The organism is Acinetobacter sp. 70_2 (genome assembly GCF_056736115.1).
In genome coordinates this window covers 1,037,040-1,094,710 of record NZ_JBWZIP010000015.1, presented here as the reverse complement: position 1 = coordinate 1,094,710, position 57,671 = coordinate 1,037,040, and the positions used below count along the sequence as shown (strand labels likewise).

47 protein-coding genes and 3 pseudogenes (2 of these 50 cut by a window edge) are annotated in these 57,671 nt (G+C 33.1%); 29 read left to right on the top strand and 21 right to left on the bottom strand.

Annotation, left to right across the window (positions count from 1 at the left end; all coding sequences use genetic code 11):
* From AC1PJ9_RS14175 to AC1PJ9_RS14160, 4 genes are all read right to left on the bottom strand, one after another.
* Positions 1 to 1,601: the 5' portion of a fimbria/pilus outer membrane usher protein gene (locus tag AC1PJ9_RS14175; RefSeq protein WP_311087606.1), read on the bottom strand. It extends 958 nt beyond the left edge of the window; 1,601 of the gene's 2,559 nt are visible here — the first part of the coding sequence; it begins with the start codon at positions 1,599 to 1,601; its stop codon lies off the left edge, out of view.
* Positions 1,602 to 1,660: 59 nt separating this feature from the next.
* On the bottom strand, positions 1,661 to 2,395 hold the full coding sequence (locus AC1PJ9_RS14170) for a fimbrial biogenesis chaperone (protein ID WP_263613740.1): 735 nt from the start codon (positions 2,393 to 2,395) through the stop codon (positions 1,661 to 1,663).
* An 87-nt stretch (positions 2,396 to 2,482) separates the two neighbouring features.
* Positions 2,483 to 3,016 carry a fimbrial protein gene (locus AC1PJ9_RS14165; protein ID WP_000731816.1) on the bottom strand — a complete coding sequence of 178 codons (534 nt, stop codon included), beginning with the start codon at positions 3,014 to 3,016 and terminating at the stop codon, positions 2,483 to 2,485.
* Between the two features lie 464 nt (positions 3,017 to 3,480).
* Positions 3,481 to 3,771 carry a hypothetical protein gene (locus tag AC1PJ9_RS14160; RefSeq protein WP_263613741.1) on the bottom strand — a complete coding sequence of 97 codons (291 nt, stop codon included), beginning with the start codon at positions 3,769 to 3,771 and terminating at the stop codon, positions 3,481 to 3,483.
* A 674-nt stretch (positions 3,772 to 4,445) separates the two neighbouring features.
* Between AC1PJ9_RS14160 and AC1PJ9_RS14155 the strand changes: the two genes are divergently transcribed.
* The 6 genes from AC1PJ9_RS14155 (at position 4,446) to AC1PJ9_RS14130 (ending at position 10,959) form a co-directional block, all read left to right on the top strand.
* Positions 4,446 to 4,820 (top strand): hypothetical protein, encoded by a 375-nt coding sequence (locus AC1PJ9_RS14155; RefSeq protein WP_263613742.1) that lies wholly within the window; start codon positions 4,446 to 4,448, stop codon positions 4,818 to 4,820.
* A gap of 106 nt (positions 4,821 to 4,926) precedes the next feature.
* Positions 4,927 to 5,085: a hypothetical protein gene (locus AC1PJ9_RS14150; RefSeq protein ID WP_396522768.1), complete on the top strand. Its 159-nt coding sequence runs from the start codon at positions 4,927 to 4,929 to the stop codon at positions 5,083 to 5,085.
* A 182-nt stretch (positions 5,086 to 5,267) separates the two neighbouring features.
* The gene (locus AC1PJ9_RS14145; RefSeq protein WP_311087605.1) at positions 5,268 to 6,614 is read left to right on the top strand and encodes a site-specific integrase; all 1,347 of its coding nucleotides are present in this window, start codon (positions 5,268 to 5,270) and stop codon (positions 6,612 to 6,614) included.
* Positions 6,611 to 8,206: a site-specific integrase gene (locus AC1PJ9_RS14140; protein ID WP_479762747.1), complete on the top strand. Its 1,596-nt coding sequence runs from the start codon at positions 6,611 to 6,613 to the stop codon at positions 8,204 to 8,206. The genes AC1PJ9_RS14145 and AC1PJ9_RS14140 overlap by 4 nt, the downstream gene beginning before the upstream one ends.
* Positions 8,196 to 10,520 (top strand): hypothetical protein, encoded by a 2,325-nt coding sequence (locus tag AC1PJ9_RS14135; RefSeq protein WP_311087603.1) that lies wholly within the window; start codon positions 8,196 to 8,198, stop codon positions 10,518 to 10,520. The genes AC1PJ9_RS14140 and AC1PJ9_RS14135 overlap by 11 nt, the downstream gene beginning before the upstream one ends.
* Before the next feature lies 1 nt (position 10,521).
* On the top strand, positions 10,522 to 10,959 hold the full coding sequence (locus AC1PJ9_RS14130; protein ID WP_311087602.1) for a hypothetical protein: 438 nt from the start codon (positions 10,522 to 10,524) through the stop codon (positions 10,957 to 10,959).
* Here the strand turns inward: AC1PJ9_RS14130 and AC1PJ9_RS14125 are convergent.
* The gene (locus AC1PJ9_RS14125) at positions 10,948 to 11,157 is read right to left on the bottom strand and encodes a helix-turn-helix domain-containing protein (RefSeq protein WP_005212309.1); all 210 of its coding nucleotides are present in this window, start codon (positions 11,155 to 11,157) and stop codon (positions 10,948 to 10,950) included. The two genes, AC1PJ9_RS14130 and AC1PJ9_RS14125, sit on opposite strands and share 12 nt — an antisense overlap.
* An 85-nt stretch (positions 11,158 to 11,242) precedes the next feature.
* On the opposite strand from AC1PJ9_RS14125, the gene AC1PJ9_RS14120 reads away from it, so the two are divergent.
* The 17 genes from AC1PJ9_RS14120 (at position 11,243) to AC1PJ9_RS14040 (ending at position 34,163) form a co-directional block, all read left to right on the top strand.
* Complete coding sequence (locus AC1PJ9_RS14120) at positions 11,243 to 11,737, top strand: hypothetical protein (protein ID WP_311087601.1); 495 nt, start codon at positions 11,243 to 11,245, stop codon at positions 11,735 to 11,737.
* 104 nt (positions 11,738 to 11,841) lie between these two features.
* Complete coding sequence (locus AC1PJ9_RS14115) at positions 11,842 to 16,452, top strand: NACHT domain-containing protein (protein WP_311087600.1); 4,611 nt, start codon at positions 11,842 to 11,844, stop codon at positions 16,450 to 16,452.
* Between the two features lie 92 nt (positions 16,453 to 16,544).
* Positions 16,545 to 18,488, top strand: coding sequence for an AbiJ-related protein (locus AC1PJ9_RS14110; protein ID WP_311087599.1), 1,944 nt, complete (start codon positions 16,545 to 16,547; stop codon positions 18,486 to 18,488).
* A 1-nt stretch (position 18,489) separates the two neighbouring features.
* On the top strand, positions 18,490 to 19,359 hold the full coding sequence (locus tag AC1PJ9_RS14105; protein WP_311087598.1) for an HNH endonuclease: 870 nt from the start codon (positions 18,490 to 18,492) through the stop codon (positions 19,357 to 19,359).
* Between the two features lie 104 nt (positions 19,360 to 19,463).
* Positions 19,464 to 19,700, top strand: coding sequence for a VF530 family protein (locus tag AC1PJ9_RS14100; protein WP_311087597.1), 237 nt, complete (start codon positions 19,464 to 19,466; stop codon positions 19,698 to 19,700).
* 907 nt (positions 19,701 to 20,607) lie between these two features.
* On the top strand, positions 20,608 to 21,366 hold the full coding sequence (locus tag AC1PJ9_RS14095) for an HD domain-containing protein (RefSeq protein ID WP_151962823.1): 759 nt from the start codon (positions 20,608 to 20,610) through the stop codon (positions 21,364 to 21,366).
* A gap of 4 nt (positions 21,367 to 21,370) precedes the next feature.
* Positions 21,371 to 22,174, top strand: coding sequence for an alpha/beta fold hydrolase (locus tag AC1PJ9_RS14090; RefSeq protein WP_311087596.1), 804 nt, complete (start codon positions 21,371 to 21,373; stop codon positions 22,172 to 22,174).
* A 392-nt stretch (positions 22,175 to 22,566) separates the two neighbouring features.
* Complete coding sequence (locus tag AC1PJ9_RS14085; protein ID WP_281834545.1) at positions 22,567 to 23,457, top strand: hypothetical protein; 891 nt, start codon at positions 22,567 to 22,569, stop codon at positions 23,455 to 23,457.
* Between the two features lie 4 nt (positions 23,458 to 23,461).
* Entirely contained in the window at positions 23,462 to 23,977 is a 516-nt protein-coding gene (locus tag AC1PJ9_RS14080) for a hypothetical protein (protein WP_311087595.1), read from the top strand.
* A gap of 10 nt (positions 23,978 to 23,987) precedes the next feature.
* Positions 23,988 to 25,157 (top strand): iron-containing alcohol dehydrogenase, encoded by a 1,170-nt coding sequence (locus AC1PJ9_RS14075; RefSeq protein ID WP_311087594.1) that lies wholly within the window; start codon positions 23,988 to 23,990, stop codon positions 25,155 to 25,157.
* Positions 25,158 to 25,162: 5 nt separating this feature from the next.
* Positions 25,163 to 26,182 carry an acyl-CoA dehydrogenase family protein gene (locus tag AC1PJ9_RS14070; RefSeq protein WP_311087593.1) on the top strand — a complete coding sequence of 340 codons (1,020 nt, stop codon included), beginning with the start codon at positions 25,163 to 25,165 and terminating at the stop codon, positions 26,180 to 26,182.
* 12 nt (positions 26,183 to 26,194) lie between these two features.
* Positions 26,195 to 28,738: an aminotransferase class III-fold pyridoxal phosphate-dependent enzyme gene (locus AC1PJ9_RS14065; protein WP_311087592.1), complete on the top strand. Its 2,544-nt coding sequence runs from the start codon at positions 26,195 to 26,197 to the stop codon at positions 28,736 to 28,738.
* Between the two features lie 9 nt (positions 28,739 to 28,747).
* Positions 28,748 to 29,743 carry a phosphatidylglycerol lysyltransferase domain-containing protein gene (locus tag AC1PJ9_RS14060; RefSeq protein ID WP_311087591.1) on the top strand — a complete coding sequence of 332 codons (996 nt, stop codon included), beginning with the start codon at positions 28,748 to 28,750 and terminating at the stop codon, positions 29,741 to 29,743.
* Positions 29,740 to 30,225, top strand: a complete 486-nt coding sequence (locus AC1PJ9_RS14055; RefSeq protein ID WP_151962830.1) for a flavin reductase family protein — start codon at positions 29,740 to 29,742, stop codon at positions 30,223 to 30,225. Before AC1PJ9_RS14060 ends, AC1PJ9_RS14055 begins: the two co-directional genes overlap by 4 nt.
* A gap of 1,023 nt (positions 30,226 to 31,248) precedes the next feature.
* The gene (gene adeT1 / locus AC1PJ9_RS14050; protein WP_311087590.1) at positions 31,249 to 32,244 is read left to right on the top strand and encodes a putative multidrug efflux protein AdeT1; all 996 of its coding nucleotides are present in this window, start codon (positions 31,249 to 31,251) and stop codon (positions 32,242 to 32,244) included.
* A gap of 159 nt (positions 32,245 to 32,403) precedes the next feature.
* On the top strand, positions 32,404 to 33,285 hold the full coding sequence (locus tag AC1PJ9_RS14045; RefSeq protein ID WP_311087589.1) for an alpha/beta hydrolase family protein: 882 nt from the start codon (positions 32,404 to 32,406) through the stop codon (positions 33,283 to 33,285).
* Between the two features lie 194 nt (positions 33,286 to 33,479).
* Positions 33,480 to 34,163 (top strand): hypothetical protein, encoded by a 684-nt coding sequence (locus AC1PJ9_RS14040; protein WP_311087588.1) that lies wholly within the window; start codon positions 33,480 to 33,482, stop codon positions 34,161 to 34,163.
* A gap of 142 nt (positions 34,164 to 34,305) precedes the next feature.
* On the opposite strand, the pseudogene AC1PJ9_RS14035 reads toward AC1PJ9_RS14040, so the two are convergent.
* Positions 34,306 to 34,440, bottom strand: a pseudogene (locus AC1PJ9_RS14035) (TetR/AcrR family transcriptional regulator); the annotation flags it as partial.
* Between the two features lie 211 nt (positions 34,441 to 34,651).
* Complete coding sequence (locus AC1PJ9_RS14030) at positions 34,652 to 35,248, bottom strand: hypothetical protein (RefSeq protein WP_311087587.1); 597 nt, start codon at positions 35,246 to 35,248, stop codon at positions 34,652 to 34,654.
* A 173-nt stretch (positions 35,249 to 35,421) separates the two neighbouring features.
* Between AC1PJ9_RS14030 and AC1PJ9_RS14025 the strand changes: the two are divergent.
* The 3 genes and pseudogenes from AC1PJ9_RS14025 to AC1PJ9_RS14015 all read left to right on the top strand — a co-directional run.
* Positions 35,422 to 35,568: pseudogene (locus AC1PJ9_RS14025) on the top strand (DUF4113 domain-containing protein); the annotation flags it as partial.
* A 33-nt stretch (positions 35,569 to 35,601) separates the two neighbouring features.
* The gene (locus AC1PJ9_RS14020) at positions 35,602 to 36,270 is read left to right on the top strand and encodes a hypothetical protein (RefSeq protein WP_311087586.1); all 669 of its coding nucleotides are present in this window, start codon (positions 35,602 to 35,604) and stop codon (positions 36,268 to 36,270) included.
* A gap of 319 nt (positions 36,271 to 36,589) precedes the next feature.
* Positions 36,590 to 36,973 carry a hypothetical protein gene (locus AC1PJ9_RS14015; protein ID WP_311087585.1) on the top strand — a complete coding sequence of 128 codons (384 nt, stop codon included), beginning with the start codon at positions 36,590 to 36,592 and terminating at the stop codon, positions 36,971 to 36,973.
* A 128-nt stretch (positions 36,974 to 37,101) separates the two neighbouring features.
* Here AC1PJ9_RS14015 and AC1PJ9_RS14010 read toward each other — a convergent pair whose 3' ends face one another.
* Complete coding sequence (locus AC1PJ9_RS14010) at positions 37,102 to 37,668, bottom strand: TetR/AcrR family transcriptional regulator (protein ID WP_311087584.1); 567 nt, start codon at positions 37,666 to 37,668, stop codon at positions 37,102 to 37,104.
* Positions 37,669 to 38,484: 816 nt separating this feature from the next.
* On the opposite strand from AC1PJ9_RS14010, the gene AC1PJ9_RS14005 reads away from it, so the two are divergent.
* Positions 38,485 to 38,925, top strand: a complete 441-nt coding sequence (locus AC1PJ9_RS14005; RefSeq protein WP_311087583.1) for an HD domain-containing protein — start codon at positions 38,485 to 38,487, stop codon at positions 38,923 to 38,925.
* Positions 38,926 to 39,124: 199 nt separating this feature from the next.
* Here AC1PJ9_RS14005 and AC1PJ9_RS14000 read toward each other — a convergent pair whose 3' ends face one another.
* The 7 genes and pseudogenes from AC1PJ9_RS14000 to AC1PJ9_RS13970 all read right to left on the bottom strand — a co-directional run.
* Positions 39,125 to 40,288: a hypothetical protein gene (locus tag AC1PJ9_RS14000; protein WP_311087582.1), complete on the bottom strand. Its 1,164-nt coding sequence runs from the start codon at positions 40,286 to 40,288 to the stop codon at positions 39,125 to 39,127.
* The gene (locus AC1PJ9_RS13995) at positions 40,281 to 41,609 is read right to left on the bottom strand and encodes a TolC family protein (RefSeq protein WP_311087581.1); all 1,329 of its coding nucleotides are present in this window, start codon (positions 41,607 to 41,609) and stop codon (positions 40,281 to 40,283) included. The genes AC1PJ9_RS14000 and AC1PJ9_RS13995 overlap by 8 nt, the downstream gene beginning before the upstream one ends.
* The gene (locus AC1PJ9_RS13990; RefSeq protein WP_311087580.1) at positions 41,606 to 43,192 is read right to left on the bottom strand and encodes a GH3 family acyl-acid amido synthetase; all 1,587 of its coding nucleotides are present in this window, start codon (positions 43,190 to 43,192) and stop codon (positions 41,606 to 41,608) included. The genes AC1PJ9_RS13995 and AC1PJ9_RS13990 overlap by 4 nt, the downstream gene beginning before the upstream one ends.
* On the bottom strand, positions 43,189 to 43,977 hold the full coding sequence (locus AC1PJ9_RS13985) for a hypothetical protein (protein WP_171057761.1): 789 nt from the start codon (positions 43,975 to 43,977) through the stop codon (positions 43,189 to 43,191). The genes AC1PJ9_RS13990 and AC1PJ9_RS13985 overlap by 4 nt, the downstream gene beginning before the upstream one ends.
* A gap of 187 nt (positions 43,978 to 44,164) precedes the next feature.
* Entirely contained in the window at positions 44,165 to 45,712 is a 1,548-nt protein-coding gene (locus tag AC1PJ9_RS13980; RefSeq protein ID WP_004701515.1) for a DHA2 family efflux MFS transporter permease subunit, read from the bottom strand.
* A gap of 24 nt (positions 45,713 to 45,736) precedes the next feature.
* Positions 45,737 to 46,798, bottom strand: a complete 1,062-nt coding sequence (locus AC1PJ9_RS13975) for an HlyD family secretion protein (protein ID WP_311087579.1) — start codon at positions 46,796 to 46,798, stop codon at positions 45,737 to 45,739.
* Positions 46,799 to 47,479: 681 nt separating this feature from the next.
* A pseudogene (locus tag AC1PJ9_RS13970) lies at positions 47,480 to 47,671 on the bottom strand (indoleacetamide hydrolase); the annotation flags it as partial.
* A 468-nt stretch (positions 47,672 to 48,139) separates the two neighbouring features.
* On the opposite strand from AC1PJ9_RS13970, the gene AC1PJ9_RS13965 reads away from it, so the two are divergent.
* The gene (locus AC1PJ9_RS13965; RefSeq protein WP_311087578.1) at positions 48,140 to 49,585 is read left to right on the top strand and encodes a hypothetical protein; all 1,446 of its coding nucleotides are present in this window, start codon (positions 48,140 to 48,142) and stop codon (positions 49,583 to 49,585) included.
* Between the two features lie 32 nt (positions 49,586 to 49,617).
* Here AC1PJ9_RS13965 and AC1PJ9_RS13960 read toward each other — a convergent pair whose 3' ends face one another.
* Together AC1PJ9_RS13960 and AC1PJ9_RS13955 are read right to left on the bottom strand one after the other, a co-directional pair.
* Positions 49,618 to 51,138 (bottom strand): SEC-C domain-containing protein, encoded by a 1,521-nt coding sequence (locus tag AC1PJ9_RS13960; protein ID WP_311087577.1) that lies wholly within the window; start codon positions 51,136 to 51,138, stop codon positions 49,618 to 49,620.
* A 57-nt stretch (positions 51,139 to 51,195) separates the two neighbouring features.
* On the bottom strand, positions 51,196 to 53,175 hold the full coding sequence (locus AC1PJ9_RS13955; RefSeq protein ID WP_311087576.1) for an ATP-binding protein: 1,980 nt from the start codon (positions 53,173 to 53,175) through the stop codon (positions 51,196 to 51,198).
* 295 nt (positions 53,176 to 53,470) lie between these two features.
* On the opposite strand from AC1PJ9_RS13955, the gene AC1PJ9_RS13950 reads away from it, so the two are divergent.
* On the top strand, positions 53,471 to 54,115 hold the full coding sequence (locus tag AC1PJ9_RS13950) for a hypothetical protein (protein ID WP_311087575.1): 645 nt from the start codon (positions 53,471 to 53,473) through the stop codon (positions 54,113 to 54,115).
* A gap of 220 nt (positions 54,116 to 54,335) precedes the next feature.
* On the opposite strand, the gene AC1PJ9_RS13945 is transcribed toward AC1PJ9_RS13950, so the two are convergent.
* From AC1PJ9_RS13945 to AC1PJ9_RS13930, 4 genes are all read right to left on the bottom strand, one after another.
* Complete coding sequence (locus tag AC1PJ9_RS13945; protein WP_000737386.1) at positions 54,336 to 54,458, bottom strand: hypothetical protein; 123 nt, start codon at positions 54,456 to 54,458, stop codon at positions 54,336 to 54,338.
* Positions 54,459 to 54,625: 167 nt separating this feature from the next.
* Entirely contained in the window at positions 54,626 to 56,020 is a 1,395-nt protein-coding gene (locus AC1PJ9_RS13940) for a methylenetetrahydrofolate reductase C-terminal domain-containing protein (RefSeq protein WP_311087574.1), read from the bottom strand.
* Positions 56,021 to 56,092: 72 nt separating this feature from the next.
* A complete protein-coding gene (gene ntrR, locus AC1PJ9_RS13935) occupies positions 56,093 to 56,860 on the bottom strand; it encodes an ADPR responsive transcriptional repressor NtrR (RefSeq protein WP_311087573.1) in 768 nt (255 codons plus the stop codon).
* A gap of 60 nt (positions 56,861 to 56,920) precedes the next feature.
* Positions 56,921 to 57,671, bottom strand: partial view of a nicotinate phosphoribosyltransferase gene (locus AC1PJ9_RS13930; protein WP_311087572.1) — the 3' portion only. The gene runs 743 nt beyond the window's last position; the window shows 751 of its 1,494 coding nt (coding positions 744-1,494); its start codon lies beyond the right edge, outside the window; it ends in the stop codon at positions 56,921 to 56,923.

Genomic DNA, 57,671 nt, shown 5'->3' with positions numbered 1-57,671 from the left:
CCTACCATATAAAAGTTACCCCAACCCTCAGGAAGGCCTTGGTTTAAGGTAATTTGGAATTCACTACGTTGGCGACCAGCAGAATAGGTATTTATGCCTTTGTCTTCTAAATCACGAATAAGCAGGGCATCACGCAATCTATAGAAGTTTTCAGTTGAGTAGCGATAAGCAGCAAGTGTTAAATTCGTATTGGTTGGAGTAATTAATTTACTATAACTTAAACGGAAACTTTGCCCTGACTGGGAAGCTTGTTTTTCAAAGTCAGCTTCAGAGTGGGTAACGTCAAATGCAATTGCACCAATAGGTGTTGCGAAAGCGGCACCTAGCAATAAAGCTGTATAATTTTCAGAAGCCTGAATTCCGGTATAACCTGTTAAATAGTTGTTAATACCTTGTTGATATTTACCCTGAACCACCCACGGATTAAGATCAATATCACGATCACGGAATTGACCTACAGTTAAAGAATAACGGTTCATACCAGGACGTAACATCTGTACAACAGATGCATACGGCACGGCAAATTTTTGAATCTCACCATTTGCTTCAATAACAGTAACTTCAATCTCACCACCAAAACCAGTTGGGTATAGGTCGTTAATTTCAAAGTTACCCGGTGCTACTGTTGTTTGATAAATAAGTTGACCTTGTTGGCGAACTTCAATTTTTGCATTGGTTTTAGCATTACCACGAATACGTGGAGCATAGCCAAGCATACTATTTGGCAGCATTCGATCATCACTTGAGAAATCGATACCGCGATAGCCATAAGAATCAAATACTTCGCCGTTGGTAAAGCTATCCCCAAGTGTTAACACACCACGATATTTTGGAAATGCTCGCTGCAGGTAAGTACTTGTTTCTTCGTAACTTGATTTAGACTGATTTTCAGCAGGTGTATCTTGCCACTGCCACTGACCGTTATGACGTAATTGCCAGCCACCTAAATTTAGTCCGGCAGTGATTCCCATAAATGCATTTGACGTTTCACTTCTATCATTAGAATGAGTAAACGTCTTATAAGCACTACCACTATAAGATAAAAAGCCTGCATTAATACCACGATCCCACACACTTGGATCGACATAACCTTGCGCATTTTTTTGTAATGCGACTTGAGGAATTGAGATATCTACACGTAAGCGAGAGTTATCAAACTCATAAAATGCGTTTTCTACCCATTCTTCAATTTTGTAGCAAGTATTATTTTCTTTTTGAAGGGGAGCATGCTTAGTCAAAATCTCTTGTTTTACGCCGTATTCAAGAAGATTCATTCCTGTAAAGCAAGTCACCGCATTTTGCGTTGGATCTACAGCTTTAAAAACCATGCGACGTTTACCAAACCATTGGCCATTTACATATACGTCAACGTTGTATTCGCCAGGTAAAACAGGATTGCCATATTTAAAGCGAGAAATATCAACTTTTTTTGCATCGCCAATTAAAAAAGCAGAATCAAACTCAGCTTCCACAGGAGCACTCGCAGCTGTTTCTTCAGCGTGCACGAATACAGGCATTGTCATTGTAACAACACCAGAAGCCAAGTAATAACAAATATGGCGTTTTAATAATTTATAAGATTCTTGCCGTTTTTTTGGCATAGCTAAGTCCGCCTACTCACATAATAGGTGCTTAAAATTTATTAAAAATATAAATCTGATTATTGAAGTTTTATTGAATGTTCGACTCGACCACCGTAGTCATTCACATTAATAAAACTCATATCCTGAAGATTGCCGTTCTTAAGCTGAACAGATGCATCAGAAAAAGGCTTAACCATGAGCCCTTCAGGTAATAAATCAACTTTTTTATCACCCACTTTCTGAAAAACAGAAGTCATCGTGATATGAAAAGGTGTTGGATTTTTTACCGTTAAGTTTTGACCAGATTTAACCCATTGAAGCTTATCTGCTGCTAAGTTCGCGTCATCTTTAATCGAAGCTGGACGATAGAAGAATTTAATACGTGAGCGAATGGCTAATTGCAGAAAATTATCAGGTGTCGTATCTGAACTTTTTGAAGTTGGTCTTGGAGGAATATCCAAAACGTTTAACCACAAAACAGTTTCTTGCTTCTGATTTAACTGAGAAGCAGTGGGTAAAGCAGTGATACGGAAAGTCTGACTTTTTGTTGCTTCAACACGAGAAATTGGAGGAGCAATCATAAAAGGAACTTTTGATTGATCCGGAGTACTTTTTGGGTCGCCTTCATCAATCCAAGCTTGGACAAGAGCTGGTTTTGAACCGTTATTGCTAACTTGTAGCGTAACTTCGCGAGCATCCGAAGGATAAATCACACGAGTGCCATGAATTACAATTTCTGCATGAGAGGCAGGTGCGGCTACCGCTGAAGCAAATGCCAAACCTAACAAAAAATTATAACTGTTCAATTTCATTTCAGGAGTCTCAACCAAGGAAGTTCGGGAAAGCGTTACACAAAAATAGGGTCTCTATAGGAATATAGAAACCCTACCATCCATCAATTATTGATAGATAATTGTGTATTGAACAGAAGTGTTCACTTTACCAGCAGTAGAAGCGCCAGTTGCATAGTATTCAGCATAGTAGTTAAGGTCTGCACTACCAGCTTTAGCAACGTCAACCCACTGAGAGTTTGCTTGAGCGCCATTTGCACCAGCAGCAAGAACTGGGATTACTTGGTTGTTGCTACCTAAAAGTTGAACGTTAACGTTTTTAGCACCAGTAGCGTCTTGGTTAAGTAAACGACCAGTATTGAAGTCAACCGTTGCACCTGGTTCGAAGTAAGTCGCAACTTTACCTTCTGAACAGTTAGCTAATTTGATTTGGAAAGGAGTACGGCCAGCAACGTTACCAGCAGCAGCTAAAGTTTGTTTAGAAACAGTTGGAAGAGTAACTGTGAAGTCTTTACCAGCAGGTGTAACGATGTCACAAGTTTTGTCTGTTACTAAACCATTAATTGTAATTGTACCATCAGCAGCTTGAGCGTTCGCAATCCCTACAACTGAAAGAGCAGCGATCAAAGCAAGTTTTTTCATAGTGTTTTCTCAAAAGTCTGGATAAAAGTTTAATCTGTTACTTTTCCAGAAGTTGGCATCTTGAAAAGTAATGCGGCGATACTAACACTTTTTAAACAAAATGCAAACTTCATCACACTATTTTTACATAATAAGAAAAATTTTTGATCATTTGATTTATAATAATGAATGCTATTTTTAATATAAGTTGCTGTTTTTAATATAAAAATTAAATAATATCTGGCTATAAAAACAACTGTAAAAGAAGCAATACAATTAAGGGAAATTATTTTAAGGAAAATTTAATGAAGTGATTATATAGAACTATTTATCTTTGTGTTTGAAAAAACGTGAATAATTTAACATTTTTTTGGAGAAAAGAGCGAATTTTTAATTTCGGCTAGATTGCCGTATGAAAATCGGAAATTCGCTCTTGAGCTATACCTATCTATTAAAGATAAATAAGAGTTAGTTGATGTGAGCTATCAATGATAGTTAACGAGAACAACCTTTTTATTAGCACTTATGGTTTCGATACTCGTATCCATTTTTTCAGTATGTCTTGCTAAGTTGAAAACATTATCTTTGCTTAAATATTGAGTATCAATAGTCGTATTCAGAGTATTGATTTGAGCACACTCTTTTTCAACATTTATTGTAGAACAAGTATCTTCAACAATATTTCCTTTAATCATTATTGTGTTATTCGCATAACAAAATAGTGGGGAAGTGGAAAGTACCGCCAAAACTACAATTTTAAATATATTATTTTTCATTTTATATATACCTATTTATTAAATAGTTAATATAAGAGATACAATATTTTTTATTTAAAAACAATATGCAAATTCATTTTAATAAAAAATAAATAAATAACATGTGACCTATATCTCATTAATTATTTTATTTATATAAATAGTTATTGCTTTACAGGTATTTTATTAGAAATGACAACCAAATCACATTTTTACAGAAATAATGAATCTTGGTTGCTATAAAATTAAATTACTGATAATAAATGCTTTAATTAAAATATTCTTAATTTTTATAAAAATAAAGGGGTGAATCGAAATAATTTAACAATTAATATTATTTAATATAACAATATATGGTTGTCATAAGTTAATTATATAATTATAATTTCAGCTCGAAGTTTTTTGATAATTATATAAATTAAAATAAAAGGCTTTAATTAATAAAAATAATATTGAATACATTTTAAACAATAACTAAAGCTAGTTAGTATTATTAAATAAATTGTCATTGTATAGTGTTAAGCTGTAATGCTGCCTAAGGTCATACAGTTTGATTCTTAAATAAGTACATTAAGTGAAATTAAGACAAGATTAGTGCAATGAGATTTACAAAAAGAAAAATTATTTAGTTGTCAATAAAATTTTTATTTAATTGTGTTATAATAAAAGTCTATATACTTTACAAGAACTTATAAATGAAACGCATACTAATTAGCTTGATTGGTCTATCATTATTTAACTTAGCTCAAGCGCAGGATTATCCAAATTATGAGGATGAAAAGAAATATCTGCAAATGTTAGAAAAAGTTTATCCACGGTTATCGGTGATTGTACATGGAAAACTGATACTAAATAGTGTAGAAAACGATATAAAAAGTCTTTCAGAAAAAGACAAAAGATATGTTTGTGATATGGCAAATGCAGCTATAACTGTTGATAAGATAGTTATAAATACACCAGTTCATGAATATTATTTTGAATCAACAAACTATCTGCAAAATTTCATTACAACTGATTCAGCAAAAATTCTTAAAGCAGAATTACAACTAACAGGATATAACTGTGTTTAAATTTAAGTTTCAATTTTAAGTGAAAGCATTGCATGACTAGATTCCCATCTAGTCATGCAATATATTTGACGTTGTTGTAGAGTTACCACCAAAACTCAAAGCTAACTTGAAGCAACAGAAGCAACAGAAGCAACAGAAGCAACAGAAGCAACAGAAGCAACAGAAGCAACAGAAGCAACAGAAGCAACAGAAGCAACAGAAGCAACAGAAGCAACAGAAGCAACAGAAGCAACAGAAGCAAGCGTACAATGAGAAGGACTTTTAAAATCAAAGATCTAAGTGTAAATCATACAATAGTTCGCATAATGTATATTATGTTAAATGGTTTATACTTGACCATAACTTCATATCTTTCTTTCTTAAACCAAAATTCAATAACTTAAGTGATTTCTATTTTACTTAAAGAATATGATATGTTGACCTTAAGAATACTTCATAAACTTTACTATGTTTGCCCTAAAGACAATTCATTTAGAAAAGAAAGTCTCAAACGAAAATCAAATTATTCTGCTGTTTGATTTGGATACAACTTGTCCATGTTTGTACCCTATGCTGTACACAATGAAATCTCTCAGATTTCAAAGTATCTCTACGCAGCATGCAGATTTGATAGCATTAAAATTTTGGTACGATTTTTGGTTTGAAAAGTTTACCACGTCCTTTTGTGAGTCTTTTTATTCGTCGTCCTACAACTTTGAAATCATTCAAAGTGAAATTGATAACTTCATTATCTATTTAGAAAACAACAAAAAAATTGAAAGTAATCTTATAAGATTAAGAAATGCAGACCATACTAACTACACTACAATTGGCCATAGAATTAGATCCTTCTTAAAATTTTACAGCTTTTTGATTGATGAGTATCTAACTATACAATCTCAGCCACAACTTTCACTGAAGGAAATCCAAAAAATTAAGGAAAACTTAAATAAGTATATGACTATAAAGAAAAAAATTATAAACAACTTTTCAAAGTCTAATAAAACAATTAAAAGTGAGATAAATCACAATTTTAAGAGTATGAATCAGGAAATGATTAAAGGTTTATATTCAGTTATTTCTCCGAGCAACACTAACAGATACAATGAATTAAACCCTTTTAGATCAAAATATGTACAACTCAGGAACTTTTTGATCATACATCTCATGCTCAACTACGGTCTTAGAATTGGTGAGCTTATGCTACTAACAATCAATTCCATTAAAAAATCAATTCAAAATCATAATTTTAGTTTAATTATTACAAATACAGATGATGAGTTCGATGATAGGTCAAAAAAGCCAAAAATCAAAAATGAATATTCGTACCGAATAATTAAACTACAGGAACGAGACTATAGGATTATTCAAATTTATATAAATGAAATCAGAAAAGAAATTCCTTCACAAATCTTATTTACATCTTTAAAGCCTCCCTACTCTGCTTTAAGTTATGCCAGTGTTAAAAAAATATTTGATCAGGTAGATTTGTCATTAAAAGCATTGTTGCCTGAGTGTTTTGATACTTCAGCTTATGATTCAATAGAACGCCTAACTCCACACGTATGTAGACATTCTTGGGCTTATATGATGTTAAGCTTTTCTTTTGAGAAGTATAAGAAAGAAAATGTTAGTCACTCTGATCTAGAACAAGGTGTAAATGATGCTCTGCTAAAAGCACAGGATGATCTAAGAGCCTTAGGTGGTTGGTCACCTACCAGTACAATGCCCATATATTACGGCAAACGTTTTATTGTTGAACGTGCTAATTTTATGAACTTAGCTCGGATAATTGATTCCAGTGTTAAATTATGAATGATAAGAATATGCCTCAACTTAGTCTAGATTTTGAAAAAAATGATGATAGCTCCAGTGAATTTATTATTTTCCATGATGCTGATCTTAGTCTCATAGAATCTTTGCATTTACCAACAATCATTAAGTTTCATAGAGCAGATAAGTTTGATAGTAAGTTTATTCAAACATCTAATGAAGTTTGGGCTTTTACTTACTCAGGAGAACGGATTCAGCTGAATTTTTCTAAGCTATTGCCGTTTGAAATAAAATTAGTGAAATATTTTTTGGCAAATTTTATTCAAACTAATACACCATCTTCACTTGATGTTATATTTCACTCTTTTATATATGCGATTAAATTTTTAAAAAGAAATCAATTAACACTCAACTTTCATAATTTTAAATCCGTACTCCTTAATCTAGCAAAAATTAATAATCATACATATTACTATAATTTAAAATTTTTTGTTAAATTATTGTTTTTAGAGGGTTTTTATGGTTTTAATATTGATCAGGAATACGAACTGGAATTCCTTGAACGCCCTAAGGCCTTTAATTCAAAATTATATTATCAACAGTATGAAGATCCGATCGATTACCCAATTATCACAATGATTCAACAGGGGTTTTCAAAGCTAAATCACAATATAGTGAACTCAAATAAAGACATTGATAATCAAACCCTGCTCTATTCTTCCATACTTGGATTGATGTATGTAACTGGTCTTAGGCCTGTGCAGTTAGCTAAACTATCCACTGAAGACGTAAAAATAGATACTACTCGTACGACAGATCAATTCCATCGATACAGCATACTAATCCCATATGCAAAACAAGCACGTTATGTACATGAAAAAATAGCAATAAAACTGCCAGAAGAAGTCGCTGAGATTATTCAGGCTTATATCGAAAGATTTAAATTAAATCCTAAAGATAAACTATTTGAGATGGGGGCATATTCAGCACATTTTTGCTTGAAAGCTATTAATACACAATTATTTGATTTTGCTCCTGAAACCTATAGAAAAGCTGTTCTTTCAGGTGAAATAATAAGGCAAAAGTACTCTTTTTCGGATTTTAGACATCATGTTGGTTATAGTTTGGCAATGGCAGGGTCTTCTGCTGAAGAGATTGCTTATATCTTGGGTCATTCTTCTGTTGTAACTGCTAGACATTATATTTTCTCTACCCCTGAACTTGCTCAAATTAGAGCGCAAGCACTTGGTAAAAATTCTCTGTATAGACAAATGATTGCTATGCTCCTGACTGGAAGGCTAGTTTATAAGAAAGATTGGCTTCAGAAAAAAGTACTAGGAAATATTGGTAGCAAAATTCATTATGATATTGGTGGGTGCTCCTACGAAGACAAATGTTTATTTCAACCAGTTCGCAATTGCTATGGTTGCATGTACTTTCATCCTTTTATAGATGCTAACCATAATCATATTTTACAAAGCATACAAAGTGAAATCAATGATCTTATTAAGCTATCAGATGGAATAGGGGTATCTAGAAATCCATTGATTCGAGTGCATGAGTCAACTAAATTTGAAATTGAATCTGTAATAACTCGTTGTGCATTACAGAAAGATGATACTCATGAACATTGAAAAATATAATGTTTTTATTGACGAGCAAAAAAATTACTTTAATCAGAATTTACAGTCTAATTTTAAATGGAGTTGGAACGATTCATCTTGGTATGGAGGTACAGTTGGATCAGGGTGGTTGTTGTCTAGAAGTGGTAAAACACATTTCACTTTTGGCGCAATTAGACAATTGAAAGGTATCGAAAACAATATCATTGAACCAATTTTTCAAGAGTTTATTAAATCTGTACTTATCCTTAGTTATCGTAAATCTAACTCCAAAGCATCACCCCAAAAACTATATGCAGAATTTTTAATCCTGAAGCGTTGGTATAGTGCTCTATATGCTGAAAAAATCGAGAGCATACATCCCTGCCATTTATCTACATTAATATTAAATAATTCTTTTGAAATTTTGGCAGAAAATTCGAGTAAAACGAATCTTCCTGATCATGCTGGTACATACCTTAGATTACAGGAGATGTTAAATCATTACGGTTTTACTGAACAACCTTTAGAATTTTCTCAAAAATACCTATATATAAACCGCCAGAATAGAACCCCAAATGCTAAGAAGACAAAAGCTTTAATTGATCAATTGGAACTAGATGAAGAAGATCTTGATAAAGAAAAGCTGATTTCAATTCGTACATTTATAAATATTGTTTCACTCATCAGTTTGTGTGAGACGAATGGTGAAAAGATTGTTCTAAATCTTTTATTACTACTCATCGTCACTGGTTTGCGTTCAACGGAAGCAATCCTTTTAAAAACAGATGCATTGATTAAGCAACCTATACTTGATCCAGTAACAAAGGAACATCTAACTTTAGATGGCAAAAAGCAATATACTTTGGGAATTCAATATCATGGCGCAAAAGGTGCTGGATTTAGAATACATTGGGTTGAACCCTTATCTGCAAATTTAGTTGAGAAAATATTTCAATCGGTATTAGAACTGACCAAAGAATATAGAGAGCATGTGTATTATATCAGGTCAAAAAACTGTTCAGATTTTTTGCCAAAATCTATTGATGATATTGGTCAGGATTTTGTCGAAATAGATGATCTTATTGGAACTATTTTTGGAGTAAAAGATAACTATAAAGGTAGAGCTGGACAACGTGATGTTGTTATCAAGTCCATTAAAAATATTCCAATTTATAATGAAATTAGAAATGGTCAAGGCGTTGAAAGATATTACTTAAAAGAAGATATTAATCAATTTATTAAAGGATTAGCCAATTATGACTCTGAATATCCTATCGATCATGTTTTTAATTATGAAGGAAAAACAGAAAAAATCGCTTATGAAGATCTACTTTTTATTCATGAGTTTAGATCTACAACACTGCATAGAGCATTTGTTAATAAAACGAATGTAATTCCTTTAAATGTAACGTTAATTAACAGTTTTTTAGGAAATACATTAAGTATTTCCGTTTTTGAAAAATACCATTTACTTGAAAATAAAACTGAATACTCAAAGCTTACAAGTCATATCCCACGGCACAACATCAATACTTTTCTTGCTCTCAGTGGTTTAGCTGAACATTTACAAGCAATGCTCATGGGGCGTGTAGACATCAAGCAGAATCAATATTATCAACACTTAGCGTTAAAACAACGCAAAGTTACAGCCAGTTTGCTAGAAAAACATGAATTAGTACTTTACGAAAATGATAAACAAGAACTCAAGCCAGACTATCCAATTGATTCTATTAAATATGATGGATTAATGTACTTTTCAGAAAAATTGGATCTAGAAAATAATTTAAAGATGAATTTACAAACCTTTGACTCGAAAAATGAAGTAGCGAGTTATGTAAAGGAATCTTTCTTTGATGAATATTTTCAAGATATCGCAGAGTCATTTAATGAATTGGTTAAAGAAGATCAATCATTAGCCAACTCATTAGTTCAACGCCATGCTTGTTTACACCCCTTGCCTTTTGGTGGGTGTATGCGTGAAGTCGCTGTACACGATTGCCCTAAACGTCTTGCATGCCAATCAGGTGATCAATGTGGGAACTTCGCCTTAACAGGTCGTAAAGGTGAATTAGAAGCTCTTCAACATACTTTGAATAAGCTATTGGAGCAATTTCAACATATAGAGCAAATCCTCACCCATGATTTTTCTTATGGAGAAATGCTAAAAAATTTACATCAAAAGATTCTTTATTTAAGTGATTTAAAATCTAAAGCACTTGATAGACAAAAGAATTTAACGCCTATCCCTGTTTTTCCTTATGAAAATACGATTAGTAAATTACCAACTACATTGAGTGAACTGTTCGCCATCGAACAACAAAAAATTGAGTCTAAGGAAGCCTGATATGTTACGCGGTAAACAACTAGATGAAGTCATCGAACAAGAATTACAAATGATGTTGGTTGAAGGTTTTGAAAAATCCCCTATTTCGCATAAAGCCCTTCATAGTCGTCTAACAGCTAAGGGCTATATATCAGGTGGACTAAGTACTCTGAGTTCGGCTGAGCGGAAGAAACTTATATCGCTGTATGTATCTGAGCAAATTTCTCCACTGCATCTAAAAACTAAAGAGCAGCAACTTTATGTGAATAAAAAGACAAGGCAGGCTCTGACGGACACCAATAAAAATCTGCGCACACAAATTGATGATTTGGAGTCACAGCTTCACCAGAATACTGAAACGCTTATAGATATTATTGAAGAGGTAAAGTTAAGAACCAATTTGAAAGTAGACCATCTACTAGCTCCTCATCTTCTCAAAAAATATTTATCACGGGAGTAATATTTTAGGGTCAACATTGAGTGTTTGTGAGATTTGGTAAAGTTTTTCAACAGTGATGCTGACTTCCCCCCTTTCAATTCGCCCTAAATAGCTGCGATCAATCGCTGTTAATAAGGCTAATTGTTCTTGGCTAATAGATTTATTTTTCCGAGTTTCCCTAATTTTTGAGCCAATCGACAGTGCTAGTTCTTGATTCATAGGTGACTACCGTAAATACAAGAACTATCAGGAATTGAAGTGTTTTAATCCACGGATTATAATCCTCATTATTTGAGTGATGAATATGGAAATTCAAAACTTACCAATGTTTAAAGAGCTTTCCCGTGTTCTTTCTAGTTATAAAATTGAGTCATGGCAAACGGTAGACTTTTGGGATAAGGTTAAGCTCTTAAAAATTGAAAATACTAATATTAACTATCAAAGTGTTTATAGATTGATACTGCGGCTAGTTAGAGAAGGTTATTTAATAATTGACTCTGAAAAAAGTAGATATGGGCAAACGACTTATACTGAAACTGAATATTTGCATGATCTACGTTCTCAATTTTGTATAGAATCAAAAACTACTCTTCAAGAACTCAACTTCAAAAAGAAAGAATTTGAGTGTGAAATCACTAAACTCGAAGAAGAAGTTGAAGCGTTGGAAGATTTAAAAGAACAATTTCCTGATATCCAGTTTAAAATTGAACAACTTAGACAAACGAAAATCCACAATTATGAATTGTTAAAAATAAAAAACAGAGCAATAAGTTCAATAATAGACTACTTAAGTACCTAAATGACTTAAAAATATTAAATAAATTATGAGTTTAATTATAGAAAAAAACGAAAAAAATATATAAATTATTAAAAATAATAAAGTTTTAAAAATTGAGGATTTTTGTGTCTCTAGAACCAGGTGGCTTGGCTGAAAAAATAGGAAATCGTTACGAATCATCTTGGATCACATTCCAATTGTTCAGGTTATTAGATGAAAAAATTTCCTATGTCCAAGTTGAGCCATTAGGTGAGGATGAGGATGCTGTAGATGTTATTGTTGGTAATCTTGATGGTTCTAAAGAACATCATCAATGTAAAATTGGACAAAAATCTGTTGAAGCTTGGACAATTGCAACACTTGAGTCTAAAGAACTTTTAACAAAAGGCTTTGAGCACATCTTATCTGGTTCAAAATCATATAAAGTTATTTCAAGAATTGGTTTTAGATTACTAGAGGATATCTGTGAAAGTGCAAGGAATAGTACAGATTCTAGTTTAGACTTCTTTGAGCATCAAATTAAAATTAGCCAAGATCGGATAAAATTGTTTGATGAGTTGTGCAAAAGACTAAAGCTAGATCAATCAAAATCTGATGATTTAGACAAAGCTCTTCACTTTCTAAAGTGTTTTGAAATTAGGCAGTTCAATGAAGATGATACAGACCATGAGATGTGTATATTACTCGCTGAAAAATTAGTCTATGAGTTTCCTGTTCATCTAGTTCATTTCTTGCAAACTTATCCAGTAAAATGCAATAAACTCAGAGAAAAAATTACCACTCATCTGTTAAAAACTGATCTAGAAAATCAGAGCTTCTCTTTTAGACCATCGCCGAGTGACCCTCATACTTCTTCTGTAATAAGAACGCTAAATGATGAGTTTGACCAGTCAATTGAACCATATCTCATCTCACTGAATAATATTCAGCGCACTGAATTCAATAACACAGTCGATGCTATTAATAGTAGTCCTATAACATTAATTAAGGCGGATGCAGGCGTAGGAAAAAGTGCCTTTTTATTAGACTTAAAGAAGCATTTTATTCGATCAGGGGCCATTATTCTTCCTATTCGACTAGATAGAAGAGTTCCAGAAAAAAATATCAATCAATTTGGAGAAGATTTAGGTTTTTCCAGCTCTCCGATTTACTGCCTAGAGAAATATAGTCAGGGGCAAGAAGTTGTTGTTATTTTAGATCAATTAGACGCTTTACGTTGGACTGCCCTACATTCATCAAATGCATTGGATATATGCATGACAATGGTTAAGGAAATTCTTCTGTTACGCAACCATACTAATGCTAATATAAAAATTATTATGGCAACGAGAAATTTTGAACTCGAGGATGATGTACGCCTAAAAGGTTGGGTCAGTGGGCTTAAAAATGATGTTAAACAAATAGAATTAAAACTTTTTGAATCAGATCAAATTAAGCCATATATTAGCCAATTTGAAGACTATGACAAGTTAAGTGATGAGCAAAAAAATATTTTAAAAATACCTTTATGGTTAGGTATTTACATAAACTTAGCCAATGCTTTAGGTGAGGCTCCTAAATTTACAACCAAATTAGATTTAATCAAATTTTTCATTGATGATCGGTTTAAACAACTCAACGATAGTCATGGTGTTTCCCTAGTAGATAGCGAAAGATTCTTCCATGAAGTTATTCATTTGATGAGTCAGCTTAACAAATTAAGTATTTCTTCAAATCAATTACCTACTGGATCATCAGAAATTAAAAAAGCTATGGTTTCTGTGGGATTACTGTCTGAACAGCATAGAGAAATTAGTTTTAGACATCAAGCAATTTATGATTTCGCAATAGGGAAAAAATTACTTTCGTTTGGTCTTCAATCTACTGAAAATTTCTTAACCGAATTAGGAGCAAGAAATCAGCAAACGCTGTTGAAACGTGAACATCTCAGATATGCACTTGCAATGTTATATGAAGCAGATGAAAGTATTTTCTGCAATTGCATTGAGGCAGTTCTTTACCATCCTGAAATTCGATTTCATTTGAAATCATTAGTATTTAGCGTATTACGCCATATAGAAAACTTTAAAGTTCCTCTCAAAAAGTTGATTAATAAAATTGTTGATGATGCTGAACTCGCTCCTCATTTTATAAGTTTAAGTTGCAGTGGCACTCCTACTCTCGTTCAATATCTATCAGAAAGTCATTATCTAAGTGATTGGTTAGATGCGGATGGCGACATGCGATCTAAAGCTCTAGAGCTTCTAAGCTCAGTTGCAGATAAAGCTCCAAACTTGTTAATCAATGAATTATCTAAGTTCATGAATCAATCACCTGAATGGAATCAAAAGATATACAACTGTTTATGTTGGAATATGAAAAATGATTCTAATGAACTCTTTGATTTTCGTATGCAACTTATTAAAGTTGGCACTAACAGTCACTATATTTTTTGGGATGATTTAACCAAAGAATATCCGTTAAGAGCGTTACATCTCTTAGAACTCATGTGTAATGAAGAATTTCATGTGAGCCTTAACTCAAGAGAAGAATGGTCTGATTACGATACAGAATGTGTTGAGAAGCTTGCTGAAAGCCATTCATTAGATGTATTAAAAGTCTTTTTACCCTTTTTAGATCAGTACTTTTCTGAACCTATAAATGAATATTTTGATACTTACAAATGGTCTAATGAATACGGCACAAGAGAACCTCTTGAAACTTTCATCTATAAAGCCTTATTTATCCTTATCATTAAGGCTTCCCAGAATATGGCTTTACAATCCAATGAACTTTTCCAATTATTAAGTCCATTTAAAAAAAATCAAAATCTAATATTTAATCGTATATTTGCGAATGCTCTTCTAAACATTGATATCAGCTATGCTGATGAAGCTATAGAGTGGCTGTTAGATAATCCAAATCATAAGTTTAAATTAGGAAATGATTATGAAGAACCTGTTTGGAAATTAGCAGGGAAATTAATTGAAAAATTTTCACCACATTGTAGTTTAGATAACTTTGAACGGCTTCAAAGTGAAATTTACTACTCACTTTCCGACTACGATTTAGAGCAGATTAAATGGCGTTTAGAAGCTACTCGTAAAAATTACTACACTCCTTATTGGGGGAAAACTCAATACTTTTTATTACCTACATTAGATACATCACGTATTTCTAATAAAACTCTCCAATTGATTGGTGTACTCAGTCGTAAATTTGAAAAATATACGGATGATGATTTTTGTCACAAATTCAATGGAATAGCAGGATTTGTTAGATCACCAATCAAGAACTATTTTATGCTCTCTAACAAGGCTTGGAAAAAACTTATTACTAGTGCTGTAGACAAGTTCAGTGATACTAAGTTTAGAGCAGATTGCACTGAAGCAAGTATTCACCAGTTTTCAAATAACTTCAGAAGCGTTGTGAATGCTGAGCCAAAACGGTTTGCAGAGTTTTCTCTAACCTTACCCACTCATATTCATCAGGATTATATTGATGCTTTATTTTCGGGGTTAAGTGAAAATAATATTGATCAAGTTCCAGAACACCTAAAAGAACATTGGGCACCATGTCCTATTGAGTTAATAGAGCAAGTTATCGATCATTTTACAACAACTGATTATTCACGAGGACTTGAAAGTTTACTCTCATCACGAGTCCAGCTATTTTCGCAAAAATATATTGTATTATTAGAAGATATTGCAAAATCTTCAGATGATCCGAAATCAAATAAATTGAATATTTATAGAACAGGTCACCCAGATGAATTGGATGAAATTTCAAGTAAGGATTTATTTGGAAATACGATTAATTGTACTAGAGGACGTGCTTATAGAAGCTTAGCTCAAAAATTTTGGAGTGATGAAGCATATGCTCTATCACACAAATATCTTATTGAAAATGCTTTAAATGATGAACATGCAGCTGTAAGAATGGCAACTGCTGATTTACTACTTCCTATGTATAATTATGATTGTAATTATGCTTTTCAAAAGTTTATAGAGTTGTGTCAAAAGGACGTAAGAAATACTCTAAGTCATGGCTATCACTACTATTTCAATAATGCTTTTGATAGTGAATTCAAAGATTCATTTGTAGCTCTTGTTCAAATGATGCTGGAATCCTCATATCAGGATGTTAGAAAAGAAGCCCATAAACAAATATTTGCTCGATGGCTATTCAATGGTTTATTTGAAGAAGAGATACAGCAAAGTCTCAATTCTAAAAATCAAGAAAGTCTTTTGGGGTATGCTTCCGTGATTAACCAACTTTTGGGTGATAATACAAAAGGTTATAATCACTCAAAGATGAAACAAATTTTTGAAATCTTAGTTAATTCAGAAAATGAGGAAATTCTAAAAAAAATAGGGAGATTTTTCGGTAAAAAATTTTGGTCAAAAAGATATGCACGAGAGTTTTTTGAAATGTATGTACAGTCAAAAGCATTAAATCATAATGTTTATAATGTCTTACATTCAATAGAAGAAAGCTCTATAGGTATGGCTCAATTTAGTGATCTCATCATTATCATGATTCAAAATATTCTTAAGTTAAAAACTCAAGATTTAATGAGTAATTTAGATACAGATGCTATCACGAGAGTCATTCAGCAACTATATGATCAAGCAGAAAATGATGAAGATGATGAAACACTGGGGTATTGTCTTGACATGTGGGATCATCTTTTGTCTAGTAATCATACATTTATAAGAAATATGACTGAAAAATTGGATGGTGGATTGCTAGCATGATTTGTTAAACTTAATAAGTTATGGCAATTATTTACGAACCGAATTATTGGAAAATAATTCTTTGAGCTTAAACTGAATAACTTTGGAAAAATATGAAAAATTTACAACTCGCTAAAAATATAAAAATAGAAATCTTAAGACTTCTTGCTCAACAAGAAGAAAAGTTATTCAAGAAAATAGAACCTTTAGAGTTTTTTGATTCAATTTTAAATTTGCGAGCTATGCCATCTACTGATAATAGATTTAAAGATGCAAGACGTGACTTTGAACAGCACTATGTAATCAATAGTGATTGGACACTGGAAGAAATATTACTAGATAGATATGATTTCACCAATTCTGATGAAAACTTTTTCAAACTTCTTAATCTAGTTGTATCCCCTACTGTCAATAACACGGAAGAAGAAGTAAAGTTTTTCTATTACACTCTAAATCCAATACTTAACAACCACTCACTTGAATATCGTTTGAAAAACATTAATGAAAATGGTATCTCAATATTTGAGTTAGATACTTTGGATAGTGAAAATCAATTCAAAGATATAGTTGATAATCATACCCCAATTTTTGTTAATAAGAATAATGATAAGGAAATTATAGATAGATTAAATAAAAGCTACTCTACTTATATTTTACTTACTCCTACAGATTGGAATGATTATGGAAGAAAAAACCAATTTAGAATATCTGTTCAATATCAAGGTCAGCACACAGATTTAGGTCTATTAAAAATAATTTCGCACGATTCCCAAAGTACAACAGTGAGTTTACCCAACCAATTCACTACGCTAGGAAAGGAATATTGTTCATTAGGACAGGCAATTGAATACTATAAAAGTATCAAAAGTTTTTTCGGGAACTATTATTTGACCATCTTAAAAGCATTTAATGATGTTGCCTTTTTTCCACAAATAAGTGAATCTTTTGAAAATTCTCATGACTTCAAAAACAGTTTAATTAGACTTGATGGTCAAGAGCAATTAATGCGTCAAGCCCGCTATATTATTGACAACTATGATCTAAGTAATCTCTATTCTTTTGAATATACCTATAAGCCAAGTTATTCAGACGATATTGAACCTTTAAAGATACCTTTTAATTTCAGTGAAAATTCTGAACTTCCTAACAGAATTTATGCCCTTATCGGTGAGAATGGTGTCGGTAAAACCCAATTGGTTTCAAAGCTACCCATAGATATGGCTAATCAAGTATTGGACACATTCTCACCTAAAATACCGCTTTTCAGTAAGGTCATTGCTGTTTCTTATAGTGTGTTTGATGATTTTCAAATCCCTAATAGTTCATCAAAAATCAATTACCTGTATTGTGGTTTAAGACAAGATAGAAATGGTGAAAAATATACGCTTACTAAAAGAGATTTAAAGGAAAGATTTTTTAAATCTATTCAAAAAGTTCAGAAAAGTAAGAGATTCGATCATTGGTGTGAAATCGTTGAAACTTTCTTCTCAAAGAACACTGTCGATCAATGGAAAACAATGGATGATTCAGAGTATGAATTTGTATTAAACATTAGCGAAATCAGCAATTCTTTGGATAAATTCAGCTCTGGTCAGTCAATTTTTGTTTTCATTCTAACGGAAATATTAGCGAACATTCGATATGATTCATTAATTATATTCGATGAACCCGAAACACATTTACACCCGAATGCTATTTCTCAGTTAATTAATAGTATCCATTTATTAGTAAGAAAATTCCAATCTTATTGTATTATTGCCACTCACTCTCCTATCATTGTACAAGGTATTCTTTCTAAAAATGTTTATGTTATAAGAAATGAAAACAATGTATTAAGTGCCAAGCATCCTTCTATAGAAACATTTGGAGAGAATTTAACCAAAATTACAGATGACATTTTTGGAGCCCGAGACACAACATCTCAATTCAAAAATGAATTACAAATATTAATTAATAAAGGCTACAGTTACAACGATATTATAAATTTACTTAAAACGAATAATGTACCACTTAGTTTGAATTTAACCGTTCTATTAAATAGTATGGCATCGACTTAATATGATTAACTTAACTCCATATCATCTTGACAGTGAAGATTTTTTAGAAACAGTAGTTAAATCTAAGAAAAAAGGTAAAAATGAGAATCCTCCTCTTTATAAAGATAGAATAGTCCCCTTATCTCAAAAAATATTACCTTATTATCCCGTATATGATCATGCATTTTCAACAAATTCGTTACACACTATAACAGCATGTAATTTATTTACTGATAGTGAGGAGTCTGACTTATTAAAATTATACAAATATAGTTCTAAACCGTTTACCTTATTGAAAAATGCAATAGTTTCACGACCAAATAATCGTGAGGATCATACCTGTCAATACTGTTCTATAAATAGCGTAAACACCTTAGATCATATTATGCCCAAGGATGATTATCCTGAATTCGCGGTTCATCCAAAAAATCTAGTTCCTGCATGTTCTCAATGTAATGGTAAAAAATCTAAAAAATGGATCACAAGTGGAGTATTCGAGTGTCTAAACCCCTACTTACATAAATTACCACCAACTCAATTTTTATTTGCAAGAGTAGTCTATATTAACAATACTTTTGATGTTAATTTTTATTTAGATAATCAGAATAATGTGTTACCACCTTATTTATTTAATGTTATTCAAAATCATTTTCGCAACCTTGACCTATTGAAAAGATATAAAGAATCTTCTTCTAAAATTATTTCTGAGTTTGACAACTCTATTAAGGGATCACTTAAAATACAAAACCTTCAAAATGCTTTAATTAGTGCACAAAATGCGGTCCAATTAAATCAAGCTGATTTTGGCTATAATCAATTTGAAAATATTCTTAAGTTGGAACTATGCAACGGATCCGCTTATAGACAATATTGCCAAGCTCATGGATATTAATCTACTTTTTTAATACATGTTAATAAAATTTTAAATTCCAACTCTCTCATTTTCTAACTAGCTCAGGTTATAATAATGGACTCCAAAAATATTGTTGATCTATTATGAACTCCTCCAATGGCCCTTTACACGGCAAAAAACTTGCTGACATTTTGGATGAGTTATTGGAGTACTATGGTGGATTTGAAGGCTTAAGTTATAAAATTGAAATTAGATGTTTTTGCATAGATCCAAGTGTTAAATCATCATTACGATTCTTACGTACCACACCATGGGCACGTGAAAAAGTAGAAAACTTATATTTGTATGTTTTACGCCAAAAATCCAAACAGAAATCATAGCTATCAAAACTTTAGCCTCAGCATTTTAATTGGTAGTGGACTGCCACCACACTTCTAGAGAAATTTAGTCTATTCTTAAGACCTTGCAGATAGAGGTGCAAGCTTATTTAGTAGGAAAATATATATTTATAGCTCGGTTCATGAACTAAGTATTTTACACGTTATCACTTTAGTACTCTAAGTAATTAAATTTATTGTTTATTAAATAAAAATTTAATTATGAACTAGATTATAGATAAACATAAGTTAAATAAATAACACCTATCATTTTGTTCATTATTTTTGATATACATTAAACCTCAACCTGCTCCTAGTCAAGATGAAGTTATCTAATTATATAGATAGCGTATCTATGGTAATAGATGAAATTGCTTAGGGACCAACAGAACCTAACGAAAACTTCCAAGACACAGTTATTTCACGTAAAAGTGTTGTAAGAAAAATTTCTAAAATTGTAGCCTCACTAATTTATACAAAATGTCCAATTTCGATACCGACCTATCCAATGGCTCTTTCATGTAGAAAAACATCTCTAAAAAACAAAGCTATTTTGGTTGTACAAGAAATGATTAGATCCGTTATTAATAGTAGCCTTAATGCATTCCCTGCTAAAAGCCAAAATACTAATAATTATCTAAATAATAAAAAATATACGGTCTTTAAATGTGTAAAATATATTTAAAATCAACAACTATAATGTAGTAAAACTAAATAAACTACTTTATACAGTACTCATGTCATTTTACTTATATATAAGAAATTAGTTTTAAAATTTTTAGCAATATTAGGTATATAAGATAAAGAATGATGAGAACAGTTATCGAATTTAAGTATATTTAATAGACAATATTGACAGACAGATCTGTATGAATTAATTTAGAGTAAATGCTCTAAATTGGAAAAAAGAATGTCTATAAAAAAAATTGGTAGCTTTGAATGGATGCAATCAACAGATGGTCATCTCACCACTAAAGAAAAACTTAAACTTCTAAATGAAATTCTTTTGCCTAGTATGCTGGGTGTTATGAAGTCTCAACTTCATATTGGGAGTTCAAAAAGCAATATAAATTTAAAAGATATAAAAGTTCCTGATACTAAGATTATTGTAGAAGCGATAAATGAGCTGAATGAAAAAGCTCCAGGTACTCTTATCAATCATTCATGGAGAACTTATTTTTGGGGTGCTGCGATAGGCCTTCAGGATCAAAGAAAATATGACCCTGAAGTTTTATTGGTAGCTTCTTTGTATCATGACATCGGTCTTACAGATAATCATAAAGAATCAAAAGGTTGTAGATGTTTTACATATGAGAGCTCAATGCAATTTGAAAAGAAAGCAAAGCACTTAAATTATGACGAAAATAAAATCAAAACTGTCAAAGATGCTATATGCATGCATATGAATGGTCATATTGCTGAAGACAATGAATCTGAAGTGATTCTTCTTCAACAAGGTGCATCCTGTGATGTAGTCGGGGATAAATTATTTACCTTATCAAAGGATTATAGAACGGAAGTTCTAGAGAAATATCCACGTCTGAGATTTAACTCAGAATTCAAAAAATTATTAGCAGAAGAACGAAAAACTGTTAAAAGCTCACGAACAAAATTCTTATCACAATTAGGTCTACCAGTGATGATTTCCATGAATCCATTTGGGGAATAAAGCCATGAATGAAACTTTTCTTTTTAATAATAAGTTCCCTGTTACAGTAAAAAAATTCGAAGCAGGTAAATCAACATCTGAAAATATAACTTTTATATTATTGCCTGCAATTGGTGTACCAATTAAAAAATATCAAAATTTTATAGCTGAACTAAATAGCTATGGATTTAACGTAGTTACTGCAGACTATCCTTGTTGTGGAGAAAATCAACCTCACATTGAAAAAGGCAAAGACTACGGATATGCGGATTTAGTAAAGGATTTTGTGCCTCATTTAATCAGTTCTGCTGATACAAAAAATATTATCTTACTTGGACACAGTCTTGGTGGGCATTTAGCAACTTTATATGCAATCGATAAAACAATACCTGTCATAGGAATTGCAACCGGTAATATTCATTATAAAAATTGGGATGGCCTGGGGAAACTCACTATTCTGAAAGCTGTCGGCTTATTTAAAATTTTAACAAATTTATATGGTTACCTACCAGGCTATAAGATTGGATTTGGATTTAAAGAAGCTAAGACTTTAATTAAAGATTGGTGCCACACTGCCCTTACAGGTAATTATAGCTACTATTTAAATAATGATAGTTTATCCGAAGCTAAGGCTTATTTTATTAATATTAAAGGTGATGATTTTGCCCCCCTGCAGTCAACAAAAAAATTAGCAGAAATGTTTAATAAATATAAACTCGAAAGTATTGATTTGGGAGAAAATTTTAAAGGAAATAAACATAGTAGCTGGCTTAAAGATCCCAAACAAATAGTGAAGGGAATTAAAACAAATATAGGTGAGTTATGCTAAACAAAATTCATTTCCTTAAAAAAGAAAGTTTTTATCTTTTTTTTATTTCAATAATTTTAACGATAATTTTATTCAACAAAATAAATATTATTTATTATGTGGTCTTTTTTTTATTGATTGATTTAATCGGATATATACCAGGCAGAATATGGAATTTATTTAAGGGTGACAAGGATACCGCAAAAATATTCTATAAACTTTATAATCTATGTCATAACTTTGTCACCATAACAATTATCAGCCTCATTTGGCTTTATTTCGTCAAGAATGATTATAGTTTTATTGCTCTGTATACGCATTTATTTCTTGATAGAGGTTTACTTGGTAATTTCCCGAAGGAAGAAAAAGATACATTTAAAACCCCAACAATTAATCTAGTGGATTGAGTTACTATGAATTTACCTGGTTTTTTATTAGAAGCTACTAACATAAAAGCAAAAGTTGAAAGTAATATTTTGAATGATTGGTTTACTACTAAAAGTACTGAAAATAAGATAGGTACTTTTAAGGAAGATATCCAATTAAATAACAAATATTTAGAAAATTCTCTAAAACAAGAGCTTAGCTTTAAATCATTAACAGAATTTTATGCTTCTAAAGCAATTCTAGATATTGTGAAAATAGCACCCTCATTAAAAGAATATGATTTTTTAAACACCCTATTAATTGATGAAACTCACCATAGTTATCTTTTTAGAACTTATCTTAAAGATAATGGTTTATTAGCCCTTACAAACCCTTTAGAAGAGATGGCTGAAGTACTAAACCATTCTCATCAACAAGTTGTGATTCCTTTTCAGGATTTTATTAAAAAGTGGGTAGTTGATAAAAACGATTTTTATGCGGGTATTAGTATTATTACAATTATTTTGGAGGGGATCCTTGCGCCAACAGCAGAATTAAGTGAGGTTAAATGGCTTCCTTTTTATAAAAAAGCATCTGAAATTCAGAGATATGCCAATGTGGATGAGGTTAGGCATCTAACAATATGTGCCGAAATTCTTAAATCAAAAGTAAATACTAATCCAGAAATTAAAAATAGTCTTCAAGAATGCATTCATGAAGGGTTGAATATCTGGAATACCTCTAATATTCAAAATATTATTTTGCAAAGAGAATCTCTTTATCAGCAAGGGATAGAAGAAAATCAACATTTAATCGAAGATTATTATTTAGTTGATGGAATATTACTTAAAGATACATCTCCTGAGATGCGTCTTGAAATTTCAAACTCCATGGTTCATCAAATGCAAAAATCACGACTCGAGTATATAGGGATTTAACTTAATGATTAAAAATAAATTAGTTAATAGAGCTTCTACTCATATTGTCCATTTATATTTAAACAGTACTTTGAGAATTATTGGTAATATTTTAGATAAAGCCAGTAAAGAAAACTATGCACTTAAAGAGCAAATTGAAGATTTCAGAGATGGGGCTAGAATTTTATTTAAAATTAATTATTTAAAAAATGGATATATTGTTTTACAGGTCTGGAATAACTCTTTTCATCTTATTAACGAAAATGAGAAATCTATTACTGATTATGACTTGGCGATCATAGTTAAGCACCCCATTCTGGCGTTTAAAATATTAACTCTCCAAGAGAGCAATACAGTAGCTGTAGCAAATAATAGATTCTTAACAAGCGGTGATGCTTCGTTGGCTATACGTTTTATCAATTGTCTAGAAATTATTGAAGCCAATCTCTTACCTTCATTTATTGCTAAAAATATTGTTGCTAAGCATGAGCATATTCCAATAAGTGGAAAAATTAATTTTATAAAAAATTTAATTATCTGAGATATAAATAATGTTTAATAACTATGAATTTTTTAGCCCTGTACGAATACTATCGGGAATAGCAACACTTAAATGCTTACCAGAAATCATTCATAAGCTTGATGGATCTAGTGTTTTCATCATGACAGATAAAGGAATTTCAGCAGCGAATGCGCATGAGCCTGTAATAAATGTCTTGAATGAAAATACTATTCCATTTGTGATATTCGATGATATTCCACCAGATGGTAGTGTTAATGCAGTCTACACTGCACGTGAACTGTATGAAAAGCATAGATGTAATTTGATCATTGCCATTGGGGGTGGATCTGTAATTGACACTTCTAAGGCATTAAATATTGCAGTCACTTTACCGGGTGATCTCGAGAAATATCTAGGAGTAAATAATCTTCCACATAGATTAAAACCTTCTATCATCATTCCCACAACTGCTGGTACTGGTTCAGAAGTTACTGCTGTTGCAGTTGTTGCAGATAAACATAAGAAGCTGATTTTTAACTCACCATATTTAATGGCTGATTATGCCCTACTTGATCCGCTAATGACGCTAAATTTACCGTTGTATATTACAGCAATGACAGCAATGGATGCTTTAACACATTGCATCGAGGCATATACTTGCAATGGCAGAAATCCGATTTCATCTGAACTTGCCTTCTCAGCCATTAAAAAAATATTACTTAACCTACCTATAGTAATGAAGGACCCTCAAAATCTTGAATCAAGATTGGCTCTAGCAGAAGCATCTACTATGGCAGGAATGGCATTTTCTAATTCAATGGTTGGTTTAACACATTCTTTAGCACATGCATTAGGTGTTAATTTTAAAGTCCCTCATGGTTTGTGTTGCAGTATTTTTCTACCACATGTCTTAGAGTTCAATAAAAATTATATTTTAGATGAGTTAAGTGAACTCTCTTTACTTTTTCTAACAGAAAATGAGTATAAATCCAGCAGCAAACAAAACCGTGTAGAACTCTTAATCAAGAAAATCAGTCAATTAAAACAAGAGTTAGAAGAAATGTCTAAACTTCCTTCTAAGCTTAGATCAACCAATAAAGTGCAATTGGATGATTTTAATTTTATTGCAAAAAAAGCCTTGGTTGATGGCTCCATAATTTATAACCCAGTAAAGCCTACAAGGCATGAAGTTATTGAAATCTTAGAAAAAGCATGGTGATATAAATGAATATAATGCAAGAAAATAATTCTGACCACATAGTAGTTAAAGATAAAGTAAGTTTAAAAGAATATCTGCAAAACAATAAACTTTTATCTGTTTCTTTAAATACTAAGGCAAATGAGTCAAACGAGTCTCTAAAGTCCCTTTCTGACCTTATTCGTAAAAATGCGGCATTAGAGCCAAGTTTGGGAATAGCTTTAACTATGCATCACCATATTGTTTTAGTTTTAGCTAAATATCCAGAGATTTTCAGAAATGCATCTCAGATATTGAAAGAAGTGATTCAAAATGAAGCATTGGTCGCCTCTGCTTTTGCAGAAGGAAATGCTGGCGTAGATGTCTTTAATCCTTCTTCTGAAATCACTATCACCAATGACTCTTTCATCTTAAATGGTCAAAAGAAACCTTGTACTTTATCAAGTATCTCTGACTTTTATGTCTTATCAACAGCATTAGACAATAAACTTAAATTAATTAACTTACCCTCTAAAAGAGAGGGAATTTCAGTACAATCTTTTTGGAACTTAGATGTTTTCAAATATTGTGATAACCAAGCAGTAATATTTGAAAATGTAAGTTTACAAGAAGAAGAGCTTTCCACTCTACAAGATGATGAATTATCACTATGTTTAATTTATGGGTTATCTTTATTTAATTATTTTGCAGTAAGTGCATATATTGGCATAGCTGAAGAATTAATGAATAATATTCCAGAAAATTTATCGAATATTCCAAATATAAAAATAAGATTAGTTGAATTTACTAATTTGAATACTACCCTCTTATCTCAAATAAACAATATCTGCTCTGAGAGTATTCTTACCGAGCAGAGCTTAAGTGAAGTTCTAAATTTGAGATATTTGGTAGAACAAAATTTAGATAATATTAAATCCTTTGTTCTTCAAAATATTGGTGGAATAAATGTAATGAAAAACCCATCAATTTTAAAATTAGTTAATCATATTGAAATGCTTAAATATCATCCAACAGGTAAATTTCAATTTTATAAGCAATTCGTTTAAAAGAGATAAAAAATGTATAAAATTAATGAATATCGCCAAAATCTTCTAAATAAATTTAAAATTAACCTTAATCCTCAATCTGCTAAAGACAATATTTTTTACTTGTCTAATGGTCAGATTGCTTATGATTATTTAGCGCAATACGGGGCTGTACCTTTTGGTCATAATCCAGAATTTTTAAAAGAAGCCATTCAAAATTATTTTTCTTCTAACCAGGCTAATTTCATACAACCTAATATTCATCCTAAAGTTGAGGAGTTTGCTACAACTTTAATTGAGTCAGTTAATTCCAATCTATATTCCAGATGTATAACCACGAACAGCGGAGCTGAAACAGTTGAGGCTGCCCTGAAGTTGGCTCGTATTAAAACTGGTAGACGTAAGGTCCTTGGTATTTTTAAGGGCTTCCATGGTAAAACATTTGCAGCCTTATCTGCGAGTGGATCAAATCGCTTCAAAATGCCTTATATTCATGACAGTGATAGTTATGAATATGTGAATTTAAATGATACAGATACCTTGATCAACAAATTAAGCACGAATGAATTTGCTGCTTTTATTGTTGAACCAGTATTGGGTGAAGGAGGAATGATTCCAGCTACATGTGAGTTTTTAAAACTGGCTGTTGAACTCTGTGAGCAACATGGGACTATGTCCGTTTTTGATGAAATTCAAACTGGCTTGGGACGGTTAGGTGATATTTGTGCAGCAAAGAAATATGAAATATTCCCAGATAGTATTTTATTTTCAAAGGCATTAGGAGGTGGAATTGTACCTATTGGTGCTGTAATTTATAAAGAACAATTTTATGATTTTAATTTTGATAAGAAACATAGCTCTACATTTGCTAACAACTCCCTTTCTGCAACAGTTGCTCTAAATGTTATTAATCATTTGAATAACCCTGATAACAAGATATATGAAAATGTGAACAATTTAAGTAAATATCTAGATGAGTGTATAAGAAACCTTACAGATCAATATTCAGATATTATTAAGTTTACTGGTCAGGGATTAATGCGTGCTTTTGAGTTTTATAATAAAGAGGCTCAGCAAAATATATTGATTAATTTCTGTCAAAATAATGGCAGCCTAGCTTATATCATTTGTGGTTTTCTTTTGAAGAACTATAATATATTTATAATGCCTCTATTATCTCAACCATGCTCAATTCGATTTGAACCTCCATTAAACATTAATTCTCAAGATATTGATCGTTTTATTAATGCATTGGAAGAAATTTGCAAAATAATTAAGAATGGACGTTATGATGTACTGTTCGGAAATTTGATAGATATAGTTAAAGATTCTTTACCAGATTTGAGTATTTCATTCCCAGTTTCTTATGTAGATGACACTAAAATAGCCGAAATTAACTATAAAACTGAAGATAAAAAATTAAATACAGGTAAAACATTTGCTTTCTTCATTCATGCTACCTCCGCTGAAGATCTAGTAAATACATTCCCTTATTCGATTAAACAAAATTTTAATGATAATCAACTGCGGCAGCTTGCGGATGAAATTCTGGATATTGCTCGAATCGATTACAGCCCAGATGTAGGCGCTTTTTTTAGTGTATACAACGATAAGACATATGCAAATGGAATGTTTATCTTTTCCCCACTTAGCCCAAAAGATATGATGCGGCTGAATGAAAAAGAGAAACTAGACTTAATGCTTGAATACCTGCAAGTCGCTGAAGAAAATGGTGCTGAGCTGGTAGGACTAGGCGCATACACATCAGTAATCGCTAATGGTGGGACAAGCATTTTACCTCATGCTAATAACCTTACAGTTACTAATGGGAATTCACTTACTGCTCTTTCCACAGTAGAGAGCTTATTTTCACTAATTGAAGATAAAAATGTAGAAAATGCATGCGCGGTCATTGTAGGAGCAAGAGGATCAGTAGGGAAAATAGCTGTTTCAGGAGTGGCCCACAAATATGGCAATTTAATATTGGTAGGCCGGCCAGGAAGTGAATTAAAAATTCAGCAAGAAATTATTCCTTATTTAATACAAAGCTGTCTAACTACAGATTATGAAATTTCAAAAAATTCCTTTTTTGACAAATTGAGTTCTTACCTAAGTACTACTGATTATAAGAAGATCAATTTTGATAAATTAGTTGATGATTTTCTTAAGTTAGGACTCTCTGTGGAGGTCGATTATCAAATTGCTTTCTCGAAAGCAGATGCAGTCATTTCAGCGACAAGTGAAGGCAAAGGCTTCCTCAATACTAAATATCTCAAAAAATCGGCTTTAGTATTTGACGCCGCCAGACCTTTTGACTTCGTAAATGATGATGACTTCAAAATTTATGAAGGGGGTCTAGTTAGACAACCTAATGAAGTATTTTATAGCGACTGTAATATGGTAAAAGCTCCAGCTGGAATTAATTTAGCTTGTTTATCAGAAACTATTGCACTAGCTTTGGATAATACGGAAGAACATCAAAGTATTGGGAAAAGTATAGATTTCAAAAAAGCAAGCAACATTTTAAATGTTGCTAAAAAGCAAGGCTTTAAGTCAGTAAACTACAACGTAGAATAAGAGTTAACTATGTTTTCTATTAGATCCTTACATACTAATGAATTAATTGGTACAGAACTTCTAGACCTTTGCGGAAGTTCTGTATCTCCTCTACTTTTTGAAAAGAATCTCACTTGGTTTATATCTGATAAATCCGCTATAGCTTTTTTTCAGTATAAAAATACTTTGATTAGCGTGGGTGGAATCCTAGCAAGTCAAAATGATAAAGAACAAACACTCAAAAACTTTTTGAAATACTGTAAAGACAAGAAATACCAATATCTTTTTCTACATTTTCCTAAAGAGGATATTCCAGTTTTCGAAAACAACTCATTATTGATTAATCAATTAGGAGCATCTTATACAATTGATATTAAAAACTACTCACTTGAAGGAAAAAAGTTCCAGCAACTGCGTAATAAAATTAATAAAGCAAAAAAAAGTGGTGTTTCAGTAGAAAGAATTGATGAGCAGGCTAATTTTGAAATCCTTAAACCTAGACTTAAAGAAATCAATAAATCTTGGTTAAAAGGCAAAAAGGCTAAACACTTAACGAATTTGGTTACTGATTTTGAAACCTTAAATTTAGATTCCGGACTTCATAAGCTCTATACAGCTAATAAGGAAAATGAGGTCATCGCATATATTATATATAGTAAAAACTTTGGTAAGTTTAAGGGGTGGTTTCACAACATAACTCGTAAAGCCCCAGATACTCAAGATGGAGTAATGCAGTTAATCAATCAGAAAGCACTCAATGAATTAGAGGATTTAGATTATCTTAATTTTGGTTTTACACCTTTGGTGGAACTACAGCCAAATTTGAACTTTAATTCCTCCCCTACTTTTCATAAGATAATGAAATTTATGGAAAGTAAAGGTGGTGTTGTCTATCCTGCTCGTTCACAACGGCAATATAAAATGAGCTGGCGACCACAGATAATTGATTATGAATATATTGCATTTCCACAAGGAAAAGCTATCAAATCTCTTTTGACCCTATTACGTTCAACAAATAGTATATGAGTAATTTTCAAAAATTTAAGGACACCATGAGTTTTTCCTCTCATGGGGTTTCTTTATTTAGCATTAAACCTCGAGACAACCATATATTAGGTACAACTATTACTTCTTTTATGAGTGTCTCGACTGAACCTAATTGTTTTTTATTCTGCCTAAACCAAAAACTTAAGGTGAACAATCATCTTGATGTAAAAAGTTTGATTAATATACATTTTCTTAATAGTAAGCAGCAATATATCGCGGAAATATTCTCGAACAAGCGTGATGTAGATGCTTATAAAGATCTGTTTACTCTGGATGAGTCTAATAATGAAAGATTATTTTTAAAAGATTCAATTGTTGATATTTTTGCACAAATTAGATCAATTAGTCCTATAGGTTCTCATAACATTTATATTTGCGAAGTAATTAATAGTGATATAAATGAATACGTTAGCTATAATCCACTAATTTATTACAACAGAAAATATACTTCAGTAAAGTAGTAGTGATTGTTGTCATTATAAATGATAGCTGTAGGCTTTTTTAATTAAGTTATTAAAATTAATTCAATATGCTCAAATTAGTTGAGCATATTGAATTAAATTAAACTTATTTTGATGCCATCATTTATCATTGTCTGATGATTGAACGTAAGAGAGCTATAACAAATAGCTTTTTATAAATATAACTTTACGTAAAGTTGATAAAAATTTAGAAAAATTGATCTAACCCCAAAATTATTGAAAACACTTGTTTTAGAATTTTATTTGAACAAAAACCCCTACTTCATGAACCATCAATGTCTAAAATTAAAAATTAAAATCATAACTTATTATTATTACTATTCTATTTTTAAAATTGGCTTATGAACTAGATTTTAGGTGAACATAAGTTAAATAAGATATGTAGAAACCTACCTATATAAGACTCTGGCTACTCTGCGTTGCTACTACGCCGTTTATTCTTTGCTGTGGTTAATTATTAAGCTTATCCTAATGTCTGCTGAGTCTTCGCGCTCTTAATTACCTTTTGTATAACCCTATTTCTAGTTTTAGCCAGAATAATTCTCTAGGCAGCCTTCTACAAAATGTAATTACACTTTTATATTTGCCCTAGCGAGCTGATCGACTCACTACATCCTAAATTCATGATCTGTATTTATGGTTACTGGATACCTAGAGATTATTTTGCTAAATCGCCTTTTGGCTCCTAAAGTTATTAATTTGCTTAGGCTAAATTGCAATACACAAAAAATTTTCTATCTTATTGAAATTTATATAAATATTTTTAAAACCCTCTTTACATGCTCTTAAAAACTGATATAGTACGTGTGTGTAGCTATTCTTTAAATTTAACCTGCTGCTAGATCTCAAATTATATAAACCATAGCTAAATCACAAAAAAATAAGATCCAACTCAAAGCTGTCTTTTGACCTTTTCTCTTTAAATTTTTATTGAGGTGTCATATCTAATTTAACCAAGATTCATACAATAATTTTTATAATTTAAATAATGGATAATTAAATATGGATCGTTTGAAAGTTATTTTATTGATTACAAGTACCTGTTTAACAACAACACTTTATGCCAAACAACAAGTTGTCTGTGTTTTTGACCCAATTGGTAAGTCTGGAGAAGCTTTTGCTTTAGCAAAGGATTATGCTCTTGAAGCTAAAAATTGGGGAGCTGATCTATCTTTAAAAGCATATGTGGATGAACGTGTTGCGGCTGAAGACTTAAAAGTCGGCAAATGTGATGGCGCTATTATTAGCGGTTTACGTGGCCGTCAGTTTAATAAATACACAGGATCTTTAGATGCGGTTGGCGCATTAACAAATATGAAAACCGCAATTAATGCCTATAAGCTGTTGTCTTCACCCATGGCCGCCAAAAATATGGTGGTAGGCCCTTACGAAATTGCAGGTTTAGGGACTATTGGCCCTGCATATTTATTTGTAAATGATAGAAGTATCAACACTCTCGCTAAAGCTGCCGGTAAAAAAATTGGAGTATTTAAATATGATGAAGCCCAACCAAAGCTTGTGCAACAGGTTGGCGGTCAGGCTGTATCGGTAGACGTGACTAACGCTGGTGCGAAGTTTAATAACCATGAAATTGATATTGTGCCCGCTCCTATTGTGGCGTTTAAACCTTTTGAGCTATACAAAGGTTTAGGTGAAAAAGGAGCTATCGTTCGTTTCCCTCTAACTCAAATTTCAGCAAACTTCATTATTCGTAAAGACCAGTTTCCAGCAGGTTTTGGGCAAAAGTCTCGAACTTGGGTAGCCAGCCAACTAAACAGAACGTTTGGCATTATTGCTAAATATGAAAGTGATATTCCTTCAAAATATTGGATGGATATTCCTAAAAATGAACAATTAAACTATATGAAAATGATGCGCGAGGCTCGTATACAGCTAACCAAGGCAGGTATTTATGACCCTAAAATGATGAATTTTTTGAAAAAAGTGCGATGTAAAGAAAACCCAAGTAATTTTGAATGTGCATTAAATGATGAATAAATTAAGCAAACTTCTTGTTTCATCATTAACTTAAACCAATTTTCTTACACAGATGTTATTGGAATATCCGTGTTTATTTAATTAAGAAATTTATATATTGATTTTAAATTTCAACAGATAGAAAATCACTCGCAATCATACATAACTATAAGAGTTCTTATGCTTCCTAAGCAGAAAAAGAATATAGCCCTGTCCTACATTCTTCCTTTAATTATAGTTATTGGATTTTATGCCTTTTTTCGTGTATCTATTCTTCCTTATATTTATACCCAGCAAGCAGAGCATCAACTTTTAACAGCAAACAATCAAACAACTGAGATTTATTGGAAAGAACCAGACCTCTTAGCCGATAAAAAGTATCCAGCAATTATCTTCTTACATGGTATTCAGAAAGATAAACAAGGTGCTAAAGCCTTTGTACGCTCAGGCTTGTTAAATGAATATGCTAAAAAGAACTTTTTTAGTTTTGCTGTATCTATGAGTGGATATGGTGAGTCATCTGGGAAATCAGACTTTTGTGGTAAAGCCTCACAAAATCATCTTGTACAAGCCATTAATTTTGCTCGATCACAGCCCGATGTTGACCCAAACAAAGTTGCAGTCGTTGGTATTAGTTGTGGGGCATCTATAGCGAATGTTGTAGCTAACTCTGCAAAGATAAACGCTTTGATTCTTGTATCTGGGTTTTATGATTTTAAAGGTATGTATGCCGAGTGGAGTTCTAACACTAGAGCGCTACCATCACATGTAATGAATGAAATAAACCAAACCATTGCTGCTGAAAAAAATATTGAAACAGCGTCCGCAGCTAGATCATCACTACCAATTTCATCTCAATATCCATCTACTCTTATATTGGTTGGCACTAAAGACCCTATTGTTGACCCAAAGCAAAGTATTCAGCTACATCAATTACTTGATAGTAAAGGTATTCCAAACACCTTAGAACTTATTCAGGATGCCAAACATCCTGTGCCTACTAATGTATGGAAAATTAAAACTGATTCATTTTTAGCAAAAACTTTGAATATAAAAAATTAAGTGATCAATGGATTGCTCTGTAGATACCTTATATCAACCCTCAAACAAGCTTTTTATGTATTTAAAAAAGTAAAAGAAAAGTTATGCACCCAAACGGGGTACGTCAATTTGTGACGCAATACAGACCTTTCTATATGGATAATTTTTAATTTTTTTGTTTAGATAAAGATCCATTAATAAATTGGAGATTACATATGGAGTGGGTTAAACTAATTGTTGAAGTCTTATTAAGTCTTGGCTTTTTAGGCACAGTTATTAAATGGTTTTTTTTACCAAGATTTCGTATTGAATTAAAAAAGAAAAATTTCAAAGAAGATAAGGTAGAGTTGGATAATTACTTGGATGCATGTGAAAAATTTAACCAAGGTGAAAATTCATTGCAACCTATCCAATTCCAATATATCACTAATCAATTTTTGGGAACCAATAGATATCACTATAGTTTGTTCAATAAAAGAATTAATAATCTATGGAATTTCAATAAGCTTTTTTCAGACTTAAATTTTAGTTATTTCTTTATCAAACAAAATATAGTAAATGATCAGGTATATTTAGAATATACTTTTAAAGAAAAAACAATTGAGAAAATCAAATCAACCGCAATAACAATACTTATTTTTGCGGTATTAGTTTATTTAGGTTTAATAATATTTGAAGTTTTTTTCCTTCAAGATTTAATTTTAAGTAAACGCATAGATAATAATGCATATTCATTTTATAAAATTCTTTCATGTGTAGTATATGTTGGTCTGATCTTAGGAGCATCATACTTTGGTGGTAAAGCAAGTACCGCTCTATATTTGAAAGATATTTTTGATATTAAGGATAAAAATATTAAACTTGAAAATCGCAGTTCAACAATACGTTTAGATAGTTAAATTATTCCATCACTTTATTAGATAGCATTAATAGTGTTTAGTAATTGCATTAACTATTGATCAAAATTAAATTTGATCAATAGTTAATATTATAAAATCACAAAACCGAATTTCCCACTCACCCGATGCCCCTCAAAAACACCTACAACACCCTTTCATCAACTTCATCTGAACTTAAACACTGAATGATTGCACCATCAATCATATATAAAAATAGTTTGGCATCGGGAAAGAAAAAATCGACGTTAAGCACTCTAAGCTGGCTATATATTTCATTGCAAGGCTTAAAAAGTTAAAACTGCTAGAGTAATGGTATCTAAAATTACAATTTATTTTAAAAATTTCTGACGAATAAGGTGGCTATAGAATAAGTTTTTAAGTCCAAACCATAAAGCCAATATATTGTATTGATTAGTATTATCCATTCAATCTAAAAACAACCATATAGATTATGAATCTATATGATTGTTTTTAGTCCTATCTAGTTATTATGGGGATATTGGTATCTGCTGAGACAGAACATGCTGAGCATTCGCTTTATTCTTTATAGTCTGCACTATTGAGTTTTTATCAATTAGTTTACTCTTATTTACTTTCTTAGTATTTTTAGTAGATGGTTTATCTGAGCTTTCAGAAGATGCTTTTTCTGTTACATCTACAAGTCCTTTTAATTTGTCAAGATATTCTAAACTATATTGATTAGCACTCTTGAATTTTATAATTAGTTTACTGCCTCTTAAATCTTCGACTTTAGTTGCTTGAGAAGCATCAAATGAAAGAGCACTCTTGGATAAAGATTTTAAACTTAATGGGTCTGCTGCTATAGTTAATTTCCCATCCTTTGTTGCATTAGCATTTAAGGCGATCTCTAACTCAATATCATCAACATAAACACCAGCTTTTACATTATCTGCATCCAATCTAGTCTTCATCGCAACTATACCATCAGCAATTTGAGGCAATGCTTCATCCACGCTTATCATTTTTCTTGTGTCTTGCTGCTCTTTATTGATTTGAAACGATGTACATCCTATTAAACTAAAACTAAGTATTAAGTACATTGCAGATTGATTAAAGTTATTCATAATTTTTTCCTTTTTTAATTATGTATTAAAATTTTAATCCTTTTAAACACATTACATATATATAATCTGACAAATGGTCATATTTTTTAAAATAATTTTAACTACATGTTTTTTTTTAAAAATTTTATTTAAATCTAATAATGGGCTGGAAAATAATATTTGGTGCAGACTATGCTATGGATGGCATCTATAGTAAATTTGGAAAGAAGAAAATTAGTGTCGGATCTTGTTTTGTTCCTAGTCTCAACTAGTCAATGAGTAGAGATAAATTGAGTAGAAATTCATTTAGGTGGGATGAATTTCTCATTATAAGAAATTAAAATATAATTACTATTTAAACAAGTTTTGATTACATGGAAATTTTCAAGAAAACATCTTTTTGGTTCTTTATAACTACTATTGTCTACTGTATAGCAATGCTTATTTATATTTCATTAAAAAACTTCCTATCCGAAAAAGCAGAAATGATATCAGCTTTTGGATCAATTCTTGGGGCTTTAGCAGCTTTTTTTGCAGCTTTTATAGCACTATATGTTTATAATGGTTGGAGAGTAACTGAAGACCATAAAACCCAAAATTCCCACATTAATAATGCAGTAAATTCATTCTTTAATTTGCAAAACACTTTAAAATCCACATTAGAACAATCTATTGAAATTAGTAAGCTTTGTTCTCAGCAAGATTTAGATTTTAAAGATAGGACGCAATTACTCATTATATCGAGTAAAATACAAACCGAAATTTCATTTTTTCTAAGAGAGCTTAAAATTCACTTGCAAATGTTTGCAACAATTAGCAATACAATAAATTTGTGTGAGGAATATGAGAAAATTATAGAAAATCTGGATAAAGACATATTAGAAAAGTTCACTACTCTAATTGAAGCGATACAAGACAAAATACCAAGTGAAATATTAAATACCTATAAAATTTATTCAGCTTATTTAGCCAAAGACCTAGTAATAAATTTACATAATAAGATAATTTTAGATATTACGAAGAGATCAAAAGCTACTAAGTGATCTAAAATGATATGAATATTTAAAATTAAATACTAATTTGTCCCAAATTTCATCTACTCAAATTGGAATTTTCAAAGTGAATTCAATCTTAAATACAGCTATAGCTGTAGCAATATAATATTATGATTTATATAGTTATTATTTTTAATCGTACATACACTAGCATGTAAAATTAAAAGTTAATTAGTGCCAATCGTCTATTTAATCTATTAGTTAAATTACTTACTATTGTTTTATTTATTATTCATTGATAGATTTTATAATTACTAAGAAAAATAGATTTAAACTTATAAAATCTAAAACCAAGGAGAAGTAAAATATGAAAATATTTAAATTAATCATAACTATAATTGTACCCATCCTAATATCTAGCTCTATTCATGGAGATACAACTATTGCAAATATTGATACTCAATCAAAAAATGACAAAAATATAGATAAAACGATCCCAAATAATAGATCTAAAAAATTAGATCCAGGGTTACAAAAAGAGTTTACAGTTGTAAATAGTGCTGGAAAAGAAGTTACATTAATCTCGAGTTCAGGCCCTAGCTCAGAATTAAGAGAAAAGACAATCGTTAGAATAAAAGATAATTGTAATGACATTTATTTGTTTGGAGTGAGCTGGGATCCTTCTGGTAACTTTGCTTTTGGCTATCCAAATGACAAAGCTATTATAGTTAAGCGAGAGCCTTGCAATTAATTAGAACAGACTATTTTGCCTGAACTCACTGCAAGTAAACACTAATTGACATTTGTTTTGATTATATGAGCTGTGCATCCTGATAACAGAATGCATAGTAAAACCAGAACCTTCAGAGTAAAACTGCTCTACAACTTAAATCTTAATTGCACCAGCCCCCTCAAAAACATCTCCAACACCCTTTCATCAACTTCATCCGAGCTTAAACGCTGAATGATTGCACCATCAATCATATATAAAAAGAGTTTGGCATCGGTAAACGAAGCATCGGAGTTAAGTGCTCTAAGCTGGCTATATATTTCGTTGGTGAGCCATGTTCTATATCTCACGGCGGTTATGTACGCGTTTGGGTAGTTATTTTTCGTTTCAAAAATGGCTTTAAATAACAAGTAATATAGCCCATCTATGTCTGCATGTAATTCATAGAGCTTTTTGAGTTTATCGGCTGCACTGGTGTATTCATCGTATTCGACCATAGAAACTACTTTTTCTTGTAGTCGTTCTTTTTGTACGACTAGGCAAATATCAATAAACCGTTCTTTAGAGTGAAAATAGCGATAAAACGTCATTTTGGTTATTTCGGACTCACTCGTAAGTCTGTCGATACCGACCAAATGAAACCCGTGGTAATGGAACAGCTCAATTGCTTTATTTACGACGTTAAAAGCACGTGTTGGGAGAGTTAAATTTTGCATATTTTTACCGTTATAAAAAATTATTGTTGTATATAAATGAGATATAAATGCCTTCCACTTTTCTAAAGGTGAAAAAAAGGCGTAGCAAAGCCGTAAAGACTGTGCCGAGCACATCTCAAGTTTTAGTTGTTGATGAAGTTTTAAGTGATAACGAGCTAAAGCCTGAAAAAGCCTTACGGCGATCAAGCTGCGTTAAATGTTTTAAGCTGTATTGTTATAGCTTTTGGCAAAGGTTGCCAAGAAATTATGGATGTGCAAAGCCAACTCCTTATATATGGAGTTCTGCCAGAGCATAAGATTTATGGTGGCAGAACGGAAGAGGGTTAGCAGACTGGTACGACAACCAGCACACCCGAGGGTGTCCCTCTCCCGTCCTACCGCTACGGGAGGGAACTGGGAGTGCGCGCACAAAACTATTCCTCAGAAGGAATAAATTCTGATGCGGTCGTATACGGTCTGCTAAAACCGACTGGCAATGTGGCCAGCCCGCAAATGGTAATCTCCAATATTTGAGGTGTCAATGTGAAATTGGCTAGAAATTATTTAAATAGTTATTATTTTTCATTTAATTAGATAATTAAGGATATTCTTAAGTAATATTTATAATCTACTTTTATATCATTAAGTTAAAGTTTAAAATTTCAAAAACTTAAGGGCTGGTTTGGCTCACATCAACAAAGAATAAATTAATAAAAGTCAGTGACTACTCTTATTAAGAAGTGTTTTTAAGAGTCGCTATTCAGTATAAAATTATGACCTAAGCGACCATCTTACAAATTAGGCCGTGTCATATACTTAAAGTGATAAGAGCAAAAAATGACTCAAAATCAAGTTGAACTCGCAGAGACATTGTCTAAAGAATCTCATCAAGGTCAAAAGTATGGCCCTCATGATTACTTTGAGTACCATATTAAAGGTGTGGTCAATTCATTAATTAAGCATCAATTTTCAGAAATCTACATTATTACCGCCCTTCTCCACGATAGTGTTGAAGACACGCCTCTTACGCTAGACAAAATCGAAAGTTTATTTGGAAAAGAAGTCCGCGATGCCGTCGATGCATTAACTAAACGAGAAGATGAAACACGAGAAGAATATTTATTCCGTTGTGGTTTAAATCCAATTGCTCGAGTGGTGAAACTTCATGATGCAGCCTTTAATGCTCATAACTCACATAAGGACAATAATCACTCACGTGTCGATTATTACCTTCAAACCATGTTAGCTGTTTCAACGGCGCAAGATAAGTTGGGCTAAAGAGCCAAAATTACTAGATTTATTAAATCCCAAACGAGTTATCTTGATTTTGTAACGTAATCAAAATCACTATTAAAAAGTCTCTTGCTCTAGCGAACATTCATCATTTTGCGCATATATTTGCTCAAATCTATTTAACACTCTTAAGAATTGAGCAAATTTTTGCGCATTCATGACCTACGGTGAAGCTATATAAGGGTTAAATACGCCCAACTTCTAAGTACGGAATCAGGTTTTTATCAAAATTTGGTCTTGGGTCGCCCTCATAACTAATAAAACCATGCATACCCGTTAAACGCTCACCTTTATAGAACTGATTTAACTGATAACGTGGGTCTTTATGGGAAAGCGTAAAACTCACCACACCAACGCCCTGTTGTTTTGACTGGTTATAGGCATCTTCGAGCATTTTATGATGCAAAGCCAAATCTTCGGGATGGCACATAAGTGTATGCAGCACATGGTACTGAATAGAATCACCCAGTTTAGGCAAACGCATGCCTTTGGTAATTGGGGTTAGCAAGTTGTAAACGGGTCTAAGCACACCTATAGCCGAGCTATAATTTAGAATTTTGGTTTGCTTAATACTATGCTGATCCCACAAGCCAAACATACCCACCAGTTTTTCGCCCTTAAAGTAAAGTGAAAAGTCTGAGAGTTTTATGCCTGAAAAATACTGATGACCTTGGGCAAGTTCTTCGAAGTTATAGGCAGGTATAAAGTTATAGTGTTCTGCCATGTCGCGAATAAACTGATTCATGGCTGGTACATGTTCGGCTTCGGCTGTACATGTACGGATCTCTTGAAGATGAATCTGTTTAGAAGTCTGCTTTAGAAAAGCCGTGATTTTTCGTTTTGCGCCTGTACTCGTCAGGCTGAGTGTCTCTATAAGTCCTTCATCATAATAATCGGGCATTCCCGTTTTACCCGTTTGTATAGCGGCGCGCGCAGCATGGTTATCATCAAAAATAATCATTTGGCTAAAGTTCGGTGCATGCATGGTCTGTTTTACATGCTTGGCTAATACCTTCACCAGTGATTTACCCCGATAGCTATGATCTACCCGTAAGTCGCCAGCGTATCGCAAGTTTTGAACGCTCCGATCGACATAACAAGGACGATATCCATTGCTATAACAAGCGAGCTTCTTTTGACTCTCGGTGTCTTCAATTACAACATGCAGTTTATGCCGATAGACAATATCGGACGCCTTAAAATAACTCGGTTCACGCTGAAAGCTAATTTGTATGCCTTTGGTGGTCATCGGTACGGCGATTAACTCTCGTAAAGCCTCGTCATCTGCCAAAGTTGCTTCACGGGTAATCAGGGTATTTTCTACGAGTGGTGGATTTGTTTTATTCATTATTCACCTGTTGTGCGGTCTGTATAGGAACCAAACTGTTTAAACGTCCCATTTGATCGAGTAGCTGATAAACAAATACCACTTCGTCTTGGTCATTTACGGTTTTCTGGGTTTGTGCATCGAGTAGCTTCTGCTCGGTATTCAGCAAATCAAAAGTGGTTTTGGTGCCGACATCAAACTCTTTACGTGTATAGACAAAGGCAATAGACGCTGCCTCTATGGCATTTGCAAGTGCATCTTTATTTTGTCGGATGGTTTGAAGCTGCGCATAGGTGGTACGGGTACGCTTATTTAAGTCCAGTTCAAGGCTTCGTATTTTCTGATGAGCCAAATCGATATCAGCCTGCGCTTTTTTAACATTGGCGCGATTTAAACCATCGTCATAGAGCGGTACATTGAGCTGTAACCCGACCATATAGTTGTTACTTTCAGAACCAATATAACTCGCTTCATCCTGTTTTCCAGCACGGCTGGTCAGCATAACTGTTGGCCAGAGTTCCCGTTTAGTTAAAGCATATTGTTTCTCTGCGGCTTGCATTTCATATTTAGCGCGCATTAAAGCCGGATGGTTCTTGGTTTGCGCTAAAATCTCATCTAGCCCATTCGGTATAGCAGGCAATTGTTTAATTGCAACAAGCTTGTCAGGTGTTGTACCAGTTACTTGATAAAACTGCGCTTCACTTACGGTCAAATTAGACTGCGCCTGTGTAATATCGGCTTGACCTTGTGCAACTTGTGCCAAAACTTGAGCCAAGTCTGCACGAGTAATCATACCGACATCAAAACGGCGCTTTGACTCATATAAAGACCGTTGCAAGTTTGCCATAGTCTTCTGTCTAAGTTCTAAAATGGCTTTCTTTTTTAATACGTCGGTATACACCATAACGGTATTTAAAATGGTTTCCGACCGTTGATCTGACAAACCTTGGTGTTGGGCAGAAAGCTGACTCTCGGCAATATCTACACCCAAACGATGCCGCCCAGAGGTATAAATCGGATAATCTGCCTGTAACTGCAAACTTCGTCCTTTACGGTTTCCTTCGGTTGGAAACATGACTTTTGGCGGCGTATCTATTCTTTCATAGTCGAGTTGACCGACTAAATTGACTTTGAGTCCATCACGCTGTTTAGCCTGTTCAAGCATAGCGGTGGACTGGTTTACGCTTAAACGGCTGACTTCAAGCTGACTTTCATGTCTTAAGCTAGCAGACAAAGCCTCGTCTAAAGTCATGGCCTGTGTATTCGACACAACCAACACGCCTAAATACAAGGCGTGTCGAAGTGTTAAAAATCGAGTATTAAATGACTTCATCCCTTTCATAGTTGTTCCAAACTATTGAGGGTGACTTTTTTAAGTGGCTCAGGTTTGATATTGCCTTCGATAATCCCATCAAACATGACCAGTTGCTTATACGCATTCCAGCCATTATTGGCTTGGCGAATTTGAGGCTGGTCGAGCTGCCCCAAGTTTCGTGCAAGTTCATAATGGAAGTTTTGACGTAAAATACTGTCGATATATTCATTGCTAATGCTGTGATGAATGTCGCCTTCAAAAAGCACGCAATAAAATGGTTTAACTTGTTGTTGGGTATCAATCGCAAGCAAAGAAATCGCTTTCGATTCCGTTTCATTTAACTGAGACAACAACTGTTGAGCGGTTTCAGGTGCAAGTTTCTCACCAACCAGATCTACACCAAAACGGCGACCTTGGAACTCAAAACACGGGATTTGCTCTAAAAAACCAGTGACTCGTAAACAGTCATCTAGACAGTAACGAAGCAATCCGTTACCAGAAGTAATGAGTGGGCTCACCACATCACCTTGTTTAAGCTGCCATGAAGGAACGATTTGGCCTTGTTTCTCACCCTCTAAGTATTCAAACTCATAGAAATGACTTTGGTAGGCCAATGGGTATTGGTTGTTATAGGGAATGGTCACTACACCTTCCGTTGCCCATAACCCTTTGCCTTCAAACTGAACACTGGGTAATTTCTCTTTTAATTTTTCTGCCCAAGCTTTTGAACCTGCGGTATCCCAACTCGACACTAAACTTAACTTTGGCCAAAGTTTTTTAAAGTCGATCTGTGCGCCGTTTGAACTTGCAATTAATGCTTGAGCACTTTCAGGGCTATGCGGTGCGGTCACTTCTTTTAGTGAAGCCTGACGATTACCCCATTTACCGCTGTTAAGCACCTCTATCACGTCTTGTTGTAGTAACTCCAAACGCTCAAGCAATTGCAGCGCAAAAGTTGGACTCCATACCGAAATCATGGCTAAATTACGGTTTGCGACCAAATAACAAATGGTGGCAAACAGTGCATCGTCCGCATTGGCTGCAAAGGCAACGTTACTTGGAACGGCTTGGGTAAACTTAGACAGTATGCGTTTACCTACGCCAAGTAGCGCACTGTCATCATTTAAGTTTTTATCTTTTAAAACTTCACGCTGACTTTCAGGCAACCATGACACTGACCAGTAATGTGTACCCGAACTCAACTGTGGGCATTTACGGTATAAGCTTGCCATCCACGGCGCAATCGCATGGTCAAGCTCATCTAAAAACAGCTTGGTATATGGAATAAACTTGATTTGTTCACTCGAACCACTTGTCGGCTGAAAACGAACCAACTTACTACTAGAGAGTGAAAGCTTTTGTTCACGGTAACGCTGAATGTCTTCTCGCCATGCGCTATAGCGAGTCGCAGGAAAGGCTTTTACAAACTGCTCATAGTTTTGAACCTTTTTATCTTTGGCAAAGGTAGAAGTCTGTAATATCGAATGCAAAATTTGACGTTGTGTGGTCTCTAAGGCATTAAACTGCTTTTGGAAGTTACGGTCAGATGCATCACACCATTTTTTTAAAATAAGATGCGAGCCGAGAGTCAGCCATTCATTAGATTTCATTGGATAGCCTCTCTACGTTTTGTTTTATGGGTTACACAGGCCTCAAACTTTCCTTTACTGGTCGGCTTCGTCATGAGCTTGACTGGGAAACGGGCAATATCTTTCCAGCCCAGACGACCTATACACGGCAGTTCTGTTCCGGCTTTCCAAGTTGGATTTTTTTGTTCAAAGAAATGAATGTTTGGATTCTTTTCTCTCATTTCGGCGGTAATAGGTGCAACTTCACCTTTTAGTGGCTGATAGTCATCACCAAAGTTGAGTAAACCAGCTTCACGGTCGTAATATTCACCAAAGAATTTCTCACAGTAGTGCTCAACCACTTCCGAAAGGTGTTGGTTTTCATCTTTAATGTTTGGGTAATAGACATAGTAGTTATTGGCAAGTAATAGATAGGTCTTATAGCCCTTAGAAATGAGTAACCAATAGAGTTCGTTAAAAGGATATTTGATTCGAAGCTTAATCATAAGTTTGAGCATGGTACTTTGTAAGCTACGCGTGCCCCAGAACTTCTTCAAAATAACCGTATCACCGCTAAACAACACGGTGTAGTCTTTACCGTTTAAGTAGAAGTGCTGCACCACCACAGTCGAGAAACCGACAATCTCATCTGTCTCAGAGTCAAAAATTAAGATCGCACCGCTTTTATTTTTAAAATCGTCTACAAAAATAGAAAATCTGGTATTTTCATAATACTGTTCGTAAATGGAATACATCACTTTTAGTCGATCAGTATCAATTTGCTCTCTTTCAAAATATTGCCCATAAGTTGTGTTTTTCAGGTTCAATTTTGAAATCAGTTTATATGTTGTATTAATCATAATACTTTAATCTCCCACATCCAGATCTGTGAGTTCCGCTCGCTCGTACGGCGATGTTAGAAACTCGTATAAATGTTCTTTTTCTAAGAAGGGATACGTTTTGATATGCCCTATTGTTTTCATTCTTTAAAAGCTGTCTTTTACTGCTAAAAATTTACATATTCATTTTCTTCCCCCTGTCCATAAAGATGGTTAAAAAGGCGGTCACAAACATGATGATTGCGAGCATGCGTAATAAATCATTGAAGCTAGATGTCAGTGCCTGAAAATGAATGTCGCGATAAATCACACTCAGCGCGATTTGCTGAGCATTTGCACCGACTTCTTGATATTGCGCCGTGAGCTGATCGAGTCGTTCTGTAAAAATCCAGTTTTGCGGTGTCATCGCCTGATTAATTTGGGTGACATGCATAGCGGTCAGCCAGTCTAAGGATGAGTTAATAAGCGCCAGTCCAACCGCACCGCCGATATTGCGCATGAGGTTATAAATACCACTGGCATCGGCCACTTTACTGAGTGGCAAAGTGCTCATCGCCAAATGCGACACCACAATTAGGCAGATCATAAGACCAATACCACGGTATATTTGCGGCCAGAACATAAAGTCGTAATCGCTGTGAATGCTGAGGTGCGAATTGAGCCAAACACCAAAGCCCGCCAGAACCATTCCGACAAATACGGTTTTGCGGGTATCAAAGTTAGGAATGAGCCAAGCAAGGAACGGCGCAAAGCAAAACATGACAATGCCTGTCACCATCATGACATGACCAATTTGGCTACTGTTCATTTCACGGACTTGCCCAAGGAACACGGGAATCATGTAACCCAAGCCATACAGCGCCATACCGATCACAAACGTTGTGATGGCACTTAAGGTAAAGTTTTTGTTTTTAAATACCGATAAATCGAGCAAAGGCTTAGGCTGGGTAAAACTTCGAGAGAAGAAAATCATGCCGCCTATCAGGCAGACCATAAAAGCAATACGAACGCCTGTGTCTGCAAGCCAGTCATGGCGCGCGCCTTCATCGAGGAAATATTCAAGCCCACCCAAAAACATCGCCATACCGACCAGACTAAACCAGTCCATGCTTTTGATGAGTGAATAGTTCGCTCGGTCGATATTTGGGCCTGAGTAAATGACCGTGGCAATGATAATGCCCGGAATAATATTGATCAGGAACATCCAGTGCCATGAGAAGTTATTGGTAAGCCAACCGCCAATGGTTGGGCCAATCGCTGGCCCTAAAGTACTGATCATGCCAAACATGACCAAAGGCAATGACCGTTTTGGTTCGGGGAACAGTAAGTACAACGCCGTCATTGAAGTCGGAATCATCCCGCCGCCCATAAAGCCTTGAATGCCACGGAACACCAGTAAACTTTCCAAGTTCCACGACAAAGCACAAAGTAAAGAACTCACCGTAAAACCAATTGCACAAATGGTGTAATACACCCGTGTTGAAAGCACCCGCGAGACAATACTCGACATGGGAATTGCAATAATTTCAGCAATTAAATAAACCGTTTGTACCCAAGTGACTTCATAACGACTTGCGCTCATACCGGCTTGAACTTCGTTTAGAGAACTCGCCACAATCTGAATATCAAGAATCGCCATGAAGTTGCCAAAAATCATGGCAGCAAAAATTGCCCATGCAGTTTTTGCAGGAAACCTCCACTCGGCTTCAACATGCTTATTCATTTTCTTATTACCTAAATTTTTTTATTAAGTTCTTAGGTCAACGGTGGCACTCACCGACATTCCAGGTTTAATCAAATCAATATGCGGGCTTGAATCTATGGCAATACGTACAGGAATACGCTGTACAACTTTGTTAAAGTTGCCTGTTGCATTGTCTGGTGGCATTAGTGAGAAAGTTGCACCTGAAGCTGGTGAAAAACTCTCAATTGTTCCGGTATAGGTGAGGCTCGGATAGGCATCAAGTTTTAACTTTACCTTCTGACCAACATGCATTTTTTCAATTTGGGTTTCTTTGAAGTTCGCTTGTACATACAAACTATTTTCAGGAATGATTGCCATTAAGCGGGTTTGTGGAGAAACACGTGAGCCTTTTTGAATTGCAAGACTACCGATTTTACCGCTTACAGGACTCACCACTTTTGAGGAAGTCAGATCGACCTGATAGAGATTCAAATTTGCATTGGCACTTTGAATATCTGCTAAAAGCTGTGCTCGACTGGCTTGTAAGCTCCCCAATTGAGCTTCTGCTGCATTTACGGCGGCTTGTGCTTTACTGAGCTGTGCTTGAGCGGTTAAATATTGAGACTGAATACCCTCAAAGTTTTGTCGGGTAATCACGCCATCTTTTAATAAGTCTTGATAACGCTCAAACTCTTTTCTTAAGCGAGTTAAATCGGCTTGTGCTGCCACTACACCACTATTTGCTTCTGTAATTGATGACTTAGCAGACTTTTCATTTTGTTGTTGTACACCTAGTGCGGCTTCTTTTAAGCTGACCACAGAACGGGCTTGATCATAACGAGCTTGATAATCGCGGTGATCTAATACCGCTAAAGTTTCCCCTTTTTTTACCACCTGATTATCATTAATTAATAACTCCATCACTTCACCTGAAATCTTTGGCATAACCCAAGTTACATCGGCTTGCACATAAGCATTATCAGTAGATTGATAAAATCGGTATACAAAAAAATAATATACGATACCAGCAACTAAAAATAACAACAGGACACTAAAAACACCCCATGTTATTTTCTTTCGACTTTGGAAATTAGTATCAGTTTCTAGCTGAGCTACGTTATCCATATTCATTCCGCTTATTTGTAATATTCGATTTTTTATTTAAGCCAATAAAATTATTGGTTTCTTATTTACGTAACTTTTCACTTGGTTTTATTCAATGAATCGTGACAGCGTAAAATTTGGTGCAAATTATGGTTCTGAAGTGAATTAAATATCATTGACCTCTTTGCCATATATTTTTTCTATTTATGTCAATAAATCATGTTATATAAACTATATTTAAAATATATTTAATTCTAATTACGATAGATTTCTCTTAATAAATCGATTTAAAAATCAAACATAAATATTTGTTAATTAACAAATTACTAAAATTATTTATATTTTATTAAAACCTCCAAATCGGTTAATTTATTGCAAAAATGTTAACAATAAGTTTTATTGTGTAATATTTAAGTATTATTAATTAAAATAACATGCAATTTAAAAATGAGTTAACAATCAAAATTCTCATACTTATACACATAGAATATATATAATTTATAAATATTATATTTTTAAAAACAACAATAAGAAATCTAACAAAATCATTAAAGATGATAAACGGTAATTTTTAATAATTAAGTCACTCTACCGAGTAAAGTGACTTATATTTTTCCAGATAAAATAAAAGCAGAAAACAATCTCAAAGCCATTATTTAAAAGCAAAAACAAACCTTTAAAAATAGTATTTTAAGTGATTTTTTATTGATTTAAACGTTTGAAAATTTCTTCTAGAGTTATTCCGATCGCAAGCAGCTCACTATCTTGATGAGCTAGACCATCTATTTCAAATCCAACTGGCAGTTTTGATTTCGCGCCCTTTCCAATAGGTAAGCTCAGTCCCGGTATTCCAATATTACTGCCGGGGTCTGTATTTCGAAAAAAATTAAAAAAGCCACATTTGATAATAGATGAACAATTATTACCACTGCCGAAGCCGTCTTTCGTCTCGAAGAAAGTTCCCTAACAATTACTGTCATAAGTAGCCCCACAAGCCGATGTTAAAATCATCCCCTTAAAAGATGGTAAAGCGAAATCGTTGAATACACTTGATTTGGATTATATACAAGAACTCTCAAGCCTTCGTGATAATATCCTCCAGTCTCTGGAAATTTTGAGCGATTATTCTTTCTGGAATTTGTTGAAGTTTTTTAACAAATAAGCTATTGTTTACAAAGGTAATAATTATATTGATCTTGTAGATAATGGTGAAAATTCTTGGCTGGTTGATTGTTGAAGATCATTGTTTGCATAAGGATAATGCCTGATGGGGGATCATTTAAATGTATAATATAATTTAAGACGCTCTGATGACGTGAAGCAAAAGATTGGTTAGGTTTACTGTAGTGGCGTAATAAAATTATGAATATTAAATCATTAAAAAATTCTATAGATAATAAGTACATCCTAATTCTGACATCAAATCAGAGGGAAACAGATACCATTAATGAGTTATTTGAGAATAAATGTGAAATACAAATCAACTCTAGTATTTCTGGAAAGATAGGATTGATAGGAGGTAAAATTATTTTACATCTTAACGGTAGTTTAGGTTTTACCAGAGAAGGTTCAATTGGTAGAAATGCAAATTTAATATTGACTAATGAAGACTTCCCTCAACCAATATTAACAATTTTAGCAGGTGTATGTTGGGGAAATCCTAACTTGACCCAAATAGGCGATATATTAATAAGTAATAAGATAGTAAATTGTAACCTACAAGATGGAACAGGTATTCCATATAGCCAAGAAACAATTATGAGCAATATTACAATTACTAATATTGCTCATGAAAATATATACCATAATGTTACACTTATTAGTCAAGAAACAAAGCTTGAAAATCCAGAAATTAGAGATAGGCTAACCACAGCATATAACCCTATTCATGGTGGAGAAATGGAAGGGTTATTTCTTACTAATTTTAAAAATTGGCTTATTATCAAAGTTGTCTCTGATTTTGCTGATCGAATAAATAGACAAACACAAGAATTTATTATAAAAAAAATTCAACCTGTCATCACATCAATAATTCAGTCTACAAACATAGATGAATCATATTGTGAAGAATTCTCCAATGTAAAAAACTATTTAAAAGGGAATAGTATAGATATAGATATAAGTAAACTTGTAGCTAATCGCATTCAAATTGGACTGACTCGTCTACATGGAGAATTTATTAACAATAATCTTAAAAGATATCACTGTAAAGATAATAGAATAAATGAATTAAGTAATATATTAAGATCTTTTATTCTGGAAATTTGTTCAAATGCCATTTTACATGGCAAAGCAGGAAATATTAGAATAGAATTTTTTGGCAGAAAAATTAAAATAATTGATAATGGTGAAAATTTTAATCTTACCGAATTAAACAGTGAAAATCGTGGAGGAACTAGTGATTTCAGAAAACTTCTGGAATATCCTGATTTAATTTCGTATAGCCATAAAAGAACAAGAGTTATAAATATTCATATATTTGATCTATCTAAAAAAATAGATGATATAAAAGAAACTATTGCATATTGTAAAATTAGCAGTGAAATTTTTAATCAAAGGTATAGTCAAATTGAATATGATGAAACATGTGCAGCAATTTATATTGATGTTTCAGATTTCTACATGACGTCTTTAAGGTATCCATTTATATTAAATCTCATAGAAATTATGAAAAATCATAATAAAATTTTCTTTTTAAAAACACTAGATGACATGCATTGCAATGATATTACCAACAATATTGATAGTGTATTAAAAAATGAAAAATCGTTATTAGATAATATTAATAGCAGATTATTTTATATTTAAATAATCTGCTATTAAAGCACTCGATGGTGTTTTTAAGTATATTTAATGTTATATAATTTATCTGAATCTAAACAGCATTTCTTATATTTTAAATTCGAACCACAATGACACTTATCATTTCTTCCTATTTCAATTTTAATTTGAGAGTCATAATTTTTTGTTATATCATTATAAGTTGTAAACTCATTAAAAATATGCTGCTCTCTTCTTAATTTTTCAGCATTCTTTTTATCCTTATATGATAATATTTTTGGATAATCAAATAAATAAACCCCCTCACTTCTACCTTCGGAAACTAATGGTTGAGTGGCAAGTACTATAACCTTAGTATATTTGGGCTTTAAATATTTAGCTACTAAACTGTATCCATGAGAATAAGCATTTCTTTTAACTACATATTCCTCGAAGCTTTCATTTTCATCTATTGGCAATAATAAGAAAACATATAGTAGATCCTTATAATGAATCGGTTCAATAATTCTTGCACTTCGTATATTTTTTGCTACATTCATAAATTTATCTTTGAAAGCATCACTAAGCAATGCTCTGAAACTTATATTCTCAGATGCTAATGTTCTAACTGCTATTTCATGAGTTGCTAAATCAAGTTCGGCCCCCTCTCCGACCTTAGCTGTTACAATAGCATCTGAAAACCTAGCTATTAACTCACCCCAATATTTACTTTTCTCAAGTAATATTTTTCTCAATGTATAATTATAGGAATTTTGATAGGCTTCCCATGCATCTTCTCCTATAAAAATAGCATTATCTGATAGTATATTCTGCTTAAAATCATCAAAATTAAGTTCATTTCGTGCCAATAAGGAAGGATTCTGAGATAGGTAGAAAGCTAGAAAATTTTCCTCTCCCATTGAACCACTTAAATTATATTTTCTTATAAGAATTTCTTTAAAAGTTAAATAGTGTATAAAGTCTGAAATAGTTCCTGTATATTTTATAATAAGATCTATAGAGTATTCATCAAATACGTGTACAAAAGTTTTTTCACGATTGAAATCATTTAATGTGAAAGGCTTTTCCATAACTCCTTTTTCATCTAAACCATATATATGTATAAATGTTCCAGAGTTTACCCGCCCAAACTGGTTAAAATATTTTTTTGCGGGTTCTATAGTATTTTTGGTTAAAGCTACTAAATGAATCTCTAAATTTTTTCTCGTTAAATCAAATGGAAATCTATTTTGACATTTTTTATCTAAAAAAACTCTATCTGGATAGGTTCTTATCCAACCTTCTGCTCCATGTAGTTGATTTATTGATTTTTTAACAGAATCTTTGTACCATCTTTTCCATGAAATATTTAAATCTTTATTTTCATTAAATCTATTATCTTTATCCGAAAAAATTATAATTTTGTTTCCAAAAGCTACAATTGCATCACATATTTCAACTCCTTCATTTTTGATTGATAAATTCCTATCATTACAAGGTCCGACATATGACCATAAAGATAAAAATGTATCATTTAATAGTTTAGACATTTGCCTTTCACTATCATTAACCCCTTCATTTTTAAAAATAGGTTTTAACATTATTACCTCTTTTATTTATATATAAAAAAATTTATAATTTTATTAAAATTTCTATTCCTATATTTTAGGAATGAACTTAGCATGTGCCACTTTTAAATACTTCTGAGAGCTTTCTTGAGTTACTTCATACTGAAGATGCTGATTAATAAACTGTAATTTAGCTCTTGCATTTGCAATCACTTCCGCCCAACTTTTTACTAAAACAGTAATATTTAATTCACCATCTTGAAACACAACACTTTTGGGCATATTTCGCTGATTAGCTTTTCTTGTAGCATAGGCATCTAATTCATTAGAAATTGCTAAAAATGTCCATCTAGCTTTAACATTTAAAAATCTTTCATCCTCTGCAACAGCAATAGCATATTTTTCAATTTGATTTAAAACATCAGCATCAATCTTCTTAGTTGGTCGTTTTAACTCAACTACCAAATAGTCGAATTCTCCGTCACGAGGTTGATCTACTTTATTCAACATAAGATCAATACGCCCAGTGCGGCCATCGGGTAATATTACTGGATCACTCACATCGATTTCATCTGATCTATCACCTAATTTAGAAATATGCTTCTCTAATACTTTTTCAAGTCTTTCTTCTGAGAGTGATAAAGCAAATTGTTCATCAAAAATCCAAGCTTCATTTTCTAGAATTTTGTGTAGTTGGTCCCTTTCAGTGAATACTTTTTTAGTATGCTTATTAAATAAAAGATTTTCTAATTCATCAAGAAAATTTAATCTGTTCGCCACAATTGTTGCAGAAGAAATAATTGAAGATAATGTAGTATTATCTAAAAGCTCAGCTAATTTATCTTGATCCTCTTTCTTTAAATCCAAAACCTCAGTAATAATTTTTTGAACAGATTCAGGATTTTCAGTAATAGCTTGAGCGATTAATTTAAACATAAATTTCTTAGAAGTCTTTTCAGTTTTTTCAAAATTAGGTAAGAATGTCTGAACATTCGCAGCAAGAATATCAAACACTTCTTGTTCTGCTTTTTCTACAGAAGTGAAACTATTTTTATCTTGATAAGGATAAATATTTTGGTCTTTCCACTCTTGAACAATTCCACTATATTTTTCTGCAATCCTCTTTCTGAAATGTTCTTGGATTGTAGAAACAGCGATATCAAGAATCTTGCCTACTGTGGGTTCAAGTTCTTTTAATGATAAACCCCCTGTATTTTCTAATTCCTGAAAATATTCACTTTTCAAATATGCAGTAAAGTTAAAACCTTTCGCTTTAATCCTATTTTTAGGCTCATATTCTTCTAATGAAATTCCCTTTGCTGAACATAAATTGATTACTCGCTCAGTTTCAATATTCCATTCAATAATAGTCAATTTAACAGGATGGGCTGTTATTTCAGCACACTCCTCAGTTAAATCATAATCCTTGGAATAATTTTGTACACTTTTTGGATCAATTTTAGAGCCATTGAAATTTAGCTCTAGATGTGGGAATTCTGTAAGGAAAACTGCAAAACTTTTTGTAAGTTCATTTCGTGTTTTTTCTTTTAATAATTCATTTGCTTTTTTATGCAGATTCGAAATAGTAACTTTGGTACCCTTTTTACCATTTTTATTTTTTTCCACTGCACTTGTTTTAAATTCTTCAATTTTATTATGATTACCAATTATTGAATAAGTGCCATAAGCCGTTTGATCTTCAAAAGTGGTTTTCCATTCAAGATCTGCACCTAGGCAAAAAGCTTTAAAACGCCCTTTACCATTCTGTCCATGTAATGGGTGATGGTATGTATTTTTTTTTATTTTCTTCCAAGAATCACCAATTCCTCCAAAAAATAATTCAACATCTTTATAAGGTATACCACTTCCTTGATCTTCAACTACAATTGAGTCAAGACCTTCCATAGAATTATAGTTGAGCGTTACAGTAACAATCTGAGAGGATGCATCAAAGCCATTCCAAATTAACTCACTTAAAGCCTTTGTTGCTGATGCTTCTGTTAAAGTTTTTATATGCCCAGGCATAGCAACAATTTTTATAGGTTTAAGATTTTGTATTTTTGTAGTCATGTCATTCACAGTAATAACTTAATAAGCAATAACATACATAATGTAACCTATGATTTAGTGGTGTGGAACACTTAAATCTGATTATTTTTAATCTTTATTAACTAAAAATTATGGTTATTTCAAGATTTTATCAATAAATGACTTTTTTATGAAAAGATTTGAGATGACTTCTTGGGCATTGGCAACAGGTACTAAACAATATCTTGAATAAGTTGAGTAGAAATCCATTTAGGTAGGATGAGTTATTAGTTATAAAAGATTAAACTAAACAATATTTTCTCTATAGGTACAACTTGTGAATTCATTCGAATTAAAAGTACTAATTCCTTTAATGGCACCATTTATAACAGTATTTCTAGGTATTTTGACAATACCATTTATTGAAGATATTAAAAACTACAATGAGAGAAAGCGTTTATTAAAAGTTCTAGAAGAGGAATTAAAAGATGAAGTAAAGATCATACTTAATGAATTTTATACATTATACCCATGCTATATTGAAATCTTAAGTGTAAAAAATGGCGTAAAAGCAAATAAATATAATACTGTTACCCCAATAAACCTTGTTTTATTTTCAATTGATCCTTTGTTAAATAATCATTTTCACACTTTAGAGCCAAATTTAAGAGTATCTATAAAAAATATAAAATCACTATTTGAACATCTTAATATTGTTACAGGGCAACTTCATGAGCTTTATCATGATGCTTTACAAAAGGATGGAGAAGATAGTCTAAAGTTAGGTAAGTTACTTGACTTGTTAAATTCATATTTATGTAATCTTCTATCACTGAGATATCATATGTATTATTTAATTAATCTATTAACTCAAAAACCCTCAGATTTAAAAATTTACTACGAAGTATCATTTGAAGATTCAATTCTTCATCAACTAAAAGAGTTAGATAAAATGGATTATTACTCATACCTAATAAATTAGTACTTTACAACAAGTCCTCCTCAAAGAGCTTTCAAACTAACACCAACACTTATAATGGATTGTAAAGCAATTAGCTCATTTTGATGGTATTAAAATAAGAGCTACGTATAAACATGCAAAATATCAGGAAAGTAGAAAAAAATGCTACAAGACTGGGCTAATGTTGAATAGCTGACTTTTTCAAATACTAAAACCCACTCATTGAGTGGGCTTTTTATTGCTAACCGTTTTGCCTGAGGTGGTCTTGGAACTCTTGGTCATGTATTTTGTCGTAATTAACAGGGTCATAAACACATCCAGTTAAAACAACAATTACAGTAAGTACAGCAACCAACTTTTTCATTGAGACAGCCTTTCTTTTAACGCAAAAGATTTGCTTTAAGTATACTCCTCGGTGATCACTTTGATTGGACATAATTAAGCCAAACAATTGTTATTTTTAAATTATCGCCGTGCTTTAGCATATCATTTGATTTTTTAACAAGTTCAAATCAAGGGTTAATACAAAACTTAAGCCTCAGTCGCTAAATACCAATTTTTCCAAGAACTGGTTCCTCTCGTTTCAAGAGGCACTGTTGGAATCAATTTATCTTTTAATATTTCAGTTTGTTCAACCGCTTTTGCAAGTCTCGCTTTGACTGAATGAATACATTCACGGTCACCAAATTCACAGCGGTCTAAAGTTGTTCCACCACAAGGACCATTGGCTAAGCCTTTTGGACATGTTTCAGGGCAAATATATAAAGTATCGCTTAGGCGACACTGACCACAGCTTTCACAACCCACTAAGCTATGTTTACTCAGTACTTCTGTTTTAAGTAATACTTTAGCGACCAAAGTATTTTCCCAAAAAGACGCTTTAAAAATAAACCGTCCAATACCTTTAGCAATTTTTGAACCAAACATTGCTTCATGCATAACATGCAGTTGGCGATATTTAATGATTTGTTTAGACGTTGGCTGACGCGAAAACCGAGCAATTTCAGGCGAAAACTCTTTGCCTGATGTGACTTGCCAAAGTGAATTCCAAAGCTCTTCTAAAGCTTTAAGCTCCAGATGTCTGTATTGCTCGACGTAGCTTTCAAGCAGCATTTGCTCTTCGGGCTTATGGCAGGCAGATAAGTGAATTCCTGCAAATCCTAAGTGTTTACATATCAAAATTTGCAAAGCGCAGCGTAAATAAACTCGGTCGGTATGCCCTGCCTGTTTTTCGTCTGCCAAAACTTTTAGCATATGGGGGGTAATTACAATACCTGCAACTTTATGCTTCACCATAAAATTGGCACGACCTAAAGTCAGTGGCATGACGCAAGCCAGTATTTGCTGTGAATAATTGTTCTTGGTTAAAAATGCTTTGGCTTGTTTTAAAGCTTCAATGTCATAGCCCAATTGGGTAATGATAAAGTCAGCACCTGCTTTAATTTTCTTATGTAGTTTTAAATACTGTGCATCACGCTCAGCTTCAACATATTTAAATGGGTTAAAAGCAACCCCAATACGAAACCCGCCATGTTGCTTGGCAGCCATTACGGCGTTTACCGACTCTAAGTAACGACTACGAGGCTGCCCATCTCGACCATTATGGTGTTCTTTGAGTTTATCACCTGTAAGCAATAACAAGTTTTGAATATTGGCTGTTTGAGCTTGTTCTAAAAATTGCTCAAAGTCTTGTATGTCTCGCGCCTTACCTGAAAAGTGTAAGACTTTATCGATTGAATCTGGGTAACTTTTGCTGGCTTCAAGCGGCGCAATATCATGGTCTGAATGTACACGATCTGCCAATGTCATTGCAGCTGGATATCCTGCAAACTCATGTTTCACAGGATAAATCTCATGTAGAGAAGTGAGATATTCCACCAACACAAAAAACTGGTTTTGCTGGAAGCAGGGAGAAACGTGTGACATAGGCAAAGTGCTGATCAAAACATGACATCAATCATAAGCGCGGCATTATAAATCAAAGTGAATCAAGATGCGCTAGTCAGAAAGCTCATTGTTTTGCTTATCTTCATCCTCTTTATTTCTAGGTAATTCGAGTGAGCGAGGAAATATAAAATCGAAAGAATCGAGTGCATAGCGATAAAGCTGAGCTGGTCGTTTGCCTACAATTTTACTGTGGTTGGTTTCTTCAACTGCACCAGCCTCTATCATACGGCGTCTAAACGCTTTTTTATCTAAGGATTGCCCAAGAATAATTTCATAAATAGTCTGTAGCTCAGTCAACGTAAACAACTCAGGCATAAGACTAGCTGGCAACGCGGTATAGCGAGTTTTATTGGTTAAACGCTCTAAAGCTAAGTTAAGCAATTCATTATGATCAAAAGCCAATGCTAAATCTTGCGCTTTTGTCACTGGCACCCATTCGCTGTACTCAGCTAAGGCTTGATGTTGATAAGCATTAAAATCAATTAAAGCAAAATACAAAATGGTTACGGCCCAGCCACGCGGGTCACGTTTAGCATTACCGACAGAGGCAACTTGTTCCAAATAAGGTGAAGCAATCCCTGTTTTTTCAACCAGCTTACGATAAGCCGTGGCCATTAAGTCTTGATCATGCCTTAAATCGGCAAAACCACCCGGTAAAGCCCATTGGTCTTTGGCTGGAAAGTTGGGTCGCTTAATGAGTAATACCTGCAACTGACCATTAAATACCGAGAAAATAGCCATATCGACCGTGAGTAAAGGTGCGTCATAATCTCGGCGATCATAACTGGCAAGGAATTCTTGTTCAGTTTGAATAGTCACGTTCAGCCTCTCAATAAAAATGATGAGCCGATACACATGCAACGGCTCATCTAAACTCAGTTATGCGATGTATAAACGCTCACGTATTTGATCCAAAGTACACTCATATTGAAGTTTACCATTTTCAAAGACTGTTTTAAGTGCTCCGCCTTGTTCTTGTTCGGCTGTTTGCTCATCAAACAAGATAAAACCATTTTCACCTTCTTCGATGCGTAAAAGACCTTTCGCAGATTTTTTCACACCTGAGTCAGTAATTGGGTCTTTAAACAGCTCGCGTCCTACACCATTTACTTGCCCCCAAGTCGCTTTCACAGCAAATCCAAAGGTATCGCGAGTTAAGTAGTTATAGGTAAAGCTGCCTATACCAAACACCAAGTTGTTTGAAGCAAAGCCTTTGGCTTCTAGCCCTTCTAAAATTCGTTGTGCACGGTCTAAAGTAATTGAGTCACCATAAATTAAACCAACACGTTCATTAAGCACTTTATAGCCTTGGTCTGTGGTTGTACCACCAAACACTTCCCATAAACATTCAACCGCACCTTTGTAGGCTGGGCTACCGACTTCAGCATCTGGGTCACCACAAATAATTTTGACGGGGTCACCAGAGTCAGGACGGAAAACCAATTTAGCCAAGCCTAAAGCATTGGGTTGTCTTGCCAGAATTTCAGGTTTTAAAGCCACCGTAAACTCTGTAATCACTCTCCAAAAATCCCATGTATCAGACACAATACTGACAACACCAGACGGATAAAGCTCACAGATTAAACGCTTAAATGTTTCTAGCTCACTGTCTTCTGTACCCATACACATC

What these genes read in the sequence shown, in the direction of transcription:
- AC1PJ9_RS14020 (WP_311087586.1), top strand. Translation starts at nt 35,602, where the DNA reads ATGGAAATTTTCAAGAAAACATCTTTTTGGTTCTTTATAACTACTATT.
- AC1PJ9_RS14165 (WP_000731816.1), bottom strand. Translation starts at nt 3,016, where the DNA reads ATGAAAAAACTTGCTTTGATCGCTGCTCTTTCAGTTGTAGGGATTGCG.
- AC1PJ9_RS14085 (WP_281834545.1), top strand. Translation starts at nt 22,567, where the DNA reads ATGAATTTACCTGGTTTTTTATTAGAAGCTACTAACATAAAAGCAAAA.
- AC1PJ9_RS14170 (WP_263613740.1), bottom strand. Translation starts at nt 2,395, where the DNA reads ATGAAATTGAACAGTTATAATTTTTTGTTAGGTTTGGCATTTGCTTCA.
- AC1PJ9_RS14000 (WP_311087582.1), bottom strand. Translation starts at nt 40,288, where the DNA reads ATGAATAAAACAAATCCACCACTCGTAGAAAATACCCTGATTACCCGT.
- AC1PJ9_RS14095 (WP_151962823.1), top strand. Translation starts at nt 20,608, where the DNA reads ATGTCTATAAAAAAAATTGGTAGCTTTGAATGGATGCAATCAACAGAT.
- AC1PJ9_RS13995 (WP_311087581.1), bottom strand. Translation starts at nt 41,609, where the DNA reads ATGAAAGGGATGAAGTCATTTAATACTCGATTTTTAACACTTCGACAC.
- AC1PJ9_RS13960 (WP_311087577.1), bottom strand. Translation starts at nt 51,138, where the DNA reads ATGTTAAAACCTATTTTTAAAAATGAAGGGGTTAATGATAGTGAAAGG.
- AC1PJ9_RS14135 (WP_311087603.1), top strand. Translation starts at nt 8,196, where the DNA reads ATGAACATTGAAAAATATAATGTTTTTATTGACGAGCAAAAAAATTAC.
- AC1PJ9_RS14090 (WP_311087596.1), top strand. Translation starts at nt 21,371, where the DNA reads ATGAATGAAACTTTTCTTTTTAATAATAAGTTCCCTGTTACAGTAAAA.
- AC1PJ9_RS13955 (WP_311087576.1), bottom strand. Translation starts at nt 53,175, where the DNA reads ATGACTACAAAAATACAAAATCTTAAACCTATAAAAATTGTTGCTATG.
- AC1PJ9_RS14130 (WP_311087602.1), top strand. Translation starts at nt 10,522, where the DNA reads ATGTTACGCGGTAAACAACTAGATGAAGTCATCGAACAAGAATTACAA.
- AC1PJ9_RS14015 (WP_311087585.1), top strand. Translation starts at nt 36,590, where the DNA reads ATGAAAATATTTAAATTAATCATAACTATAATTGTACCCATCCTAATA.
- AC1PJ9_RS14120 (WP_311087601.1), top strand. Translation starts at nt 11,243, where the DNA reads ATGGAAATTCAAAACTTACCAATGTTTAAAGAGCTTTCCCGTGTTCTT.
- AC1PJ9_RS14030 (WP_311087587.1), bottom strand. Translation starts at nt 35,248, where the DNA reads ATGAATAACTTTAATCAATCTGCAATGTACTTAATACTTAGTTTTAGT.
- AC1PJ9_RS13940 (WP_311087574.1), bottom strand. Translation starts at nt 56,020, where the DNA reads ATGTCACACGTTTCTCCCTGCTTCCAGCAAAACCAGTTTTTTGTGTTG.
- AC1PJ9_RS14075 (WP_311087594.1), top strand. Translation starts at nt 23,988, where the DNA reads ATGTTTAATAACTATGAATTTTTTAGCCCTGTACGAATACTATCGGGA.
- AC1PJ9_RS13945 (WP_000737386.1), bottom strand. Translation starts at nt 54,458, where the DNA reads ATGAAAAAGTTGGTTGCTGTACTTACTGTAATTGTTGTTTTAACTGGA.
- AC1PJ9_RS14060 (WP_311087591.1), top strand. Translation starts at nt 28,748, where the DNA reads ATGTTTTCTATTAGATCCTTACATACTAATGAATTAATTGGTACAGAA.
- AC1PJ9_RS14145 (WP_311087605.1), top strand. Translation starts at nt 5,268, where the DNA reads ATGTTTGCCCTAAAGACAATTCATTTAGAAAAGAAAGTCTCAAACGAA.
- AC1PJ9_RS14065 (WP_311087592.1), top strand. Translation starts at nt 26,195, where the DNA reads ATGTATAAAATTAATGAATATCGCCAAAATCTTCTAAATAAATTTAAA.
- AC1PJ9_RS14080 (WP_311087595.1), top strand. Translation starts at nt 23,462, where the DNA reads ATGATTAAAAATAAATTAGTTAATAGAGCTTCTACTCATATTGTCCAT.
- adeT1 (WP_311087590.1), top strand. Translation starts at nt 31,249, where the DNA reads ATGGATCGTTTGAAAGTTATTTTATTGATTACAAGTACCTGTTTAACA.
- AC1PJ9_RS14070 (WP_311087593.1), top strand. Translation starts at nt 25,163, where the DNA reads ATGAATATAATGCAAGAAAATAATTCTGACCACATAGTAGTTAAAGAT.
- AC1PJ9_RS14110 (WP_311087599.1), top strand. Translation starts at nt 16,545, where the DNA reads ATGAAAAATTTACAACTCGCTAAAAATATAAAAATAGAAATCTTAAGA.
- AC1PJ9_RS14105 (WP_311087598.1), top strand. Translation starts at nt 18,490, where the DNA reads ATGATTAACTTAACTCCATATCATCTTGACAGTGAAGATTTTTTAGAA.
- AC1PJ9_RS14140 (WP_479762747.1), top strand. Translation starts at nt 6,611, where the DNA reads ATGAATGATAAGAATATGCCTCAACTTAGTCTAGATTTTGAAAAAAAT.
- AC1PJ9_RS14005 (WP_311087583.1), top strand. Translation starts at nt 38,485, where the DNA reads ATGACTCAAAATCAAGTTGAACTCGCAGAGACATTGTCTAAAGAATCT.
- AC1PJ9_RS13980 (WP_004701515.1), bottom strand. Translation starts at nt 45,712, where the DNA reads ATGAATAAGCATGTTGAAGCCGAGTGGAGGTTTCCTGCAAAAACTGCA.
- AC1PJ9_RS14160 (WP_263613741.1), bottom strand. Translation starts at nt 3,771, where the DNA reads ATGAAAAATAATATATTTAAAATTGTAGTTTTGGCGGTACTTTCCACT.
- AC1PJ9_RS14055 (WP_151962830.1), top strand. Translation starts at nt 29,740, where the DNA reads ATGAGTAATTTTCAAAAATTTAAGGACACCATGAGTTTTTCCTCTCAT.
- AC1PJ9_RS14045 (WP_311087589.1), top strand. Translation starts at nt 32,404, where the DNA reads ATGCTTCCTAAGCAGAAAAAGAATATAGCCCTGTCCTACATTCTTCCT.
- AC1PJ9_RS14040 (WP_311087588.1), top strand. Translation starts at nt 33,480, where the DNA reads ATGGAGTGGGTTAAACTAATTGTTGAAGTCTTATTAAGTCTTGGCTTT.
- AC1PJ9_RS14100 (WP_311087597.1), top strand. Translation starts at nt 19,464, where the DNA reads ATGAACTCCTCCAATGGCCCTTTACACGGCAAAAAACTTGCTGACATT.
- AC1PJ9_RS14155 (WP_263613742.1), top strand. Translation starts at nt 4,446, where the DNA reads ATGAAACGCATACTAATTAGCTTGATTGGTCTATCATTATTTAACTTA.
- AC1PJ9_RS13990 (WP_311087580.1), bottom strand. Translation starts at nt 43,192, where the DNA reads ATGAAATCTAATGAATGGCTGACTCTCGGCTCGCATCTTATTTTAAAA.
- AC1PJ9_RS14125 (WP_005212309.1), bottom strand. Translation starts at nt 11,157, where the DNA reads ATGAATCAAGAACTAGCACTGTCGATTGGCTCAAAAATTAGGGAAACT.
- AC1PJ9_RS14010 (WP_311087584.1), bottom strand. Translation starts at nt 37,668, where the DNA reads ATGCAAAATTTAACTCTCCCAACACGTGCTTTTAACGTCGTAAATAAA.
- AC1PJ9_RS13975 (WP_311087579.1), bottom strand. Translation starts at nt 46,798, where the DNA reads ATGGATAACGTAGCTCAGCTAGAAACTGATACTAATTTCCAAAGTCGA.
- AC1PJ9_RS13965 (WP_311087578.1), top strand. Translation starts at nt 48,140, where the DNA reads ATGAATATTAAATCATTAAAAAATTCTATAGATAATAAGTACATCCTA.